The following is a 48,770-nucleotide window of genomic DNA, read 5'->3' as shown; positions in this document are numbered from 1 at the left end:
CGTCATGCTCCCAGCAGGCGGCCATGTGGCCGGGGGATTTTTCGACAAGGGGCGGGCGCTCTTCAAGGCATCGTTTGGAGGCACCCGGACAGCGCGGCGCAAAGGCGCAGCCCTTGGGTAAATCCCAGAGCGGGGGTACGGTGCCGGGGATATCGGTCAGCCGGCCGCCTTCAGCCATGCCCGAGCGCGGAACCGCGCCCATCAAACCCTTGGTGTAGGGATGGATCGGGTTGTCGAACAGGTCATAGACACTGGCTTCCTCTACCCTGCGCCCCGCATACATCACGATCACCCGGTCGGCCACTTCCGCCACAACGCCGAGATCGTGGGTGATCAGGATCTGCGCAGTGCCCAGCCGGTGCTGCAGCTCGGAAATCAGCCCAAGGATCTGGGCCTGAATGGTGACGTCGAGCGCCGTGGTCGGTTCATCCGCGATGATGATTTTCGGCTCGCACGCCAGCGCCAGCGCAATCATCGCCCGTTGCCGCATGCCGCCTGAAAGCTCGTGCGGATATTGCCGCGCCCTGCGTTCGGGGTCGGGCATCTGGACGGTCTGCAACGCCTCGACGGCCCGCTTGAATGCCTGGCGGTGAGAAACCTTGCGGTGCTGGCGAACGGATTCGGCAATCTGTTCGCCTATGGTCAAAACCGGATTGAGCGCGGTCAGCGGTTCCTGGAAGATCATGGCGATCTCTTCGCCGCGGAAATCCTCGACCTTGTGCTGGTCGAAGGCCAGAAAATCCTCGCCGGCAATGGTGATCGATCCGCCCGCAACCCGCGCCGCTTCGGGCAGAAGGCGCATCAGCGCCAGCGCGGTCATCGATTTCCCGCATCCGCTTTCACCGACGATGCACAGCGTCTCTCCCGGCGCAACCGACAGGCTCATGTCCTGGACGACCGGAAACGATCCGTGATCGCCGCGGATTTCGATATCGAGATCGCTGACCGCGATGGCCGGCGTCTGATCGGGTGTATCGGCGAGTGCGCTCATCGCAATCATCCTCTTTTGAATAATGCCGCCCGGCCTCAGCTTGGCAACCGGCCGGGCGGGCTTTTGCGCAACCGGGTTAGCTGGTCGCGCCGTCCAGATTGCCCACGATGAACCCGTAATCGCCGCTTTCAACGACGTTGCGGGTCAGGTGCTGCATGATCATGATGCCGTTTTCGAACGGCGTCTGAATGTCTTCGAGCGTTTCGAACGTATAAGGGCTCACAACCCGCCCCAGCAGTTGTCCGCCCTTGATGATCTCGCCGTTGGCGGGGCATAGCGGTTCGAGAAAGCCGCCCTGGGTGGGCCGGACACCAGCCAGCTCGTTGCAGACGACCTGCTTTGGATTGGGCGCCACGTCGCCCGGGATCATGCCGCGCAGCCGCAACATGTTGAGCATGCCATTGACCGTGCGCTCGATATAGGGGGTCTGGTCGACGATGCCGCCGCCCAGTTCCACCACCACGCTGGGGATGTCGCGCTCCTCGATGGTCACGGCCTTGGAGGTGCCGGCAAACACGGTCCCCTGCTTATCGGGAACCGGGCGATAGAGCACGGTCGAACCGAAGGCGCGCGAAAGCCCTTCATCGTTCCAGATATAGACGTAATCCACCGTCGGGCGATCGGTGCCCGAATGCAGATCGATATGGATGTCGATTTTGCGCAGGAATTCATTGGAGAGCGCCAGGGCGAGCTGCTGGCTGTAAGTGCCATTGGCCGAACCCGGAAACTGGCGGTTGAGATCGACCTTGTCATGGGTCGCAAAGCGCTGGTTGACCGCAAAGGCCGAAGGATTGGCCACCGGCAGCAAAACGATACGGCCCGAGAGCGGGGTATCCTTCAAAATGCGGAACAGTTCGAGGATCGCCTGGGTGCCGGTATTCTCATTGCCGTGGATCGAGGCGGAAATGCCCACCGTCGGCCCGTCCGTTTCGCCCACAAGTTCATGCATCAGCAACACGGCGTCCGAGCCGTCGGCGAGCGTTGTGAACTTGTGGCGAATGGGGTTGATGGATTTGACCATTCTTGTGGTGTCCTTTTATCGCGTCTATTTGGACTTGCCGCCGCTGCGCGAAAGCTGACGGGGGTCGAGGATGTCCCTGAGGCCGTCGCCCAGGAGATTGAAGCCGAGCACGGTGATCATGATCGTCGCGCCCGAAATGATCGAAAGCCACGGCTCGTCACGGATGAACCGCGTGCCATAGGCAAGCGTCCAGCCCCAGGTCGGGGTCGGGGGCGGCAAGCCGAACCCCAGAAAGCTCAGGGCCGATTCCGAGATAATCGCCGTACCCAGCCCCAGCGAGGCCAGAACGATGATCGGGCCGAATGCATTGGGCAGCACCTCGCGGAACAGGATGCGGATCGGGCTGGCGCCGAGCGCCCGCGCCGCCTGCACGTAATTTTGTTCGCGCAGCACGAGCGTTGTGGCGCGCACCACGCGGGCGTATTCGGTCCAGGTGACGATGATGATGGCAAACGAGATGTTGGTGATGCCGGGCCCCATCACTGCAACGATGGCCAGCGCCAGAACCAGCGGTGGAAAGCCCAGAAAGATATCGGTGATCCGCATCAGGAGCTGGTCGACCCAGCCGCCGAAATAGCCCGAGACCAGGCCGACGATCGTGCCGACCACGGCAGCGCAGGCCACCGAGATGATGGCGATCGAGAGCGAGACGCGGGCGCCATAGACCAGACGCGACCACAGATCGCGCCCGAAATTGTCTGTGCCCAATACGTGGCCCGGTGTCGGCCAGGCAAAGCGGTTGATCATGTCCATCTGTTCCACCCCGTGCGTAGCGACGAAGGGCGCAAAGACGGCGCAGAAGATGATGGCGAGCGAAATCAGCGCGCCGACGACAAGGGACGTGTTTTTCAAAGCCTTTGGGATGCGCATGGGTCCTATCCGAGCCTGATGCGCGGATCGACCGCGGCGTAGAGAAGATCGACGATGAGATTGACCAGCGCAAAGATGATCGCGAAGGTCAGAACGATGCCCTGGATCAGCGGCAGGTCGCGCTGGGAGATCGCCGAGATGGTGAGCTGGCCAAGGCCCGGCCAGGCAAAGATGGATTCGGTCAGCACCGCGCCGCCCAGAAGGGCACCAAAGCGCAACCCGATGATCGAAAGCACCGGCAAAAGCGCGTTGCGCAGCGCGTGCCGGATAACGACGCGCGGGCGGCGCAGCCCTTTGGCATAAGCGGTACGCACGAAATCCTCACGCAGCACTTCGAGCATTGCGGCGCGCACCAGACGCGAGATGACCGCTGCCGAATTGGCCGCCAGGGCGATGGCGGGCAGGGCAAGATGGGAGAGCGAATCCCAGATGGGCCGGAAATTGCCGGTAAACATCGCCCCGATCGCTTCGGGCAACGGTACGCCGCGCCCGACCGCCGGCAGCCAGCCGAGCATGACCGCGAAGGCCAGCATGAGAAGCAGCCCCAACCAGTAGACCGGCATGGACACGCCCAGCTGGGCAAACAGCATGGTGGCCGTATCGACCCAGGAGCCCTGCCGGATCGCCGCGATCACCCCGAGCGTCAGCCCGATCACTGTGGCAAGAAGCAGCGAAACGATGGCCAGTTCGAGCGTTGCGCCCAAACGGGTTGCAATGATCGAGGCCACTGGGCGGTTCTGGAAGATCGAGGTTCCCATATCGCCCTGCAACAGCCCGGCGAAATAGTCCCAGAGCCTTATGTACCAGGGATCATTGAGCCCCAAGCTGTTGCGCAGATTCTCGATAGCCTCGGCCGAAGCTTCCTGCCCAAGCAGCACCGCTGCGGGATCGCCGGGAATGAGCAGCAGAAGTCCGAAAGTGATGACCACCATGCCAATTGCCATGGGAACCATCAGAAGGAGGCGGCGGGCAACATAGGCTAGCATGGCGTCCACCTGAAATGTGTGTGTGAGGAAAGGATCATTGTCTCAAAAGGTCTAGCCGATCACCACTTGGTCGATGGCGCGGGGATATTTTGTCATGCTGTCGGGGCCGCCAGCGGCGATCAGTACGGTGTCGGCGATGCGGTAGCCGGCAAAGCCGGGCACGAAGATCGCCGGCTCACTCGAGGTCACCATGCCGGGCTCGAGAATGGTGTCGTCACCGGCTTCTACCCAGGGTGGCTCGTGGAACATCACGCCCATGCCGTGTCCGACCCTGTGCACGAGATATTCGCTCATGCCGCTGTCGCGGATATAGGCGAGCGCCAGATTGTCGGCGGACGCGCAGGTGTGCCCGGCAATCAGCGCTGCCGTAGCCATGCGCTGGGCTTCGAAGGCCACTGCATAGTGACCTTCCTGCTCTTTGGTCGGCTCGCCGATGAACAGCGTCCGCTCGCTTTCGGCGGCCCGACCGCCCACCCGGCAACCGAGCGATAAAATGATGCTCTCGCCGCGCTTGACCGGATTGCCTGTCGGCATGCCGTGCGGAAAGGCCGAGCGGGCGCCCGAATAGACAAGTCCGCTGGCCAGTCCCTGCACGAGCATGAGATCTGCATGTTCCTCATGCATGATCCTCATGGCGTGGCGCGAAACAAAGGATTCGATTTCGATCTCGCTCGGCAGCGTATCCCCCGACGCCATGGCATCGGCAATCAGACTGACGCCGGCGGTGACCATCGCGTCGGAAATCCGCGCCGCTTCACGGTGCAAAATGATTTCCTCGGGATATTTGATGAGCCGCATCTGCCCGACCAGATTTGTCGGCTTGCACGTCCTTGCATTGGGAAAAGCCGCTTCGATCTGGCTCACCCGGGCCAGCGAAATCGCGTGGCTGTAGGCGACGGTGCCCTTCATGTCGGGAAAGGCGCGGCCCAGGACGTCAAAGGGTTTGTCGATGCCGGGAAATTCGAAATAGACGATCGGCTCTGCGGCGATGTCCTGATGCGCCGCATGGGCGCGCTCCAACTCGGGGATCAAAAGCCAGGCGCCGTCCTGGGTGATCGCAAAGACCACCGGGCGCTCGGTCGTGTAGTGGGAAAACCCGGTCGTATAGATGACGTCGTCATTGGAATCGAGCAGCAGCAGATCGATATCGGCAGCCGCCATGCGCTTGCGGATATCGGCGTGAACCTTGGCGTAGAAATCGGCGCCGAGCACCTGATGGAAAGTCATTCCGGGCTCCGTAGTCGGGAGGGATGACCGGCGCGGGGGCCCGCGCCGGTCCGATACAATCAGTCGGAGAGCCCGATCAGGCCGCGCAGCGTACCGCGCGGATTGGCTTCGACTTCGACCGGAAGGTCGTTGGCGTAGAACAGCTGATAGCCCTGGGCCGAGATGATGTAATAGGGCAGCTCTTCGGCAAGGATTTCGGCGGCACCCTGATAGGCGGCGGCGCGTTCAGCCTGATCGAGGCTGGAACGGCCCTCTTCGAGCAGAGCATCGACTTCGTCGTTGGAATAGCCGCCCCAGTTTGTCGAACCACCAGTGGTCAGCTGGGCGTAGAGCAGCCGGTCGGGATCGACCAGGTTCAACCAGCCGAGCAGGGCGATCTGGTGCTGGCCCTGCTGCACGTAATTGGTCGAGAACGACGGCCAGTCACTGATCTGGATTTCCGCATCCACGCCTGCAGACTGGAAAACCGCCTGCAGATATTCGACCGACTGCACCCGGTTGGGATCTTCGCTGTGGGTTGAGAGCACCACATGGAGCGGCTCACCGTCCTTGTCGAGGATGCCGTCGCCATTGGTATCGGTCCAGCCCAGTTCGGCGAACTTTTCAACCGCTGCCGCCGTATCGAAGACCGGCTGGGAGATCGCCTCGTCATAGGCCCAGGAGGTCGGCAGCAGCACCGAGTGCGCGACTTCGTCAACGCCCTGGTAGATCTGGTTCACGATGGTATCCTGATCAACCAGCATGGCGAAAGCCTGCCGCATTTCCGGATCCGACAGCAGCGGATCGGAGACGTTGAAGTTGAGATAGGTGACGCCAAGGCCCGCCATGATGGCATTGCCGAACCGGTCGTCACCGGCCAGCCGCTCAATATCCTGCGGCGAAAGCGGGGACTGGACGACGTCGAGATCGCCGGCCTCGAACGCCTGGGCGCGGGCCAAATTGTCGCCGATGATCTGGAGCGTGACGTTCTCGATTTCCGGAGCCGAGCCCCAATAGTTTTCGTTGGCTTCAAGCTCGATGCTGCTGCCGCTGTTCCAGGTCGCAAGCTTCATCGGACCGGCGCCGATGGGTTCGAGCCCGATATCGGTGCCACCTTCGACGGCGGCCTTGGAGACGATGCCCATGTCCAGATAGGACAGGAGCGGCGCATAGGGAGCCGAAAGGTTGAATTGAACGGTGCGCTCATCGACGGCCTCGATCGAGTCGATCGGGGTATAAAGCGCGCGCTGTGGCGCATTGAAATCGGGGTCGAGGATGGTTTCGTAGGTGAAAACCACATCCTCGGCGGTCAGCGGGCTGCCATCCGAAAAGGTAAGGTCGGGCCGCAGCGTGAAGACGATGGTTTGTGGATCGGGGCTTTCCCAGCTCTCTGCAAGCTCGGGCACGGCCTCGAGATTTGGCGCGATTTCCACAAGACCAGAATAGATCAGGTTTGCCGTGCGCGACGCTGTCGTGTCGCGCGTCAGCCGCGGGTCGAGCGTGCCGGCATCCACATCGGTGCCGATGACGATGGTGTCGGTTTCCTGCGCGACAAGCGCGGTGGCCGGAGCCAGTGTGACGGCGATAGCCGCTGTGGTGGAAAGGAGAAATGCCTTCATGATTGTTCCCTTTGTTAAATCAGCCGTGATGGATGGAACTCAGTTTCCCATGGGTCTTGCTGCCACCTTCTGGGATGGATGACTTGCGCTTAGTCCTCGCGCCTTCTGCCGTCTTAAGTCGGCGAGATGCGGCGCAAGGACATTCTCGACGGCACCCGGATCGGGCGCGTGCCGGTATTCGAAACAGGGGATGCCATCGGGCACGTGCTCTGCGACGTGATCGGCGCCAGAGGCAAAGATCACGGCGGTGCACTGGGCCAGCGTTTCTTCAAGGTCGGACGCAGAGGACCAGGTCACCTTGATGTCGGAGACATGGGGTGCGAACTCGCGCACGCTTGGGCGCATGATGGCGATGTATTCCTTGAAGTGGGTAATCGCGGCGACCTTGGTGCGCGGGTCGAGCCGCGCCAGGTTCTGCCGCGTCTGCTCGGATGGAATGAACCGCAGCCCCAGGATGTTGTCGCTGTCGACATGGGAGCGCACCTCGGCCTCGCGATTGACGAAGGTCAGCACCAGATCGGCCTTGCGGCACGCTTCGCGCAACGTGTCAGAGCCCGAAAGACTGTCGAGCGTTATCAGGCGCACCTTGTCTTCGGGGGCAAGGGCGGGGCGGATCTGTTCGACATAATCGCGGCCCGGGCCCTCGAATATGCATACAAAGACGATGCTCAGCCCGTCGCCGCCTCGGGGAAACTGTGACTGCGCGTTGATCATCGAGATCAGCGACAACGTTGAAATGCCCAGATTGTCGGCCTTCTCGATCAGCGCGCCGATATCGGAGCGCAAGGCATCGAGCGGGTTGGAGCCGGACAGCCCTATCTTTGGGTCCTGAATGGCAAAGGCGCCCAGCCCATGGCGCATTTCCACAAGGCCTTCATCGCGGAGCTGCTTGTAAACCTGGGCAACGGTCATCGGCGCGATGCCGATATCGGCAGCGAGCGTGCGCACCGAAGGCAGCTTTGCACCATCGGGAATGTCGCCGAAGCTGAGCATGTAGGCCAGCAGGCCATGCAATTGCGTTCCCACCGGAACGGGGAGCGACTTGTCGATGCTGGACGCGTCTAGCGTGAACATTTAGGTGTGCTATCCATTCAGTACACCCTCAACGGTTGCACGGTAATTTTTTCAGCGCAAGAGGGTGTGAGAAATTTTTGTACACAAATTGCATACGCCATTTATTTGTGCATTTATGCCGGAAGCGCTAGGCAAAGATGGGGCCGATGGTGGTCATCCCACTGACACACAGGGCCCCATGCTGCCGCAGCTTTCTGATTTATCGCGATGAAAGGGTGTACTAGTGGATTATATCAACCTCGGAAAAACCGGCCTGAAAGTGTCGCGCCTCGTTCTGGGCTGCATGACGTTCGGCTCGTCGAACTGGGCGCCCTGGGTGCTCGGCGCCGAGGCCTCGCGCCCCATCATCGACAAGGCTCTCGATCTGGGCATCAATTTCTTCGATCTGGCCGATGTCTATTCGCTGGGCGAGAGCGAGACCGTGGTGGCCGAGGCGCTCAAATCGGTGCCGCGCCACAAATTGGTGCTGGGCACCAAGCTCTATAACGCCATGAGCAATGACCCCAACGACCGCGGCCTGTCGCGCAAGCATGTGTTCGAGGCGGTCGATGCCAGTCTCAAGCGCCTGGGCACCGATTACATCGACCTCTACCAGCTCCATCGCTTCGACTATGATACCCCGCTCGAGGAGACCCTCGATGCACTCAACGACGTCGTGCGCGCCGGCAAGGTGCGCTATCTCGGCGCGTCCTCGATGCATGCCTGGCAGTTCATGAAGGCCATTGGCATCCAGCGCGCCAATGGCTGGGCGCCGTTCGTGTCCATGCAGAACCACTACAATCTGATGTATCGCGAGGAAGAGCGCGAAATGCTGCCGCTTTGCCGCTCCGAAGGGATCGGCGTGATCCCCTGGAGCCCCTTGGCCCGTGGTCGCCTGGCCGGACGCGGCGGGGAGGCAACGACCCGCTCCCAGACCGACAAGACCGCCAACGCGCTCTATGATGCAACGCTCGAACAGGATGAAGCGGTGATTGCCGCGGTGCGCACCGTCGCCGAGCGCCATGGACGTCCGATGGCCCAGATCGCCTATGCCTGGGTCGCCTCGCGTCCCGGCATTACGGCGCCCATCGTGGGCATTTCCAAGCTGCACCAGTTTGACGATGCCCTCGCCGCGCTCGAAGTTCAATTGTCCGACGAGGACGTGGCGCTCATGGAAGCGCCCTATCGGCCCAAGCCTGTGGCCGGCCATATTTAGAGCGCTTTCAGCAAAAGTGAGAACCTGTTTTGCGGTTCGAAAGAGCGAGACAGGGAATGAGGAGTTGAAGATGAAACCGGGACAAGACCTGGCTGAAATCACCGCCGGGATCGACCGGCTCTATAGGGACCAGCAGCAGGGGGAAGGCTTTCTCGACGCCGAGGGCCTGATCCCGGTCGCCGTTGCCCCCGTTGAGCCGCGCAGTTTTGGCGACTACGCCGAGGCGCGCGACGCTCTGGCAAAGCTCTCGGAAACGCTCGATAGCGCCGTCGACACCCAGTTGCGCCGTGACTATCTCGCCGAGATGATCGATTCCCTTGACGTCCTCATGGACACGTTCGAGGGCAAGCCTGTCGGTTTTGCCGAGCGGCTCAGGCGACAGATCCGGGTCGACATCACGCTGGTTGGTGACGATATCCTCGATGCCTACCGCGCAACGATCCGCAACGGGCTCGACGAGTTGGGCTATCGCGACGGCGATCTGGCGGCCGACATCGCCCGCTGGGAGACCGAAACCATAGTGCCGCGCGACACGGTCATCGTCGTGCTTGAGGATTTTCTCAGGCAGTCGCGCCAGCGCGCCGCGGCGATGTATGATTTTTCCCACGAGTGGATCGAGCCGGTGGGCGTCACCCAAAAGCCCTTTGCCGCCTATTGCGACTACCCGGGGCGTCAGGTTCTGCTCAACCTCGATTTCCCGTATACGGTCTATGCCCTCAAGCATCTGGCGACCCATGAGGCGTTCCCGGGGCATCTTGTGCATCTGGGGCTGCGCGAGCGCTATGTCGCGGACGGTTCCATGCCGCTCGACGGCGCGCAGGTGGTCACCAGTTCGGCCTCGAGCGCATTGTTTGAAGGTATTGCCGACAACGGCATGGCCTTTCTCGACTGGCTCGATACCCCCGGCGACCAGATCGCTGTCGCGCTGCAGCGCCTCCGCAGCGCCTTGCGCTGCAATGCGGCATGGATGATGCACGAGGAGAAAAAATCGATCGAAGAAATCGTGCCGACCATCGCTGCCCAGGGCTATCAGGCCCCCGAAACGGTCAGCGGGCGGCTGGCCTTCCTCCATCACGATCTCAGGGCACCCTTCGTTTATGCCTATTGGTGCGGGGATATGGCCGTGGAAAAGGTCTGGAAGGAGGTGCCCGCCTCCGAGCGCAAACGGTTCTGGCACTATCTTTACGGCACCATGCACACCCCAACGACGCTGGCGAGATACTGGCAATAGAGATCTGCCGCACCAATCGATCTGCCAATTAAGCTTGTCCTAAGAGTTGCCCCCTCATAGTCGCTGCGTCAGTGGCTGTGGGGGCAGTGCATGCGTTTGCTTATTGTTGACGATAGCCGATCGAGCCTTGCGCTTATCGGAGCGATAATCGGCGAAGTGGTGCCCGGCGAGATCGAGCTGTGTCTCAATCCGCGTGAGGCGGTCCAGCTCTGCCGCGAACGCCAGTACGATCTGGTGATCGTCGATCACATAATGCCCGAGATGGACGGCGTCGAGTTCACCGCGGCCTTGCGCGCCCGGCCTGCTTACAGTCTGGTTCCCATCGTCATGGTGACGTCCGATGCCGACAGGACGGTCCGCATCGAGGCGATCAAGGCCGGCGCGTCCGATTTTCTGCAAAAGCCGTTCGATCCCACCGAATTGCAGGCCCGCGTTGCCAATCTTCTGGCCCTGCGCAAGGCACAGGTCCAACTTGCCGACCGGGCCCAATGGCTGGCCCGTGAAGTCGAGCGCGCCACTGCCCATCTTCTGGCCCGCGAGGAAGAAATCATCTATCGGCTGGCCCGCGCCATCGAATATCGCGACGGCGATACGGGCGGTCACGTCTCCCGGGTCGCCCAGATCAGCGAACTCATCGCTGAGGGCATTGGGCTGCCCGAGCACAGATGCCGCATGATCTACCTGGCCGCACCCCTGCACGACATCGGCAAGATCGGCATCGCCGATGCCATTCTGAGCAAACCCGGCAAGCTGACGCCTGCCGAATTCGCCACGATGCAGGAGCACGTGACAATTGGCGCGCGCATTCTCGAGCGCGGCAGCTCCGATCTGATCAAGACTGCCGAGTTGATTGCCCAGAGCCATCACGAGCGCTGGGACGGCACCGGTTATCCCGACAAGCTCTCTGGCACCGATATTCCTGTCGAGGCCCGCATCGTTGCCATCGCCGATGTCTTTGATGCCCTGTGTTCCGAACGCCCCTATAAGGCTGCCTGGACGGTCGAAGCCGCCTATGCCGAAATTATCCGCTGCAGCGGCAGCCATTTCGATCCCGGTTGCGTTGCCGCCTTCCGCGCCAAATGGTCCGAGATCAATGCGCTCATCGGCGGCACCGAGTTGCCCGAGGCCGCAGGCTTTTAGGCCCGCTCCCTAACGCGCCGGCCGCCGCCAGCCCGTTGATGTTTCCAATCCAAAATTTTTTTCAGGCCGGGATGATCCGCGTCCGCGCGGATCATGGCAGTTGGGCATGCCGGCGCGTCAGTCGCCTGGCGGTTGCTTTAGACCTGCAGGCAATGCGGTTCTGTCCACAAAGCATTGAGCCGGCTGCCAGGTCTATGTCCGGCGCGAGAATCAAGAGCACGATAAAGTATTTCGCATGTGTTGCTCCCGAGTCGATTCGGAATCGAAATCCGAACGACTCTGAGATTGTGTGGATAGATTCCGCGAAGACTCCAGAGAAGTAAAGTAATACTCTCGTTTAATTTAATTTTTATGTTTGAATTGTCAAACGAAGTACTCAGATGAACTGTAAAATTGTAACTGTTGTTTAATAATTGAATGCAAGTGTATTTCCATATTCCGGGGGAATACACGGTTGATGGTGGTGCTGCGTTGGAGCGGTGCGGCTGTCGGCAAGAATGGTTTGCGCCTTCTGCTCCCGGCCATCGCAACGGCAGGAGAGACAGAATGTCATCCAGACCCCTACGCCTATCGGGTACCGCCCATGCCCGATAAAGACTGCTATACGCTCGTTCTGGGCGCCGATGCAGGCATCAAATCCGCACAGAACGTCGCGACCAGCCTGGCCCGGGCCCTTTCCGAACACGACCACATCGCCCTCGATACCCAAACGCTGTCCGGGGCTGACATCACCACAGTTCAAACGCTATTGGCCGCGCGGGCAAAAGCCGAGCAGACGGGCAAGACGCTCGAGATGCTCGCGCCCATCGGCGCACCGTTGAGTGCCGTACTTGTGTCCGCCGGATTTCTCGGTTCCGGCCAGGAGCACGCCGGGTTCTGGACCGGGGTCACAAAACAGCAGGCGGGGCACTGACCATGAGCAAGACAATCCTGACAATCGACGATTCCGCATCCATCCGCCAGATGGTGTCCATGACCCTGACGGCGGCGGGCTTTGAGGTCATTGAGGCCGCCGACGGTGCCGAAGGCTACGACAAGGCCATCGCCCAGCCGGTTCACGCGGTGCTCACCGATCTCAACATGCCGGTCCTCAACGGCATCGAGTTCGTGCGCAAATATCGCACCCCCCCCGCAAGCAAGGGGATACCGATCATTCTTTTGACCACCGAGTCCGATGACGAGCTCAAGCGCCAGGCCAAGGAGGCCGGGGCTACCGGGTGGATCGTCAAGCCTTTCAAACAGGATCAGCTTCTGGCTATCATCAAGAAGGTGGTAGGCGCATGAACATGTCCGATCCCACAGATACCTTTCGCCAGGAAGCCCGCGAGCTTCTCGAACAACTCGAAGCCGGCCTGCTCGATCTCGAACAGGATCCCGCAAATTCCGATCTCATCAATTTCGCGTTCAGGGCTCTGCACACGATCAAGGGGTCCGGAGCCATGTTCGGCTTCACGCATGTCGCCGAATTCGTGCATGAATTCGAGACGGCCTTCGACCGGGTCCGCAAGGGACAGAGCGCGGCCAACAAGGCGCTCATCGAAGTCGCGCTCGACGCCAAGGATCATATCCACCGCCTGATCGAAGACCCCGAAGCCGAAGTGGCCGGTGGCGACGAAATCCTCGCCGCGCTGCGCCTCATTGTAGATGGTGGCGCCCCCGTGCAGGAAAGCGACAAGCTGGTCGAAGCGCCGCTTGCCGACAGTACGCCCTCGGCCGAAGCGGCCAAATGGTGGCGGCTGGTCTTCTATCTTCCCTCAGACTGTCTTGCCTTTGGCACCAATCCGATCCTCTTGCTCGAAGAACTCGCCGAACTCGGGCCCAATCGGGTCCTCGCGCTGACCGATCGCATCCCCGATCTCGAGATTCTCGATCCCGAAGTGCCCCATATCGGCTGGCAGGTCGATATCGAGGTCGCCGATCCCGCCGCGGCAATCGAGGACATCTTCATGTTCCTGCGCGACAGCATGGAACTGAGCCTGTCGGAGCTCGAGGAGGCTCCGGCGCAGCCTGAGACACCAGCCGCCCCGGATACCGCTTCGGCCCCGGTCGTGGCCGAAACGCCCGCCGTCTCCAACCCGGCACCGACCCCTGCCCCTAAACGGGGGAAGCCCGCCGAAAAGACCGAGCCCGACCGCAGTGCCGCCACCTCGCTGCGTGTGCCCGCCGAACGGCTCGATGAACTCATGGATCGCGTCGGCGAACTGGTCATCGCACAGGCCCGGCTGACCCAGATCGCTGCGACAAGTTCGGACACGGCGCTCAAAACCATTGCCGAGGAACTCGAACGGCTCTCCTCGGGACTGCGCGACACCTCCATGGGCATCCGTATGGTGCCCATCGGGTCGCTGTTCGGTCGGTTCCGGCGCCTTGTGCACGACCTTTCGGGTGAGTTGGGCAAGCCCATCGAATTCGTGACCGCCGGCGAGGACACAGAACTCGACAAGACAATGATCGAGCGGCTGGCCGACCCGCTGGTTCATCTGATCCGCAACGCCATGGATCACGGTCTGGAAAGCGCCGAGGCCCGTGCGGCGTCGGGCAAGCCCGCCAAGGGCACCGTGCGGCTTTCGGCCGTTTATTCGGGTGCCGAAGTCGCCATTTCGGTGTCCGACGACGGGGCCGGGCTCGATCCCGCGCGCATTCGCGCCAAGGCCGAGGAAAACGGGCTGATAACCCCAGAGACCAAACTCACCGAGCAGGAACTCTATCACCTGATCTTTGCGCCGGGCTTTTCGACGGCCAAGGAGGTGACGTCGCTCTCGGGCCGTGGCGTGGGCATGGATGTGGTCAAGCGCACGATCGACGGGCTGCGCGGAACCATCGATCTCACGACGGTCCCCGGCCAGGGCACAACGGCGACACTGCGCCTGCCCTTAACGCTTGCCATCATCGACGGCATGCTCGTGCGGGTCGGCAATGGCCGCTACACAATTCCCCTGGCCGCCGTCGAGGAATGTGTGGAACTGCCCGAAGGCATCGAGGCACACGCAAAGGGGCGCAATTTCCTCGATATCCGAGGCTCTCTCGTGCCCTATCTGCGGTTGCGCGAGGTGTTCGGCACCTCTGCTCCACCCGAACCGTTCCAGAAAGTCGTCATCGTCGCCTCGGGCGAGGGCCGTGTCGGGCTGGTGGTCGATCAGATCATCGGCAACAACCAGACGGTCATCAAACAGCTCTCAAAGCTGCACTCGTCCATCAAATCCTTTTCGGGTGCGACCATTCTCGGTGACGGCATGGTGGCATTGATCCTCGACACCGCCCATCTGGTCGCTTCCGGCCAGCCCCAGGGCGAGAGCTACAGCCTGAGCGGGAGAGCCGCATGAGCGCGCCAGCCATTTCAATGAACGCCCTGACCATCCGCCTCGATGACGAGCTGTTTGCCGTCGAAGCAAGTCAGGTGCGTGAAATTCTCGACCTCGTGCCGATCACTGAAGTGCCCAACGCACCCGCCTTTGTCGGTGGGCTGATCAATGTGCGCGGACGCGTCGTACCGCTGGCCGACCTGCGTGTCATGTTCGGCATGGAACGGCCCGAGCCCGACGAGGAAACCCGAATCGTCGTCATGGAAGTCAATATCGGCGGTGAACCCACCATTGCCGGCATCCTTGCCGACAAAGTCCACGATGTCACCGACATCGAAGCCGCCTCGATTGAAGAGGCACCCAAGGTCGGCATGCGTTGGAAGCCCGAGTTCGTCAAGGGCATCGGCAAGCGCAATGGCGGCTTCATCATCATTCCCGACATGGAAAAAATATTCGAAACGCCGGGCGATAGAACTTCGCCCGCTGCAGCATCAGAAGAAAGGTCTGCATTGTGAGACTGACTATCAAGACAAAACTGGCGGCGGTCTTCGGCGTCGTCGTCGCCCTTTCGGCAGGAAGCATGTTCATTGCCCTGCAGAATTTGGGGCAGCTCAACACCGAGCTCGAAACCATTGTCAATGTCCGGTCGGCCAATCTGGTCACCTCGGCGGAAATGCAGACCAGCCTTGAAAGCCTTGGCTCGCGCATCCGCGCCCAGATACTGACCACCGACCCCGTGGTAAAGGACGATTATGTCGCCTCGATCCGCAGCGACTACGATGAACTGGTCGATGGACTTGCCACCCTCGATGCCAATGCAAGAGACCCCTTCATCCGTGAGCAGCTGCCGGCATTCGGCACAAAGCTCGAAGAGCTGTGGGCCTCGGTCAACCGGGCGACCGAGTTGACGCTCAAGAATTCCGATGCGGCCGCGCTCGCCGTCAGCCGCAGTGATGGCAGCGGTACGCTTGGCGTGTTCGAGGAGACCATGGCGGCGCTACGGACCTCGTTGCAGCGCAAGGTTGACGCTGGCGATCTTTCGGCTTTCCCCGCCTATCGGGCCGCCACTGAAATGTTCCTGACCGGTACCGACATGTTCCGCCAGCAGCGCAACGTGCTTCTGGCCGCATCGCAGGACCGTGAGCTCCAGGAAACATGGCATGCCGATTATTTGACCGGCGTGCAAGCCAATGCCGGACGAATCCCGGACATGCAGCGCACGATGCCGATGTCGGACATGGCGTTGTTCAACGCCGCCCGCGACGCCTATGAGGATATGGTAGCCGCCATGAACAGCGCCGTTGCCATCAGCGTTGAGAATGGCGATTTTTTTGCCATGGAAGAGCTTGAAGTCGCCAGCGTTCTGCGCCGGGAGGCCGATGCCATCCTGCAGGCCATGATCGATCGCAATCAGGACATCATGGTTCAGGCCGATGCCGAGGCCCAGGCACTCTACGAGAATTCGATGATGCTGCTGATCGGGCTGCTTGTCGGTTCCGCTCTTATCGCGCTTCTGGCTGCCATCTGGATCGTCGTTTCGATCTCGCGGGCTCTCTCCAGCGCCGTGCGTCTGGCCGATGAAGTGGCTGCCGGCAATCTCAACGCCAGTGCCGACAACAAGTCCGATGACGAAGTGGGCGATCTGATCAAGGCGCTCAACGCCATGACCGCCAAGCTGCGTGAAGTGGTTGCCGAGGTGACCTCCGCAACCCGCAACGTTGCCGCCGGTTCTCAGGAAATGTCGGCAACCGCCGAACAGCTGAGCCAGGGCGCCACCGAACAGGCCTCTTCGACCGAGGAAGCCTCCGCGTCCATGGAAGAAATGGCCGCAACCATCAAGCAGTCGGCCGACAACGCCTCCCAGACCGAAAAGATCGCCCGCCAGTCCGCGGCCGATGCCATCGCCTCGGGTGAAGCTGTCGACAATGCGGTCAGCGCCATGCAGACCATTGCCGAAAAGATCATGGTGGTCCAGGAAATCGCCCGCCAGACCGATCTGCTCGCCCTTAACGCAGCCGTGGAAGCGGCCCGTGCAGGCGAACACGGCCGCGGCTTTGCGGTCGTGGCGTCCGAAGTGCGCAAGCTCGCCGAACGCAGCCAGGCGGCCTCGGCCGAAATTTCGACCCTCTCGGGCGATACCGTCAAGGCGGCCCAGTCGGCCGGCGAAATGCTCTCCAAGCTGGTCCCCGACATTCAGCGTACAGCCGAACTCGTCGAGGAAATCTCGGCCGGCAGCCGCGAACAGAATGCCGGTGCAGCCCAGATCAATACGGCCATCCAGCAGCTCGACAAGGTCACCCAGCAAAACACCTCGGCTGCCGAAGAGATGTCGGCGACGTCCGAGGAACTGGCCAGCCAGGCCGAACAGCTCCAGGCTGCCATCGGGTATTTCCGTATCGATGGAAAAGCCATGCCCGCGCCGGCCAATACGGTCGCCGCACCCTCGGCCAGGCCCGATCTCAAGCGCGAGATTCTGGCAAAGGCACCCCATATGAAAAAGACGCCCGCCAAGGGCTCGTCTTCTTCGGGTGGCGGGTTCGATCTCGATCTGGACGAAGGCCAGGACGATCTGGATTCCCAATTCACCCGCCGCGGCGCGGCCTGATCGGGACCTGTCATGGCTGAGCAAATTCAGTATGTAACGCTCGGTGTCGCGGAGGAAATCTTCGCGGCCCCGGTGGCCACGGTCCAGGAAATCCTGGACATGCTGCCCATCGCCCGCCTGCCGCGCGCGCCCGAAAACCTGCTCGGCATGATCGATGTGCGCGACAAGGGCGTGCCGGTGCTCGACCTGCGCCTGACCCTTGGCATGGCGCCGGCCGCCGATACCGAAAACACCCGTATCGTGGTTCTCACCATCAACGGGCCCGACGGCCCGGTGACCCTGGGCCTGCGAACCGACAAGGTGTTCGAGGTGACGGTGTTGGACTCCGACACGCTCGATCCGGCACCCGCCGTCAGTTCCGGCTGGAGCGGGCACTGCATTGCCGGCATCGGCCGCCGCAATGGAAGCTTTGTTACCGTGCTCGATCTCGACGGTCTGTTCGGTGACATCGTCAAGCAGCCGATCCTCGCAGCGTGACAAAATTTTCGGTTGGCCGGGCACCCCGGCCAGCCGCCCGCCATGGAGTTTGAATTGTCCGCCCTAGCCCGCATTTCCAACGATATCGATGAAGACGACCGCCTCAGCGAAGCCGATTTTCAGCGCATCTCTGCGCTGATCGGCCGTGAGGTCGGCATCAAGCTCCCGCCCACCAAACGCCTGATGGTGGAAGGGCGACTGCGCCGCAGAATGCGGGTTCTGGGTATGACCAGCTTTTCGGCCTATGGCGCCCATCTTTTCAGGCAGGGCGGGCTCGAAGCCGAACTGCCCTATCTCATCAACGCCGTCACCACCAACAAGACCGATTTCTTCCGCGAGCCCGAACATTTCGATCTCATGGAAAAGCTCATGGTCCCCAAGCTGCTCGAAGCTCGACGCAACGAGCGCATGCCGCTCCTCAAGGTGTGGAGCGCCGCCAGTTCGACGGGGGCCGAGCCCTATACCGCCGCCATGGTGCTGGCCGATATTGCCGCCCAGCGCCGCGATTTCCGCTTTGTGCTGCTGGGCACCGACATTTCCACCGACGTTCTCGATCAGGGCCGAAGGGCGGTCTATCCGGCCGAACAGATCGCGCCGGTGCCGCCGGCCAAGCAGAGCCGCTATCTGATGTTCGCCCGGCGGACCGGGCCGCGCCCCGAAGTGCGCATCGTGCCCGAATTGCGGCGTCTGGTCCGGTTCCAGCGCCTCAACTTGATGGATGGGACCTATCCCTTCGATCGTGACGTCGACATCATCTTGCTGCGCAACGTCCTGATCTACTTTGAAAAGTCCGATCAGGAAGCGGTTATCAACCGTCTGGTGGGCCATTTGCGGCCCGGCGGATATCTGCTGCTCGGTCATTCGGAATCGATGATCGGCACCTCGGTTACCATGCGTCAGGTGGCGCCCGCCGTGTTCCAGAAGGCGGGGGCGTAGCCATGAGCGAGAAAATCCGCGTGCTGATTATCGATGACAGCGCCTCGGTGCGCTTAACGCTCAGCGATATCATTTCCGCCGATCCCGACCTTGAGGTCATGGCCACGGCCTCAGACCCTTATGTCGCCGCCGAGCGCATCCGCCAGGAAGTGCCCGACGTGATTTTCCTCGACATCGAATTGCCGCGCATGGACGGGTTGACCTTCCTGCGCAAGATCATGTCCCAGCGGCCCATCCCCGTGGTCATCTGCTCGAGTCTGGCCGAAGCCGGGTCGGACACCTTCATGCAGGCGCTCGAGGCCGGCGCCGTCGATGTGGTGGCCAAGCCCCGCGTCGATACGGCCCAGTTCCTCAATGAATCGCGCATGCGCATCTGCGATGCGGCCAAGGGCGCCGCCCACGCCAAGATGCGGGGAATGAAAAAGCAGGCGCCGGCCCTCGCGGTCGAATCCAAGCTCACCGCCGATGCCATATTGCCCGCCATTTCCGAAACCCGCCGCAAGAGCCTGATCGAGCGCATTCCGGTGACCGAACCGATCGTCGTCATCGGGGCATCGACCGGGGGCACCGAAGCGCTGCGCGAAATTCTCGAGGCCCTGCCGGCGAACTGCCCGCCCATCCTGATCGTTCAGCACATGCCGGAAAAATTCACCGGCGCCTTCGCTCGACGCCTCGATGCCGGTTGTGCGGTTTCGGTCAGGGAAGCCCAGGATGGCGAGCTCGTGCGGCCCGGTCAGGTGCTGATGGCACCGGGCAATTACCACATGATGCTGGTGCGCAACGGCCCGCGCTACACTGTCAAGATTACCGACGGCCCTCACATATCGCGCCACCGTCCATCGGTCGACGTGCTGTTCCGCTCCACCGCCCAGACTGCCGGCCGCAACGCACTGGGCATCATCCTGACCGGCATGGGCGATGATGGCGCGCGCGGTCTTCTGGAAATGCGCGAAATGGGTAGCCCCACCATCGCCCAGGACGAGGAAACCTCGGTGGTGTTCGGCATGCCCAAGGAAGCCATCCAGCGCGGCGCCGCGGGGCGGATCCTTCCGCTCGGAAAAATCGGCGATGAAATCGTGGCGTTCGGCCACAAGGCCAAACGGCCCGGAGAATGAATTTTATGACCATGTCCGCTACACCTCCCGCCATAAATCAGCTTGCCGCCGATCTGGCCGGGCACCGGGAACAGATCGAAACCGCCTTCGTGTCGGTCGGCGGATGCCTTTCGGAGGGCGCTTCGCTCCTCAACAAGCTCATAAAGCTCTTCGATGCGCTGCCCGATGCCCTAAAGGGTGCCGAGGTCGAACAGGCGACGGGCCACCTCCAGGCGGTCGCCAGCCGCGCGGCCACCCTCTCGGACGCCTTCGGGCAGGAAAGGATCGATCTCGAACGTCTGTTCGAAGTGGTTCGCTCCGCCCATCTCCCGATTTCCGATCTGCACAGAACCATCAAGATGATGGGCATCGTTTCGATAAATGCGCGCGTGACCGCCGCCAGCATCGCCCAGGACAGCGACGATTTCGATGTGTTCACCACCGATATCGCGACGCTTTCGGAATCCGCCACCCGCACGCTCAAGGAATTTTCGCAGGTCTATCGCCAGCTCGTCGTTGAAGTCGATGCCGCAGTCAGTCAGCGCAATCGCTTCGAGGGCGCCCATGCCCATACGCTTTCCGATCTGGCGACACGGCTGGCCGCCACATTGCGCGCCCTGGAAAGCCAGCGCGCCTCGGCGGTCGATGGCAGTGCCGAAACCAGCCGGCTCTCGCGTCAGATTGTCGGGCAGATCGGCAGCGCGGTGATGGCTCTGCAGGTCGGCGATGCCACTCGCCAGCGGCTCGAACACATCGAGGCCGGTCTCGGTCATCTGGCCGGCGTGCTGTCGGGTGAACCGGCATTCGATATCGAGTTAAAGCCCGAAGATCAAAGTCAGGCCCTTGGGGTAATCGCTTCGCTCGAACAGGCGCAACTGGCCGAGACGGCGCATGATTTCGGCGTCGAGGTAAGCGATGCCGAACGCTCCCTTGCCGCACTTGCCGCCGATGCCGAAACGATCATGGCGCGCAGTCGCGGGCAATATGGCTCGGACGCCGGCAAATCGTCATCCATCGCCAGCCTGAGCGACCAGTTGCGGGCCGCCGTATCCCTTCTGCGCAATTTCGAAGCCGAACGGGCCAAGCTCGAGGCGGTGGCCGCAACGGTCCAGCGCACGGTGCGCGTATTGCTCGGCCATGTCGAAGCCGTTCAGGATGTCGAGGCCAATATGCGCCTTGTCAGCCTCAACGCCGCGGTGCGCTGCGCCCAGCTCGGCCCGCGCGGGGCCTCGCTCACCGTCATTGCCACCCAATTGCGTGAGCTGACCAGCGAGACTGTTTTGGCCGCCGAGAGCGCCGTCGAATGGCTCAGCCAGTCCGCGGCGCTGGCCGATGCCTTCGGCGCCACCGCTTCGGCTGACGGCGCGGGGCAGGGCAAGGGGCTCGAAGAGGGCGCGACCAAGGCACTGGAGTTGCTCTCCGGGCTCGATCAGAAACTGGCCAACGCCCTGTCGAGCCTCGATACCGATGGCACCAAGGTCATTGCACTGCTTCAGATGGCGGCAAACGGGCTGGACGGCCTCGGCGCGCTGTCCGAAGCCATGGACGATATCAGAATGCAGATCGCCGGCCTGGCGCCTGGCGAGGTGCCTTCAGAGCACACCGCCGAGTTGGCCGGACTCATCGCCGGGTTGCGCCGGCTCTATACAATGGAGGCCGAACGCGCCGTTCATGACGCCCTTTTCGGGCCGCCTGAAACGACCGCCGCCGCCCCGGACGCCGACGACACGTTCGACGATTTCATGGCGCTCTAGTTCAGGCGCCGGACTCGGCGCGTGGGGCCAGCACGGGATCGGATGCCAGCACGGCTGCCGCGGTGTCGTCCTCGGCATCGAGCATCGAGGCCACCCGTTCGAGTGCCGCGATCAGCATGAGCTGTTCCCACTCCTCAAGACTGGAAAACGCGTCGTGAAACTGGGCGTGTGCGCCGTCGGGCGCGATCTCCAGCACCTTGCGCCCCTTGTCTGTAAGGCTCAGCCAGACCTGCCGCCGATCGGTCTGACCCTTGCGGCGCGCGACCATGTTGAGCGCTTCGAGCTTCTGGATCAGCGCCGTGGTGGTCGCCTGAGTAATCCCCATGCGCGCCGCAACCGAACCCGCTGTGTGTTCGAGCCCGTCATCGAGCAATTGCATGAAAATCAGCTGGGACGGGGTCAGCCCCGTTTCGCGCATCAGCGCCTTTGAATTGAGCTCGGTCTTGCGCAGGATTTTGCGCAGCGCCGAAAGCGCGGTCTTTGTCGGGGCTTGCACGGCGCGGCCTGGCTCCAAGACGAGTGTGTTCATGGTCTTTACCTCTGCTTGCCGGCTCTCCCAAGCCCCAACCGGTGGTGTTTTGACAAAATCATTTAGATAACACTAATGAATTTGGCAAGCGATGCCGGCTTTCCCCAGGGGATGTCCAGCGTTGCGTAATTATCATTTGAATACGTAAAGTCATGAAAAACAACAGATAATCTAAATACAGCCCGATTTGGAACGATTTCCGAGGGTTGACATTTAGTTTGTATAAGCTAACTAACTGCGCGAAAGCAAATTGGAGGCATCCCATGAAACTCGCAGCAGTCAGCGATACGGACCTCAGCGCCGACCCGCGCTCGACCATCAAGATTCGCGCTCCCAGGCGCGAAGATGGTGCCGGTGTATGGCAGCTCATTTCCGACACAACCTCGCTTGACGACAATTCGATGTATTGCAACCTGCTCCAGTGCAGCCATTTCGCGTCCACTTGCGCGCTGGCTGAAATGGACGGTGAAATCGTTGGCTGGGTTTCGGGCTATATCCCGCCCGAACACCCCGACACCTATTTCGTCTGGCAGGTCTGCGTGGCCGAAAAGGCTCGCGGCAAGGGCATGGCCAAGCGTCTCATCAATGCCGTGCTCGCCCGCAAGGTCTGCGCCAATGTCACTCAGGTGCAGTCGACCATCACCAAGGACAACAAGCCCTCATGGGCTCTGTTCGGGTCGATCGCCGAGACGCTGGACGCCGATCTAGTTCGTCAGCCGCACTTCAAGCGCGACGATCATTTTGCCGGCCTGCACGACACCGAATTTCTTGTCACCATCGGCCCGTTCGAACGCGCGGCACTGCCCGTTCGTTCTGCCGCCTAAGAGAGATAAGGAGCGCTGCCGCCACTGACTGCGGACCGGCAGCGCCATCAGATCTCATGCAGGCAAGAATTCCCCTCATTCCAAATTCCGCCGTCCCGCTCGAAGCGTCCCCGGCAAAAGTGGAAGACACTTTTGACGATCGGGAGCGCGATACGAGAAAAACAAGGAGACAAGGCACAATGACCACGACACACGAAACATTCGATCGCGTCGAGAGCCAGGTTCGCTCGTACTCGCGCAGCTTCCCCAAACTCTTTGGCAAGGCCAAGGGTTCGATCATCTACGGCGAAGACGGCCGTGAGTATATCGACTTTCTCGCCGGCTGTTCCTCGCTGAACTACGGTCACAACGACCCGGACATGCAGGCCGCCCTGGTCGATTACGTCACCTCCGACGGCATCACCCATGGGCTGGACATGTTCACAAAGGCCAAGGAAGAGTTTCTTGTGGCCTACGAGGACATCATCCTCAAGCCGCGCGGCATGGACTACAAGCTCATGTTCACCGGACCGACCGGCGCCAATGCCGTCGAGGCTGCCATCAAGCTGGCCCGCAAGGTGACCGGCCGCACCAATGTGATCGCCTTTACCAACGGCTTTCACGGCATGACCCTTGGCGCGCTGGCCGCGACGGGCAATGCCGGTAAGCGCGGCGGTGCCGGGATCGACCTCAACGGCGTCCATCGCGCCCCCTTCGAGGGCTATTTCGGTCCCGACATCGATACCGCCGACATGCTCGAGCAGATGCTCGATGATCCCTCGGGTGGCATTGATGCCCCTGCCGCGATCCTGGTCGAACCCGTACAGGGTGAGGGTGGTCTCAACGCCGCGTCGGGCGAATGGCTCAAAAAGATCGAGACCATCGCCAAGAAACATGGCGCGCTGTTCATTCTCGATGACATCCAGGCCGGGTGCGGACGCACGGGCACGTTCTTTTCGTTCGAAGAGTTCGGCCTTGACCCCGATATCATCACCCAGGCCAAATCGCTTTCGGGCATGGGCCTGCCCTTCGCTCTGACGCTTTTGAAGCCCGAACACGACATCTGGAAGCCCGCCGAACACAACGGCACCTTCCGGGGCAACAATCATGCCTTCGTCACGGCCCGCGTGGCGCTGGAAAAATTCTGGCGCGACGATGCCTTTGCCAATTCGGTCAAGGCCAAGGGCGAGCATTTGAAGACCCGCCTCGGCGCCATTGCCAAACGGTACGGGCTGACCCTGCGCGGCCGCGGCATGATGATGGGCATCAACACCGAAAACGGTGATGTTGCGTCCGACATCTGCGCCAAGTGCTTTGACAAGGGCCTCATCATCGAGACCTCGGGTGGCCGTGACGAAGTGGTCAAGGTGCTCTGCCCGCTCGTCATCGATATCGCGCAGCTCGACAAGGGCCTCGACATTATCGAGGACGCTTTCGAAGCCGTGCTCGACAAGGATGTTTCGCGCGCCGCGGCCGAATAGTCGGCAGCGCAGCGGACGGGAGCGCTCCCAGGTTTTGGAGCGCGACTGGGAAGAAAGAAAAAGGAAATACAAAATGATCGTTCGTGATCTCGAAGACGCCCGCCAGGGCGACCGGCTCGTCAATTCCAATGGTTGGGATTCCACTCGCCTGCTGCTTGCTGGCGACGGTATGGGATTTTCGTTCCACATCACCCGCATTCACGCCGGCACCAGCCACGAGTTCCACTACAAGCACCATTTCGAGAGCGTTTATTGCGTCTCGGGCGATGGTGAGATCGAGGATCTCGAGACCGGTACGGTTTACCAGATCAAGCCCGGCGTGATGTATGCGCTCGACAAGAACGACAAGCACCGCCTGACCGCCCGCGAGGAAATGGTCATGGCATGCTGCTTCAACCCTCCGGTGACCGGCACCGAAGTCCATCGTGAGGATGGTTCATATGCTCCGGCCGCCGAGTTGGCAAAAAGCGCGTAAGGCGCCCCCACAAACCCGAACCAAGGAGTAGAGGAAGCAATGACACTCTCTGCAGTTCACACCCGATCGGATGCCTATCCAACACGACTTGCCGAGGAAGCTTGGCTCGAGCGCAAAGACCCTGTGTTTTGGGGCAACTGGACGCCGCAGGCGCCGTTGACCCGCGCCCAGACCGAAGACTTCGACAAGAACGGCTTCCTCGTCCTCAACAATGTTTTCTCACCCGCCGAGGTGGCAAAGCTTCAGGCCGAATCGCGCCGTCTGCGCTCGGGTGAAGCTGGCCTCAACTCCGATAATGTGGTGACCGAACCTGAATCGGATGCGGTGCGCACCATTTTCCGGCTTGAGGACGAAAGCGCCCTGTTCAACCGGGTGGCCCGCGACGAGCGGATTGCCGGCAAGATCCGTTTCCTGCTCGATGACGATCTCTATCTTCATCAGAGCAGGCTCAACTACAAGCCTGGCTTTACCGGCAAGGAATTCTACTGGCACTCGGATTTCGAGACCTGGCACGCCGAGGATGGCATGCCGCGCATGCGGGCCATCTCCGCTTCGATCCTTTTGACCGACAATGACGCGCTCAACGGGCCGCTGATGCTCATGCCCGGATCGCACAAGCATTACGTGTCCTGCGCGGGCGAAACCCCGGACGACAACCACAAATCCTCGCTCAAGAAGCAGGATGTGGGTGTCCCCAGCCACAAGGCGCTGTCCGATCTCGCCGAAAAGTTCGGCATCGAATACGCCTCGGGCAAGGCTGGAACGGTGATCCTGTTCGAATGCAATACTATTCACGGCTCGAACGGCAACATTACCCCGTTCCCGCGCTCGAATGCGTTCTTTGTCTACAACGCCTGGTCCAACAGGGTCGAAGAACCGTTCGCGGCCAATAAACCACGTCCCGATTTTCTTTCGAACCGCGACCCCAGGGGTCCGTTCGAAATCGTCTCGGGCAAACTCGAATAGGCCCTGACCGGCCCATGAACCATTCGGCGGGATTTTACGGTCCCGCCGGGCACCCCGACCCAATCGGAGGCAACAAGTGACAGCCAAGACCCATACAGTCGAAAAAATCGGTGGCACGTCGATGTCGCGCAGCCAGGAGCTTTTGCGCACCGTGCTCGTCGGCGACCGGAAGGGCCCTGAGCTCTACAATCGCATTTTCGTCGTGTCAGCTTATGGCGGCATGACAGACGCCCTTCTCGAGCACAAAAAGTCCGACGAACCCGGCGTTTACGCGCTGTTTGCGAGCGCGGAAAGCGGCTGGCAATGGGGCGATGCACTCTCTTCGGTTGCCTCGAAAATGGTCGAAAAGAACGCAGAAATCTTTGCCGACGCTGCAACGCGCGAGCAGGCCGACAAATTCATCCGCGAGCGGATCGAAGGCGTGCGCTCGTGTTTGATCGACCTTTCGCGCCTGTGCTCGTTCGGCCATTTCCAGCTCGAAGCCCATCTTCTGACCGTGCGTGAAATGCTCTCGGCTTTGGGCGAAGCGCAATCGGCGTTCAATACCGCCCTGCTGCTCAACCAGAACGGGGTCAACGCCCGCTTCATCGATCTGACAGGTTGGCGTCAGGATGGCGAATTGCCGCTCGACGAGCATATCGCACGCCAGTTCTCCGGCGTCGATTTCGCCACCGAACTGCCCATCGTCACCGGCTATGCCCAGTGCGCCGAACAGCTCATGAAGACCTATGATCGCGGCTATTCCGAAGTGACCCTGTCCCGCGTTGCGGTGGTGACCGGTGCCAAGGAAGCCATCATCCATAAGGAATTTCACCTCTCTTCGGCAGACCCCAAACTGGTCGGCTCGGACAAGGTGCAGGTGATCGGCGAAACCAATTACGACGTTGCCGACCAGCTCTCCAACATGGGCATGGAAGCGATCCACCCGCGCGCGGCCAAATCGCTGCGCCAGGCCGGCATCCCCCTGCGCGTCACCAACGCTTTCGAGCCCGACCATCCGGGCACCGTCATTGTGAGCGATCTGGCCCCCAAGACCCCGGGCGCCGAGATCATTACGGGTCTAAAGGGCGTGTTTGCCCTCGAGTTTTACGACCAGGACATGGTCGGGGTGAAGGGTTACGACACCAAGATTCTCGAATCCCTGACGCGCCACAAGGTCTGGATCATCTCCAAGACCTCGAACGCCAACACCATTACCCACTATCTCAAGGGCTCGATGAAGGCGATAAAGCGGGTTGAGACCGATCTAGCCAAAGCGTTCCCCACGGCAAGCACAACGCTGCGCAAGCTCGCCATGGTTTCGGCCATCGGCCGCGATCTGGGCGGCGTCCGCATCCTGCCGCGCGCCATTGCCGCGCTCGATGAAGCCGGAATCGAGCCGATCGGCCTCACCGACATGATCCGCAAGGTCGATCTGCAGGTGCTGGTCGAAGAAAAAGATTTCGACGCCGCGATCATCGCGCTGCACAAGGGTCTTGTGGAAGAGCGCGCCGAGCGCAAGGCGCGAGCCGACATTCGTCGCGTTGCCTGATGGATGCCTCTGACGGCAACGCAACGACAGGCCGGTCCCCTTCCGGGGGCCGGCTTTTTCTTTGCGTGTTGGCCTGGGCTTAAAAGGGCGGCTCGGACCGAAAAACGACAGGCGCTCCGCCGTTGGGGTGTCTGAACCCCAGTTCAGCCGCGTGCAATTGCAGCCGGTCGGCCGCCGCAAGCGCATCGCCTGTGGCATAGAATTCATCGCCAAGAATCGGGTGTCCGATCTCGTTCATATGCACCCGCAATTGGTGCGTGCGGCCGGTGATGGGGATGAGCTTGAGCCGCGTCGCCTCCGCCTCGCGCCCTATGACCTGCCATCGCGTCTGGCTGGCCCGGCCACGCTCATGGTTGACCTCTTGGCGCGGTTTGTTCTCCCAGTCCGTCGCCAGCGGCAGATCGACGAGCCCTTCGTCCTCGCCCACATGGCCCCAGACCCGCGCGATATAGAATTTGGTTGTTTGGCGATATTCGAACTGCTTGCCGATATGGCCATGCGCTCCCTTGTGCTTGGCCATCACGACGATGCCCGAAGTGTCCTTGTCGAGCCTGTGAATCGTTCCGGCGCCCGGATACCGTTCCAGCGCCCGGCTTTGCAGGCTGTCGAACAGCGCCGGGTCCTTGCCCGGCACGCTGAGCAGGCCCGAGGGCTTTATGAAAACCACGATATCGGCATCCTCGTGGAGGATGTCGAGCCAGGGCTCGCGGGGCGGGTTGTAATCGAAGGTCTTGGGCATGGGATTGAGCATGGCTGACGCTCTATCAGCAATCTGGCGGGCCGAAAAGTTGTCGCATTGCCTGATTGTCGCCCACAATTTGCCACATCCGCTCCCATTATGGGGAAGCGTGTGCTATGCGCGCTGCTCAGGGTTCAATTTCTTTTCGGGTCTCAATGATTGCAAAACGGCTCATCGCGCTGTTTGCCGCCCTCGTTCTGGGGTTTTCGGCCGTGCCTGCCAGCGCGCAGAGCCATTCGCGCACGGAAGTCGAAACTCTCGCCCAGTATTACGCGCAATATTACGGCGTGCCGCTCGAGCTGGTCCGCCGCGTCATCAATCGCGAGAGCACGTTCAACCCTGCAGCCCGCAACGGGCCTTACTACGGACTGATGCAGATTCTGCCCGCCACGGCCCGCACCATGGGGTTCCGTGGCCAGCCCTCCGATCTGCTCAACGCCGAAACCAACCTCATCTATGCCGTCAAATATCTGCGCGGCGCCTGGCTTTTGGCCAATGGCAGTCATGACCGCGCGGTCCAGCTTTACGCCAAGGGCTATTATTACGAGGCCAAGGCCGCCGGCCTACTCGAAGAGACCGGCTTGCGCCCCGGCCCGGCAACCCCCATTGCCCCCATGCCGCCGACCGCCGCCGAGCCCGTGGTTGCCGCCGTCACGCCTCCGCCGCCCGTAACCGAGATCGTTCAGACACTTGAGGTTGCCGCCGCCGATCCGGTCGAGACCGCGTTTGAAAGCACCCCCTTGGGCTTTTTGCCGCCATCCCGCCCGCTCGGGTTGGGGGTGCAGGAGCAGGAGCCTGCACAACCCCAAACCGATGCCCTTGTTGCCATCGCCGCCGCCGAGGCGCCTGCTGCGATTCCACCACGCCCGCAAATCGGGACGCCCGAACCCGAGCCGGTCCGGCTGGCCTACGCCGAGCATCGCGCCACCCGGGACGTTCCCCAACCTCAGATCGCCGCCGCCGAGGCGCCGCTGCGCCCCTCCATCGATCTGGTCACGAGCACCTTTGCCCTGCTCGATTCGATGGCCCCGGCGCAGCGCTGACCGTGCCCGGCCTGCGACACATAGATCATAATCGTTGTTTTGACCTGGCCGTCGGGGTTGCCGTTAACCCGTCCTGTGCTAGGATTTTGATCAAATTGGAGCCAGTTATCCCCCAACTCGGATCTCCAGTTGAGCGGAATGGATAGTGTGGATTGCGTACCAGCCGTGAAAGCCAACAAGCGCTATAGCCTGATTGCCCTTTGTGTGGCCGGTACGCTTCTCACCGGCCCGGCGCTCGGATTCGAACTGTTCGGCATCCAGTTCTTCGGTTCCCAGACCGATGACGCTGATGCTGTGATTGCCGATCCGCGCACTTATGATCTGACCTTCGAGACCGGCACCGAGGGCGAGGTGGACGCCGCCCTGCGCGGAGCCTCCGGCCTCTGGGGTGACCGTGACGAGCCGGCATCGGGAGTACCAGGCCTTCTGGCCAAGGCGCGTGGCGATTATGCCCGCATGACCGGAGCGCTATATAATCTGGGCTATTACGGCGGCGTGATCTCTATTTTGGTCAATGGCCGCGAAGCCGCCTCGATCCCGCCCGACGCCAGCCTGCCCGAACCCGCTCAGATCAGGGTTACCGTCGATCCAGGGCCTCAATTCGTCTTTGGCCCCCTGCGCGTTGACAACAGGGCGCCCATGCCCGTTGTCGAAGCCGATAGGGTCGAGGCGCCCTCCGAAATAGGGTTCGTGACGGGCCAGGTGGCCCGCGCCACGGTCATAGCCCAGGCCGAACAGCGTCTTGTCGAAGCCTGGCGCCAACTGGGTTATCCCAAGGCACAGATCGGCTCGCGCGATGTGATCGCCGATCACCCCAGCCGCACGCTCGAAGTCTCCATAGTGGTCGATCCGGGCGCCTACGCCGCCATTGGTCCCATAGGGGTCGAGGGCACACAGAACATGAGCCCGGCCTTCATCGTGCGTCAGACCGGGCTGGTCCAGGGCGCTGAGTACGATCCCGACGACATTGAGCGGGCCCGCGAACGGCTGACCCGGCTCGGCGTTTTCCGCTCGATGCGCATCGAGGCGGCCCAAAACGTCCAGCCCAACGGTCTGCTGCCCTACCAGATCATAGTACAGGAACAGGCTTTGCGCCGCTTTGGCATCGGCGCCAGCTACGGCACGCTCGACGGACTTGGTGTCGAAGGCTACTGGCTGCACCGCAACCTGTTCGGCGAGGCCGAGCGCCTGCGGCTCGATGCAAAGGTGGCCGGTATCAGCTTCCCCATCGACACCGCCGAGTTCGACTATGCCTTTGGCGGCACCTTCACCAAGCCGGGCATTTTCACCCCCGAGACCGACCTCGTCGCCGCGCTCAGCGCCGACCGTTCGGTCCTCCCGCTCTATACCGAAACGTCTGTGCAGGGGCGTCTGGGGATCGAACAGCTCTTTACCGACGATATTTCCGGGAGCGTCGGCCTTCAGTTCCAGCATTCCTATTTCGAGGACGACGCGACCTTCGGAAACCGCAATTTCACCACCGCCGGCCTTTACGGGCGCGGCGTGTTCGACAATCGCGATTCCGATCTCGATCCCACCGAGGGGTTCTATCTCGAAGCGACGGTCGACCCGCTCTACGAACTCGAGTACGAAAATTTCCTCGCCCGCGCGACGCTCGAAGGCCGCGCCTATTTCGCCTTCGACGAGGACGCCAACTATGTCCTTGCCGGCCGCGTCAAGGCGGGCGCTGTGGCTGGCCCCTCGCTGTCCGAAATCCCGCCGGACCTGTTGTTTTTCGCCGGCGGTGGCGGTTCGGTGCGCGGTTATGCCTATCGCTCCATCGGGGTTGATGACGGCATGGGCAACACAACCGGCGGCCGCTACCTCCTCGAAGCGTCTCTGGAAGGCCGCGTGCGGTTCAACGATCAGTTCGGCGCCGTCGCCTTCGTCGATGGCGGCTACGTGGCCGCCGACACCTTCCCCGATTTCGATCAGTTGCGCCTGGGGGCCGGCGTGGGCATCCGCTATTACACAGCGCTCGGGCCCTTGCGCCTCGACGTCGCTGTGCCTTTGAACAAGAGCCCGGGCGACCCCGATTATGCGCTCTATGTCGGTATAGGACAGTCGTTCTGATGCGCGTTCTGACCACCGCAATCGCCGTCGTCTCGCTCGCCATGCCGGTGCCGGCCATGGCCCAGGATGCCGAGCGCGAAAGCCTCATGGACATGCTGGCCCGCGCCAGCCAGCTCAATGAAAACGAGCAGCGCGGCGCGCTTGTCGGCTTCGTTGAAAACCAGATATCCACGCCCGACCGCCAGATCCGGCTCACCGGCATCGACGGGGCGCTCTCATCCAACGCCTCGATTGACCAGATCACCATTTCCGACACCGAAGGCATCTGGCTGATCGTTGAAAACGCGCAATTGCAGTGGAACCAGGGCGCCTTGCTGTTCGGGCGGCTGGAAATCCAGTCGCTGTCGGCCGATTCCATTGCCTATATTCGCAATCCGGTTTCCAGTGAGGCGCCAGCGGCCCCGTCCCCCGAGGCGGGCGGGTTCTCCGTTCCAGAATTGCCCGTCGCGGTTATTCTTGAAAGCCTCTCCGTGCCCAATGTGCGGTTCGGTGAACAGGTCTTCGGGCTGGGTTCGGAAATCTCGCTGGCCGGATCGATGACGCTGGAGGGTGGCGCCATCGATGCCCAGCTCGATATCGAACGCCTGGACGGACCGGGCGGCACGCTCGACCTTGATCTGCAATACGCCAACGATACGCGCGAAATCGATCTCGGACTTGAGCTCATAGAGCCGGAAGATGGTATCGTCGCCAACCTCGTCGACATCGAGGGACGTCCGGAAATTGCGCTGGGCCTGCAAGGGGCCGGCCCCATCGACGATCTCGACATCGCTCTGACCTTCGATGCCGATGGCAACCGTATCCTGACCGGGGAGGGCACGCTCGACCAGAATGGGCAGGGCCTCGCCATCGCCGCCGATCTGCGCGGCCCGCTTTCCACCGTCCTGCCGGCCGCCTATCGCGATTTCTTCGGTGAACAGACTGCGCTTTCGCTCGAGGCGCTCATGCGTGATGCCGGCGGGTTTGAAGTTTCCAATCTTTCGCTTTCGGGCGGCGAACTGTCGCTCTTGGCCAATGCCGCCACCACGGCAGATGGCTTTTTGATCCGTCTCGATGTCACCGGGGAAATTTCTCCGGTCTCTGGCGACACGGTCACTCTGCCCGTGCCCGGCGCGTCCACCCGTATCCAGCGCGCCCGCTTCGATGTCGATTACGGCGATGAAGCGTCCGAACAATGGTCGGGACGCCTCCAGTTGCTGGGCTTTGAAACCCCCGATTTCGCCGCCCGGAGCCTGGTGCTCGACACCTCGGGCGTTGCTGCCGATCTCGACGATCCTTCAGCCCGCCGCGTCACCTTCAATGGCGATGGCATGATCGAAGGCGTCACCTCATCATCGGAAGAAATTTCCCAGGCGCTTGGCACCTCCATTGGGTTCGGCCTCGCAGGCATGTGGGAGGTGGGTCAGCCCGTCACTCTTGCCCAGCTCCGCCTCGTCGCCCAGGCGCTCAATTTCGAGGCAGCCGGCCAGATCAACGAAAACGTCTTTAGTGGCGATCTCGTGCTCACCACCGATTCGATAGCCCCCTTTTCCGGTCTTGCCGAACGGGAGCTGTCGGGCGCCATTGCTCTTGATGCCACCGGAACGGTCTCGCCGCTGTCCGGTGGGTTCGATCTCACGCTCGACGGCACCGGCACCGACCTCTCGGTCGATGACGAGATCGCCGACAATTTGCTCGAAGGCACGGTTGCGCTATCGGGTCGCCTAGCGCGCAATGAAGCCGGGCTCGAGGCCCAAGATTTCCGCATCGCCAATAGCCAGGTCGAAATGGTCGCCGACGGCACCTATGCCACAGGCACCGCCGATTTCACCTTCGATCTGGCGCTGGCCGACCTTGCCCTGATCAATCCCGAAATGTCCGGCCAGCTGACCGCGGCAGGCACCGCCCAGGGCGCCGAAGGCACCATCGCCTTGTCCGCAGACGTCGATATCCCCGAAGGCACATTGGGCGGGCGCACATTGCGCAACGCCAATATCGGCTTTGACGGCACCTCGCGCGAAGAAGGGCTTGTCGGTGCCCTCGCTGGTGCTGCATCGCTCGATGGGTTCCGCGTCTCTCTGGCCAGCGACATCGATAATAATGCCGAGCGCCTGCGCCTGTCAGACTTTGCGTTCGAGGCCCCCGGCACGGCGCTTTCGGGCAATCTTACTCGCTTTGCCAATGGCCTGCTCGATGGCCGGTTGACCCTTGATGCGCCAAATATCGAAACGGCGGTCGCCCTCGCGCTGGCCGACGCGAGCGGCGCGGCCAACGCCGATATCATCCTGGACCCGGAAGGCGAAACCCAGAACGCCGAGGTCACGGCCTCTCTCGACGCCGTAAGGTTCAACGACATCACAATCGGCTCGGCCAACGTCGAGGCAACGATTGCCGATCTGTTCGGCGTTCCGGTGATCGACGGGTCGATCGATGGCGCCGATATCGTTGCCGCGGGCACCAATGTGCAAACCGTTTCGCTCACCGCGACGGCCAGCCAGCAAACCACGCGGTTTTCAGGCAATGCTTCGCTCAATGCGGGAACCGAGGTCACTTTGGCCGGCCTGCTCGAACCCATTGCCGATGGATATCGTGTGGCACTGGACACGTTCGGGCTGACACAGGGCCAGCTTGCTGCCAGCCTCGCTCAACCTGCCGAACTGACCGTCGCCAACGAGACGGTATCGTTTTCGGGGGTCGAACTGGCCGTCGGGTCGGGCCGCATCATGGCGACAGGCAGCGCCGGGCAAAATCTCGATATCGCGCTCGATGTCACCGCCTTCCCGCTTAACATCGCCAACACCATCGTCCCCGATCTGGGGTTGGCCGGGATGGTTTCCGGCACCGCGCAGATCTCGGGCGCAGCCAGCGACCCGCGTGCCAGTTTCTCGGTCGAGGCGAACGGGATCAACGCCGCCACGATCTCCGAATTCGGAATCGCCCCGCTCACGCTTTCGGCCCAGGGCAGTTTCGCCGATAACACGATCACCCTGTCCCAGGCTCGCGCCAACGGCTCGGGCGGGCTCAGCGCCACCGCTCAGGGCACCATCCCGCTTGAAGGGGCCGGCCTCAATATCGCAGTCAACGGCTCGGGCCCGCTTTCGCTGGCCAACCGCTTCGTGGCCGATCGCGGCGCGCAGATTTCAGGCACGGCAAATCTTGACGCCCGTGTCACCGGACGCATCGATGATCCGCAGTTTTCGGGCACAGTGGCCGTCGCTAATGGCGAATTTATCGATCCCGGTCTCGCGCTCCGGCTGGTCGGCATAACCGGCACCGCTTCGCTCAACGCAGATCGTGTGACCATCAACACGCTCACGGCCAATCTCGCCACGGGCGGTTCGGTCTCGGCATCAGGCTTCGTTGGCCTCGATGCTGGGTTCAATTCCGACATCGCGATCAATTTCGACGCGGCGCGCTACGCCGACGGCAATCTCGTGGTCGCCACGCTCAACGGCGATCTGCGGCTCACCGGCCCCATCGCCAATGGCGGACGGCTGGCGGGCAACGTCGACGTCGCCCGCGCCGACATCACCGTGCCCGATGGCTTCGGCGGCGCGGTGAGTGTCATCGACGTTGATCACGTTCGTCCACCATCCCCGGTCGCCGCGACACTGGCCCGGGCCCGCATCGACCAGCGGGCATCGAGCACCACAACGGCCAGCGTGCCGCTCGAACTCGCCATCACCATTTCAGCGCCCAACCAGGTGTTCATCCGCGGTCGTGGGCTCGATGCAGAGGTGGGAGGCCAGGTTCAGATCAACGGCAATGTGGCCGATGTCCGGCCCGTCGGCGGGCTCGAATTGATCCGCGGCCGGCTCTCGATTTTGGGCCAGCGTATCGATTTCGACGAAGGCACCGTCACCCTGATCGGCGATCTCGATCCCTTTATCAACCTCGTCGCCCGCACACAGGGCAATGACATCACGGTTATCGTTACCGTTTCGGGCCGCGCATCATCGCCGGAGGTGACGTTCTCGTCTGATCCCATGCTGCCCCAGGACGAAGTTCTGGCTCGGCTGATCTTTGATCGCGGCGTGGGCGAGTTGTCTCCGCTGCAACTGGCCCAACTGGCTGCGGCAGCGGCCGAACTGGCCGGTGGCGGCAGTGGCTCGGGCTCGCTTCTGGGGTCCCTGCGCGAAGCTGCAGGGCTCGACGATCTCGATATCGTCACCGATTCCGAAGGCAATGTCGGGGTGCGTGCCGGCGCCTATATCGATGACAACATCTATCTCGGCGTCGAGGCCGGGGCCGCGGAAAGTCGGGTCACGATCGATCTCGACATCACCGAGCAGCTTCGGGCCCGCGGCACCACCAGCACGACGGGCAATTCCGGTGTCGGCCTGTTCTACGAACAGGATTACTGAGCAAGCCGATAGGGCGCAACGGTTGAAAGCGGCAGCGTGTCATGGACAAACTGTCGCCTTTTTTCGTCCCCTTTTCGACACCTTCTGCCCGGCCGATGGAACCAACCCACACCCGTGACTCTTAGTCCCTCACGATAAACACAGCGCACACAGTGCAATGAGGGACTCGGTTTCATGTTCGCAGGACTTTTGCTCTGGCTGATCGGCATCCCCCTGCCGCTGATCATTTTGCTTTTGATTTTCGTGCTCTAGCGAGTGCGCCAGATCGATTTCGACAAGATTTACCCCGGGCTTAGCGCGGGCAAATACAGACGGAGAACGACAATGAATTCCATCATCTATCTCGTCGGCCTTGTGGTCGTTGTCATGGCCATCCTGTCCTTCATCGGCCTCGCTTGAGCCCCAAACCACCAAGGACCAAAAGCCCATGACGACAATAACTCCCACCGAGCCGGCAACCGCGCAGGAAACATCGTCCTACGTCGATTGGCCGGCCATCCTGGCGGGTGGCATCGTCGCCGCCGCCATTTCCCTGGTCCTTCTTGCCTTCGGTTCGGCCATCGGGCTGTCCATGACCAACCCGTTCGGTCGTGAAGGTGTATCCCTGTTCTGGATCGCCATCGCCATGGCCATCTGGGTCATCTGGGTGCAGGTCTCCGCGCTGATGGTCGGGGGCTATCTCACCGGTCGCATGCGCAGGCGCAATTATGACGCGACCGAAGACGAATCCGACATCCGCGACGGCTTCCATGGTCTTTTGGTCTGGGCAACCGCCGTCGTCTTTACTGCTGCGCTCGCCTTTGGCGGCATCGGCACCGTTGCCAACAGCGTCGGCGCTGCCGTCGGCGGCGCCGCGCAGGGTGCAGGCGCTGCAGCCGGCCAGGCGATCAACGACGAATCCGGTCCGTTCCAGTCGAGCATCGACCGCCTGCTGCGCACGGCAACAGCCACCGAAGGCGATGCTGCCGCGACACGCGACGAGGTCGGCCGCATCCTGATCGATGGCGTCACCGGTGAGGGCGTCTCCGAGGACGATCGGGCCTATCTTGCCCAACTGGTCGCCGCACGCACCGATCTCGATCAGGCAGAAGCCGAAGCGCGGGTCGACGAGATCATCGCCCAGGCCCAGAGCGTGCAGGACGACCTTGTCGCCGCCGCCGATCAGGCTCGGACGGTGGGCATTCTCGGAGCCTTTCTCACCGCCGCCTCGCTGGCCATCGGTGCCGCCGGCGCCTGGTTTGCAGCCGTCACAGGGGGCAACCATCGCGATACGCACACGGTCACCGCATTCTTTGCCCGCCGGCGTACGCCCGTCGCCTGATCAAACCGGCAATCGAAACAAAAAAGCCCCGCTTTTGGCGGGGCTTTTTCATTTGGTTTCAATTTCGGTTCGAGTCTAGAACTCGGACCAGTCGGCTTCCACCGCTGCATTCCCCTGGGACACGCGGCGGGGCTGAGGCAGCGACGCGGGCGCTTCGGCTTCCTGGTCGAGATCCCACATCGCCTGATCCTCAACGACGGCGTTTCCATCGAGCGTAAAACGCGCCACGATCCCATCAAGTGTGGTCACCTGCGCCTCGGTCTGCTCGATCGTTGCGTTGGTTTCTTCCACCAGTGCGGCGTTATGCTGGGTCATCTCATCGAGCAGCCGCACGGAAGAGGACACTTCCGAGATCGCGGCCGCCTGTTCGCGGCTTGCATTGGAAATGCCGCCCATGATCTCGGCGTTTTCGATCACCGCCGCGCGAATGTCGCGCAGCGTTTCGGTAGCCTGCGCGACAAGTCGCGAGCCGCCGCCCACTTCGTTGGCGCTCTCTTCGATCAGCACCTTGACTTCCGATGAGGCCTGGGCCGCAGATTGTGCCAGCCGGCGCACCTCGACGGCCACCACGGCAAACCCCTTGCCCGCCTCGCCGGCCCGCGCCGCTTCCACAGAAGCGTTGAGCGCCAGAAGGTTGGTCTGGAAGGCGATATCGTCGATCATCTTGATGATATCGGAAACCTTGGCCGAGGACGTGGTGATCCGCTCCATGGCCTGATTGGCTTCGCCCATCACCGCGCCGCCCTTTTGGGCCAGGTCCGATGCCGCCCGCGTCTTGTCGAGTGCATCCTGGGCCTTTTGCGCATTTCCGGTCACCGCCGCCGCCAGTTGCTCCATCGAGGCTGACGTCTCCTCAATGGTTGCCGCCTGCCGGGTCGTGCGTTCGGAAAGGTCGTTGGCGCCCGAAAGGATTTCGCCCGTCGCGATCTTGAGCGCCCGCGAGGTGTCCTTGAGCCGCCCCACGATTTCGGCAAACGTTTCGGCCATGGCGTTGGTGTCGTCCTTGAGCTGGCCAAAGGCGCCCTCATAAGTGCCGTTGACCCGCAGCGACAGATCGGCGTCGGCCATGGCCGAAAGAACCTGCCCGGTTTCCGAAAGCCCCCGGTCGACGGTTTCCATCACCATGTTGACGCTCTGAGCGAAGCTCTCGAGCTCGGGATCTTCATAGCGTACGTCGATCCGGCCGGAGAAATCGCCGGCCACGGCGGCCGAAACCACGCTCTTGATGCGGGCCTGCAGGTCGGCGCGGATGCGATGTTCTTCGGCATCCTCTGCCGCCTGCCGGGCCTTTTCGCTGTCCATGTCGCGCATGGCACGCCCATTGTCGCGAAACACCGTCAGCGCTTCGACCATCTGGCCCACTTCGTGGCGCTGGCGCTGATCGAGCTCCAGGTCGAGATCGCCATCGGCCAGCTGGCGCATACGCCCGGCAATCTGCTTGATGGTGCCCGACAATCCCCTGCCGATCATCACCGCCAATACGATGCCGACGACCAGTGCCGCTATTCCCGCGAACAGGACCACATTGAGCGTCGTGGCCGCCATGGCCGCGCCCGAGGGTCCGAGCGCGTCCTGGCGCGCCTGCACCGAGGCCAGCATGGCCCCGAACGCTTCTTCCATCTGCGGCCCAAGCACGTCGAGCTGCCCGCTCATCACCGCGTTGCGGGCATAGATCGCCTCGGCCAGGCTGCCCGCCTGGGCCATATAGGTATCGAGCCCCTCCATCATGCGGTTGGCCGTCGCCTTCTGGGAGTTGGAAATCACCGCATCATGGAGCTTTTGCAAATTCTCCTTGGCAAAGGCTCCGTGTTCAGCCGCCGCTTCCAGCCGCGCCGGATCGGCGGTCAAGAGGAACTGTTCGACCTCGAACTGAGTGAGGATCGTCGATTGCACGCCAAACCCGGCCGAGCCGGTGGCATTGAAATTTCCGCTCACCGCCCGCAAGGCCGCCGTCGCATCGGCACGCAACTGGTCTCCCACGGCGCGCAATTGGACAATGCCGGCATCGATCTGGGATTGAAGTTCGGTCATTTCGACAAAGGCCGCCTGATAGGCCTGCGCGGAACCGGCAAATTCGGCAATCGCCGCTTCGGTTTCCGTGTCGCCGTCAAACACCGCCATCACTTCGGGGTCGTTGGACTGCAGATTCGTGATTCGGTCGGCCAGCGCCTGCGCCTTTTCCGCCGAGGTTTCCAGCCGGTAGTCGAGATCGGCCAGCCGGGCTGCCGAAAGCTGCTCGACAAAGCTCGAAATGGCCAGCGTCTGCCGCGCGGCCACCCGATAATCGGTGAAGGTCTGCGACACCGCGTTGACCCCGAAATAGGCAAACACCACGATCGCCGCCAAAAGCGCGATCATGGCGCCAAATGATGCGTAGATGCGCTGCGCCACGCTCAGTCTGGACAGCATGATACCGGCCCCCTTTTTCCCTTCTGGGATAAATGCGTAAGGGCAGTAAGAAGGGATGCGGTTAACGAAGGCTCAATTTTGGCTCGAAACTGGCGTTTTCAGAAGCTAAATACGCCGTATGCTCAAATTTTAGGCCGCCCCAGGCGCGCCAAGGCAAAATTGGCGAACGTGCATACACGCCCGCGTGCCATTTTGCGGCGGCTCACAAAAACAAAAGGCGGCCTTTCGGCCACCTTTGCATGTGCGTACGGCAGATCGGGCGATGGGCTCAGCGCGGAGCGAGCACCATGACCATCTGGCGCCCTTCGGCGCGCGGGTTGGATTCGACCTTGGTGATCTCCTCGAACTGGTCCTTGACCTTGTGGAGCAGCTCGAGCCCGATGTTCTGGTGGGCCATTTCACGGCCGCGGAACCGCATGGTCACCTTCACCTTGTCGCCTTCGCCGATGAACTTTTCCAGCGCACGCATTTTGACGTCATAGTCATGCGTATCGATGTTGGGCCGGAGTTTGATCTCCTTGACCTCGATCACCTTCTGCTTCTTGCGGGCCTCGGCGGCCTTTTTCTGGGCGGCGTATTTGAACTTGCCCAGATCGAGAATCTTGCACACCGGCGGGGCCGAATTGGGTGAGATCTCGACCAGGTCCATCCCCGCTTCCATGGCCATGGCAATGGCTTCGCTTGTCCGCACGACGCCGACATTGGTGCCTTCTGCGTTGATAAGCTGGATTTCGGGGACGTTGATTTCATTGTTGGAGCGCGGCCCATCCTTTTGGGGCTGCACGGGTCTCATCGGACGACGAATGGCTGAATTTCCTTTCAGTGGTTTCCCATAGCTGCGCACGCCTGCTCATGGCTGGCGCAACGCGCCTAAAATCTTGGCAAACGGGCATAAAGTCAACAGGCAAAGCGGCAGCGACCGCCCGCAGGCTTCTCCGGGTTGCGTGCGAAGCACGCAGGGAGCGCCCTTGTGATCTCATGGCCCAGCGGTTACACCCCCGATATGGTGCCAAAGCCGGAAAATGCAATGATCGAGAAAACCGCGACCCTCACCGTGGGACAGAGCGACTCGGCGCGAGACATCGCCACCCTGCGCCGCCCCGGCAATGCACCCGGCCTGTTCTGGCTGGGCGGGTTCCGCTCCGACATGATGGGCTCCAAGGCCCAGGCGCTCGATGCTCTCGGCGTGCAAAAGGGCCTCGCCGTCACCCGGTTCGATTATTCCGGCCACGGGCAATCGGGCGGTGATTTTCTTGACGGCACCATTTCGCGCTGGCTCGAAGAGGCCCTTGCCGTGTTCGAGACCACCGAGGGCCCCCAGATCGTCGTCGGCTCGTCAATGGGCGGCTGGCTGGCACTGCTCGTCAACCGCGCCCTGCGCCAGCGGGGCGATGAACGGGTGCTGGCCATGGTGCTGATCGCCCCGGCCACCGACATGACGCGCGATCTTATGCGCGAGACCTTCACCGATGCCGAACTGCTCGATCTTTGGGAAAAGGGCCGGGTGGAACAGCCCTCCGATTATTCGGACGAGCCCTACATCCTCACCCGCGCGCTGATCGAGGACGGAGAAAACCATCTCCTGTTCGGCGCGCCCATCCGCACCCATTGCCCCGTCGCCATCCTGCAGGGCGGCAACGACACCGACGTGCCCCCTGCCCATGCGCTCAAGCTGGTCAGCCACCTCGTCTCCGATCCGGTCACCTTCACCCTCATCCCCGATGGCGATCATCGCCTGTCGCGCGACAGCGATCTCGACCTGCTGCGTCAGACCATCGAGCGGTTGCTTTAATCGCCAAGCCGATCCTCGAGGATTGTTCCCAGCATTGCGGCTTCCCTTGCCACCTCGCGCGCAAAATCGCGCACCATGTCGCGCTCGAAAGCCGATTTCGACAGCGCCACGATGGCGATGTCGCGATGCAGCGGATTGAAATCGCGCGGCCTGATCTCGACCAGTTCGCCCCGCTCGATTTCCTGGCGGACCGTCGAGCGCACAAAAAATCCCAGCCCCTCTCCCGCCAGCGCCAGCCGCCGCGCCGGACCGGTGGGAATCTCCACGCTCGTCTGGGCTCGCCGCACCAACGCCGTGGCACCCTCGGGGTCCACCTGCCACCAGCGCAGCGAAATCACCCTTGGCACCAGCTCCAGCACATCGGCCAGGCTCGGATTGGGCTCGAGCTGCGCCGCCAGATGCGGTGCCAGCACCAATGGCACCGGCTCGCGCATCACCACGATCGGGTAGATCTCGGGCACCAGCGGGTCGAGATTGGGCCAGGCGATGATCCCCAACTCCGCCACCCGGTCGTGCAGCATGGCGGTGACGTGGTTGTGGTGTCCCTCGCGCACGATGACATCGACCTCCCGGTGCCGTTCCTGAAAACGCAACAGGCTTTCCGAAATCAGCGGCGTCACCATCGAGCGCAGCGAGGCCACGGTGATCCGCCCGCGCTCGACCCGCCGCAAAGCCTCGCGACCCTCCTCCACGGCACTGAGAATGCGCCGCGCATAGGGCAGAAAGGTCATGCCCTGATCGGTGAGTGCCACCTTGCGCCCGCGTGTAAAAAGCTGCACACCGAGAAAATCTTCGAGCACCCGCACGCGCATCGAAACCGTGGCCTGCGTGACATTGAGCCGGGCTGCGGCCTTGGTGAAGCTCAGGTCGCGCGCGATCCGGTCGAAGGTGCGGAGTTGATCGATATCCATAAGGAATTTCTATTGATCGAATTGATATTTCTGTAACATATCACTTTATCATCAGTCATTCCGATTTGAACAGGTGCAATCCTTGCAATGAATATTCGCCCCGCCACCGACAGCGATCTGCCCCAGATCCTCGATATCCACAATGACGCCATCCGCAGGCTCGATGCCATCTGGAGCGAGGCCGAGGAAACCCTGGCCGATCGCAAGGCGTGGCTCGATGAACGCAACGCCAATGGCTTTACCGTTCTTGTCGCCGAAGAGGACGGTCATGTTCTCGGTCACGGCAGCTACGGCACCTATCGTTCGCGTTCGGGCTACAGAAAGACCGTCGAACACTCGATCTATCTGCGCGACGAGGCGCAGGGCAGGGGCGTGGGCTCGGCATTGATGGCAGCGCTGATCGATGACGCCAAAGCCAAGGGCTTTCACCTCATGGTCGGCGTGATCGATTCAAAAAACGAAAGCTCGATCCGTTTTCACGCCCGGCACGGTTTTGAGATGCTCGGCATCCTGCCCCAATCGGGCTTCAAACACGGCCGCTGGCTCGATCAGGTCAATATGTACCTGATCCTCAACGACGACCCCGCCCCGCCGCGTGGCTACTGAACGTGTGAAAGAATGTTGATGAGCTTGCCGAACGGATCGCGCACGTAAAAGCGCCGCACGCCCCAGGGCTCATCCGCCGGGCCGTATTCGATGCCAATGCCCATAGCCCGTGCTTTTTCCAGCACCGCATCGACATCGTCGACTTCGATGGATATGTCGGGCACCGGCGTGCCCGACCCGCCCTCTGACATGATGCTCATCTGAACCGACATCTGCCCATCGGCGCCATAGGTGCGGATCCAGCCCATGTCCATCACAATGTCCAGCCCGAGCAGGTCGCCGTAGAACCGCGCGGCCTTTTCAGGCGAGCCTTCGATATTGGCAACGATCCGTTTGACCGCCATCTCTATCCCTTTCGGTTTCGGGCCCGATCCGCCTCGCGCCGCGCCGTGTTGGCCAGCCGCCGTTCCTCTGCGGCCTTTCTGACGTCTGCGCCGATATGGGCCTCCTCGCGCGCCGCAGCCAACTCGATCTGTCTTTGCCGCTCGGCCGCAGCCGCACGCTTGGAAGCATTCTCCTCACCGGCGCAATGGTGGCACTGCACCCCTTCGATGAACGCTTCGCGCTCCCGGTCGGCCGGAGTCAAGGGCTGCCGGCAGGCTCTGCACAACTGCGCGTCGCCGATTTCCAGCCCATGGCGCACAGACACCCGCTCGTCGAAAACGAAGCACTCCCCATCCCAAAGGCTTTTGTCCTGGGGCACCTTCTCGAGATAATTGAGGATGCCGCCCTTGAGGTGAAACACCTCCTCAAACCCTTGCGCCAGCATGTAGGACGAGGCTTTCTCGCACCGTATGCCTCCGGTGCAGAACATGGCGACTTTCTTGTGCTTTTGCGGGTCCAGCTCGGACGCGACGTAGTCCTTGAACTCGGTAAAACTCGCTGTATGCGGGTCTTGCGCCTTTCGGAATGTCCCTAGCGCCACTTCGTAATCATTGCGCGTGTCGATGACCACCACATCGTCCTGGTCGATCAGATCGTTCCAGTCCTCAGGATCGACATAGGTCCCCACCTGCCGCCCCGGATTGGCCTCGGGGGCCCGAAGCGTCACGATCTCCGGCTTCAGCCGCACCTTCATGCGATAGAAGGGCTGGCGGTCGGCGAATGAATATTTGATCTCGGCCCCCCGAAACCGCCCTCCGAAAACATTGCCGTCACTCAGCCACCCCACCAGCTCATCGATCGCCCCGGGCGTCCCTGCCACGGTCCCATTGATCCCCTCGGGCGCCACAAGCAACGTCCCCCTGATCCCCCGCCCACAACAAAACTCCGCCAGCGGTGCCTTGAGGGATTCAAAGTCCGGCTGATCGACGAATTTATAGATCGCGAGGATTTTGAACTCACGTGGCATAATCGGGCACGTTCTCCTTCCAGCCGTAACGGGCTATAACCATGGCCATCATGCAAAAAAGCGTCAATTGCAGGCCTTGCCCCATAAGCCGGCTCGTCAGCCCGAACACGAAGAACCCTATGCTCAGCACGAGCGCACCATAGAGCCGCCCAAGGAAAGCGCTGTCCTTGGGCCCAGCCACGACGCCAACCACCGGCGTCGCCATCATGGCGAAATAGGCTATGACACCCGCTATGCCGGCCCCTACGGCAAAATCGAGCATGTCGTTATGCAGATAGGTGAAGTTCTCGCTGTCAAGATGGTCCTGCAGCCATGGTTCGAGATAGGGATAGGTGGCCGAAACGATCCTGTCCCATCCATGACCGAACCAGATGGCATCCTCAAAAGCCTGCCAACCTCCGCTAAAGAGGCCGAGACGGATATTGGTGGACCGGTCATCGGTTTGGCCATCTGAAAACGCCTGCACGATGACCGAGGCAATATCTGACAAGCGTGCAAGTTGCGGAGCTGCAAAGGTTGAAACCAGAACAAGCAGGGCGACTGCCCCAAACAGGCCGATGCCAGCGCTAAGCAAAGCCGCCCGTCTTGATTGGAACCACAGCACTGCAACGAATACTATATAGAGAATGATTGCTCCCATAAGCGGACCGCGGGAAGCCGAGAGCACGCAACTGAGAATGGCGCACACCGGGCCAAGTAAAAGCAGATAGCGCCATCTGTTCTGTGAAGTGAATATGCCGATGAGGGCCATGAAGCCGAGCGTTACGGCGATGTTGGCGAAATGAATGGCGTTGATGACGTGCCCGCCCGCGCGCAATTCATCGAGAACAAAGACCTGCGCACCTGCCACAGCCAGCGAAAGCACGGAACCCACCGCTGATATCACGGCCACATGGGTGAGACTTGCCCCGGGCCGGTAGTTTGCCTCGCCCGCCGCCAGAGGCAAGGCAATGAGCAAAGGAGCGAAATTGAGAATAAATCGTGCGTCCCAAACGCCATGTGCCGATATCGTCAGGGCTACTGCCATCAATGAGAATGCGATCAGAAAGAACCAGGTCGCCGGCGTCCTTGGAAATTTTGCTTGAAAAAGGCGCGGCGTGGCGGTGATGGCGACGAGAGAGGCCAAAACCATGATTAGGGCGGTACCGACATCCCCCAGAAGGACGGGTAGACAAAAAATTGCGATCAGCAACACGCCGTAGCGCCAATCCGCGAGCAATCCAGTCATGACAAGTCTGTCTCCACTCCCAGCCGCCCGGCGATTTCCCCCAGGGCGCTGCCTGCGAAAGGCCGCTGGGGCTCGGGCCGCCGTGAGCGATTGGTGAGAGCCATGCGCCACAAATGCAAGCCGAGCGTTTCTGGATGAATATACCTTTCAAAACTGCTGCCCGGATCAAGCATTGTGCGCACCTCGTCGTAGGGAAGTGGGTAGAATACTGTGGTGGCCATGGCTTCACCGTCTTTTCCCAGCATTCTGGCAAAATGGGTGAGGGGAAACGGGCCGGTGGCTCCGAACTGCATGTGTGTCAGGCCGATTCGCTGACCCAGCATGCGCCGCACAGCGATTTCCATTCGGCGGTACCACGGCATCCATACTGGATCTATTTTTTCGCTGTCGCCGTCGAAAATTCCAAGGAGCGCTTTTAAAAGATCGCTGTCCTTGGGTAGTCGAAGTACCGCATTGTTGATCTGCCCCGCATGCGGCTGTTTTCCTGGGGGAACCTCGTAGCCGAACACATAGGAGGAAAGGCCGGAAAACGGTCGGATGCAGAGCATGTCGCAATCCACCCAGATTCCCGCCTCGCGGACCATCAGCATCAATCTGAAATAGTCGGCAAAAACGGCCGGTGAGCGGTCGCCCTTGTAAAAGAAGATGTTTTCACGCGGTACGATTTCTGCCGCGTCACGCCATTTGCAGCCTTCGGGCAGGACTTCGGGGCAGTCGTAACTGTAAAGTTCAAACTGATGGCCCTGGGCAATAAAGGAAGTAATGCAAAGCCGCTCCAGCCAGGACATTGGGCCGTGCCAGAACGAGCAGACTATCGGCAGTTTAGACATGCCCGAAAAGGCTCCTGTCTTTGATTCGAAAAGCAGAGCCGGATCTACAGGGTTTGACGCGCAGCCTGAAGGTCTTCGTCTTCGACAAGAGCTTCGATGTCAACGCCCTTGATGGTCGTTCGCTCTTCTTTCCAGTTGGTATTGATCCCCTTGAAGTGGAAAAAGACCGTCTTGTCGTCATGCTTTCGGGCCGCCGGGGGGGCGCCGTGAATGCGGTGAAGATAAGGATGAACCTCTAGCGATCGAACCCATTCGCGCCGCGGGTCCAAAACCCATTTGGAAGGGGAAAGGCGGTGGCGGAAGTCGGCGAGCCGGTGGCGGAATGCGTGATGGCGGGCCGGGGCGTCAGGAGCGCGTGCCGCTTCGATCCACCGTCCGCGCATGCGCACAACACCCAGAGCGCTGAGCTCGGCCCGCTCATAAGCCGATTGTCCACCGGCCCAGGCCAACTCGTCGATATCGCAATCGAGCAAGCCTTCGGCTCGCATTCCGAACCGGCGCAGGGCCAGATTGGTCATCGATATCTGCAAAAAGCGCGGATAGAACTTGGTGACCAATACCGAGGTATCGATGGGTCCGAACTTGTGCGGTACATCTATAACGATCACGGTCTTGAGCCCTTCGACTGCGGCCAGCGTGGCTTCGAGCTTATCGATCGTGTATTCGGTCGACCCATTATCGAACAGGATCACCGTATCGGTGCCGTGCAGGCTCGCATGCCAGTTTGCCCAGTCGGCAACCCATTCGAGCCGGTTGTTCTTGTTGATCGTAAACAGAATACGCGCGTCGGAAAGCGAAGCGGAAAAATTGGGCTGGATGGCCAGATCGAATATTTCCCCGAAGGCGTCGACCCGCACCGCACTGGCATCGTCCGGCACATCGGCCAGCCGGGTCAGCATTGTCGAGCGTGAAGGGAACAATTCGGCCCCAAGCGCCGCCCCTGAAGGAAGAGCGCTGTAGCGGGCCGCTTCAAGGCCCGCGCGCAGGTTGAGCGGTGTAGGCCCGACCAATAGCACATCTCTGCCGTTCTCCGCCCGGAACGCATCGTAATAGAGCGCCCGGTCTTCGAACGCCGTCCAGAAGCCGGCCGGCCGCGGCCGCCGGGGCGAACGCGGCAAACGCTTTACGGGATTGTCCGCCGACAGCGCGGCAAAGCTCAGTTGCACGCGGGCAATCTGCGCTCCGGCCCGGCGGAGGGCCCCATTATCCACGCAACACGCCCCCAGTCGCCTTTTCCACAGCTGCCACGATCTTTCCCGACACCGCTTCGATCTCCTCGTCGGTCAGCGTTTTGTCCTTTGGCTGCAAGGTAACCTCGATGGCCACCGATTTGTTGCCTTCGCCAACATGCGCGCCGGAGAAAACGTCGAAAATCGTCACCTCGGTAACGAGGGTCTTGTCGGCACCCTTCGCGGCCCGCAGGATATTGGCGGCCTCGACGTCTGTTTCCACGACAAAGGCGAAATCGCGCCTGACCGGCTGCAGCGTGGAAAGCGCCAGCGCCGGTTTGGCCCTGGTCGCCTTTTTCCGCGGCTCGGGCAGCGCATCGAGATCGATCTCGAAGGCCGCGACCGGTCCATCGAGGTCGAACTTTTCCGCCATGGACGGATGCAGTTCCCCAAACCAGCCAAGGATCACCTTGGGTCCGAGCTGGATGCGCCCGCCCCGCCCCGGATGGCTCCAGGACGCCGGCTCGGCCACCACCTGTACCTTGTCGATATCGACACCCAGAGCATCGAGCGCCGCGCCGATATCGGCCTTGGCGTCGTAAACCCCGACCTTTTCGGCACGGCCCTGCCAGTGCCGTCCGGCCCCGGTAAACCGGGAGGTGCCGGTCCTGATGCCGGTGGCGTGGGTGCGCTGGCCCTCGGGCGAATCGGAGAAAAACACCTGCCCTACTTCATAGAGCGCCACATCGTCGAACCCGCGATTGCCGTTGCGCGCCGCGCCCGACAGCAGGCCCGGCAACAGCGAGGGCCGCATGTCGGTCATGTCCGACGCAATGGCATTGGCCAGTCGCAGCTGGGGGGTGCCCCCGCCAAACGCCTCGGCGAGGTCGGTGGAAATGAACGACCATGTCATGGCCTCGTCCATGCCACGCGCCGCCAGCGCCCGCCGCACGATACGGCGCCGGTTCTGGATTGGGGTCAGCATTTTCGGGGCCACGCCCGAAAGCCGCGGCAGCGGCTCGACCGGCACGCGATCAACACCGACAATGCGCATCACTTCCTCGACCAGATCGGCCTTCATGGTGACGTCGGGGCGCCAGGAAGGCACCGCCACCTTGACGATATCACCCGATCCCGACACCCAGAATCCCAGCCGGGTCAGGATGGCCTTGACCTCGCCAAACGGCACTTTGAGCCCGGTCAGGCGCTCGATTTCGCTCAATGGGAAATCGATCACCGTCTCGGGCGAACCCACATGCCCTCCAATCACCGTTTCGGCGGGCTCGCCGCCGCACAATTCCATAACCAGCCGTGTGGCCAGCTCGATTCCCGGCATGACGCTTTCGGGGTCCACGGTGCGCTCGAACCGGTAGCGCGCGTCCGAATTGATTCCGGTCTTGCGGCCGGTAGCGGCAATCGCCGTCGGCTCGAACCAGGCGCATTCAATGAACACATTGGTGGTCTGTTCGCTCGAGCCGCTCTCTTCGCCGCCGATGATGCCACCAAGCCCGAGAACCTTCTGGTCGTCGGCGATCACGCACATGGTTTCGTCAACGGCATAGGTCTTGCCATCGAGCGCTTCAAAGCTTTCTCCGGTCCGGCCCATGCGCGCGCCGATGTTGCCTGTCAGCTTGTCGGCGTCATAGACATGCAGGGGGCGCGCCCGGTC

At 61.7% G+C, this 48,770-nt stretch carries 41 protein-coding genes and 1 pseudogene; 23 read left to right on the top strand and 19 right to left on the bottom strand.

The annotated features are described in order from the left end of the window. From AACZ55_RS03750 to AACZ55_RS03720, 7 genes are all read right to left on the bottom strand, one after another. A partial coding sequence (locus AACZ55_RS03750) for an ABC transporter ATP-binding protein (RefSeq protein ID WP_339643223.1) occupies positions 1 to 991 on the bottom strand: 991 nt, incomplete at its 3' end. A 76-nt stretch (positions 992 to 1,067) separates the two neighbouring features. Then, positions 1,068 to 2,012, bottom strand: coding sequence for a succinylglutamate desuccinylase/aspartoacylase family protein (locus AACZ55_RS03745; protein ID WP_339643220.1), 945 nt, complete (start codon positions 2,010 to 2,012; stop codon positions 1,068 to 1,070). A gap of 24 nt (positions 2,013 to 2,036) precedes the next feature. After that, positions 2,037 to 2,882: an ABC transporter permease gene (locus tag AACZ55_RS03740; protein WP_339643217.1), complete on the bottom strand. Its 846-nt coding sequence runs from the start codon at positions 2,880 to 2,882 to the stop codon at positions 2,037 to 2,039. Between the two features lie 5 nt (positions 2,883 to 2,887). Further along, positions 2,888 to 3,868, bottom strand: coding sequence for an ABC transporter permease (locus tag AACZ55_RS03735; protein WP_339643213.1), 981 nt, complete (start codon positions 3,866 to 3,868; stop codon positions 2,888 to 2,890). Between the two features lie 51 nt (positions 3,869 to 3,919). Continuing rightward, complete coding sequence (locus AACZ55_RS03730) at positions 3,920 to 5,095, bottom strand: Xaa-Pro peptidase family protein (protein WP_339643210.1); 1,176 nt, start codon at positions 5,093 to 5,095, stop codon at positions 3,920 to 3,922. A 59-nt stretch (positions 5,096 to 5,154) separates the two neighbouring features. Continuing rightward, the gene (locus tag AACZ55_RS03725; RefSeq protein WP_339643207.1) at positions 5,155 to 6,693 is read right to left on the bottom strand and encodes an ABC transporter substrate-binding protein; all 1,539 of its coding nucleotides are present in this window, start codon (positions 6,691 to 6,693) and stop codon (positions 5,155 to 5,157) included. Between the two features lie 39 nt (positions 6,694 to 6,732). Next, on the bottom strand, positions 6,733 to 7,767 hold the full coding sequence (locus AACZ55_RS03720) for a winged helix-turn-helix domain-containing protein (RefSeq protein ID WP_338608157.1): 1,035 nt from the start codon (positions 7,765 to 7,767) through the stop codon (positions 6,733 to 6,735). A gap of 223 nt (positions 7,768 to 7,990) precedes the next feature. Here AACZ55_RS03720 and AACZ55_RS03715 point away from each other — a divergent pair, with 223 nt between their 5' ends. The 12 genes from AACZ55_RS03715 (at position 7,991) to AACZ55_RS03660 (ending at position 21,501) form a co-directional block, all read left to right on the top strand. Further along, positions 7,991 to 8,962, top strand: a complete 972-nt coding sequence (locus AACZ55_RS03715; protein ID WP_338608156.1) for an aldo/keto reductase — start codon at positions 7,991 to 7,993, stop codon at positions 8,960 to 8,962. A gap of 70 nt (positions 8,963 to 9,032) precedes the next feature. After that, positions 9,033 to 10,193 carry a hypothetical protein gene (locus AACZ55_RS03710; RefSeq protein WP_339643203.1) on the top strand — a complete coding sequence of 387 codons (1,161 nt, stop codon included), beginning with the start codon at positions 9,033 to 9,035 and terminating at the stop codon, positions 10,191 to 10,193. Positions 10,194 to 10,283: 90 nt separating this feature from the next. Next, complete coding sequence (locus tag AACZ55_RS03705) at positions 10,284 to 11,333, top strand: HD domain-containing phosphohydrolase (protein ID WP_339643200.1); 1,050 nt, start codon at positions 10,284 to 10,286, stop codon at positions 11,331 to 11,333. Positions 11,334 to 11,790: 457 nt separating this feature from the next. After that, complete coding sequence (locus AACZ55_RS03700) at positions 11,791 to 12,246, top strand: STAS domain-containing protein (RefSeq protein WP_339643197.1); 456 nt, start codon at positions 11,791 to 11,793, stop codon at positions 12,244 to 12,246. Between the two features lie 2 nt (positions 12,247 to 12,248). After that, complete coding sequence (locus AACZ55_RS03695) at positions 12,249 to 12,617, top strand: response regulator (RefSeq protein WP_339643195.1); 369 nt, start codon at positions 12,249 to 12,251, stop codon at positions 12,615 to 12,617. Next, the gene (locus AACZ55_RS03690; protein WP_339643192.1) at positions 12,614 to 14,656 is read left to right on the top strand and encodes a chemotaxis protein CheA; all 2,043 of its coding nucleotides are present in this window, start codon (positions 12,614 to 12,616) and stop codon (positions 14,654 to 14,656) included. Before AACZ55_RS03695 ends, AACZ55_RS03690 begins: the two co-directional genes overlap by 4 nt. Then, positions 14,653 to 15,150, top strand: a complete 498-nt coding sequence (locus AACZ55_RS03685; RefSeq protein WP_338608150.1) for a chemotaxis protein CheW — start codon at positions 14,653 to 14,655, stop codon at positions 15,148 to 15,150. The genes AACZ55_RS03690 and AACZ55_RS03685 overlap by 4 nt, the downstream gene beginning before the upstream one ends. Continuing rightward, positions 15,147 to 17,240, top strand: coding sequence for a methyl-accepting chemotaxis protein (locus AACZ55_RS03680; protein ID WP_339643188.1), 2,094 nt, complete (start codon positions 15,147 to 15,149; stop codon positions 17,238 to 17,240). Before AACZ55_RS03685 ends, AACZ55_RS03680 begins: the two co-directional genes overlap by 4 nt. A 12-nt stretch (positions 17,241 to 17,252) precedes the next feature. Beyond that, positions 17,253 to 17,717 carry a chemotaxis protein CheW gene (locus AACZ55_RS03675; RefSeq protein WP_339643185.1) on the top strand — a complete coding sequence of 155 codons (465 nt, stop codon included), beginning with the start codon at positions 17,253 to 17,255 and terminating at the stop codon, positions 17,715 to 17,717. Positions 17,718 to 17,771: 54 nt separating this feature from the next. Next, positions 17,772 to 18,653 carry a CheR family methyltransferase gene (locus AACZ55_RS03670; RefSeq protein WP_339643182.1) on the top strand — a complete coding sequence of 294 codons (882 nt, stop codon included), beginning with the start codon at positions 17,772 to 17,774 and terminating at the stop codon, positions 18,651 to 18,653. A gap of 2 nt (positions 18,654 to 18,655) precedes the next feature. Further along, positions 18,656 to 19,768, top strand: coding sequence for a chemotaxis response regulator protein-glutamate methylesterase (locus tag AACZ55_RS03665; RefSeq protein WP_339643179.1), 1,113 nt, complete (start codon positions 18,656 to 18,658; stop codon positions 19,766 to 19,768). A gap of 5 nt (positions 19,769 to 19,773) precedes the next feature. Further along, complete coding sequence (locus AACZ55_RS03660) at positions 19,774 to 21,501, top strand: hypothetical protein (RefSeq protein ID WP_339643177.1); 1,728 nt, start codon at positions 19,774 to 19,776, stop codon at positions 21,499 to 21,501. A gap of 1 nt (position 21,502) precedes the next feature. Here AACZ55_RS03660 and AACZ55_RS03655 read toward each other — a convergent pair whose 3' ends face one another. Next, entirely contained in the window at positions 21,503 to 22,030 is a 528-nt protein-coding gene (locus AACZ55_RS03655) for a MarR family winged helix-turn-helix transcriptional regulator (RefSeq protein WP_339643175.1), read from the bottom strand. Positions 22,031 to 22,293: 263 nt separating this feature from the next. On the opposite strand from AACZ55_RS03655, the gene ectA reads away from it, so the two are divergent. From ectA to AACZ55_RS03630, 5 genes are all read left to right on the top strand, one after another. Next, positions 22,294 to 22,854, top strand: coding sequence for a diaminobutyrate acetyltransferase (gene ectA, locus AACZ55_RS03650; RefSeq protein ID WP_338608143.1), 561 nt, complete (start codon positions 22,294 to 22,296; stop codon positions 22,852 to 22,854). Positions 22,855 to 23,033: 179 nt separating this feature from the next. Then, the gene (gene ectB, locus AACZ55_RS03645) at positions 23,034 to 24,314 is read left to right on the top strand and encodes a diaminobutyrate--2-oxoglutarate transaminase (protein WP_339643171.1); all 1,281 of its coding nucleotides are present in this window, start codon (positions 23,034 to 23,036) and stop codon (positions 24,312 to 24,314) included. Positions 24,315 to 24,387: 73 nt separating this feature from the next. Beyond that, on the top strand, positions 24,388 to 24,789 hold the full coding sequence (locus tag AACZ55_RS03640) for an ectoine synthase (protein ID WP_338608141.1): 402 nt from the start codon (positions 24,388 to 24,390) through the stop codon (positions 24,787 to 24,789). Positions 24,790 to 24,828: 39 nt separating this feature from the next. Further along, positions 24,829 to 25,755 (top strand): ectoine hydroxylase, encoded by a 927-nt coding sequence (gene thpD / locus AACZ55_RS03635; RefSeq protein ID WP_338608140.1) that lies wholly within the window; start codon positions 24,829 to 24,831, stop codon positions 25,753 to 25,755. A gap of 76 nt (positions 25,756 to 25,831) precedes the next feature. Then, positions 25,832 to 27,286, top strand: coding sequence for an aspartate kinase (locus AACZ55_RS03630; protein WP_339643167.1), 1,455 nt, complete (start codon positions 25,832 to 25,834; stop codon positions 27,284 to 27,286). Between the two features lie 79 nt (positions 27,287 to 27,365). Here the strand turns inward: AACZ55_RS03630 and AACZ55_RS03625 are convergent, their stop codons facing one another. Next, positions 27,366 to 28,037 (bottom strand): pseudouridine synthase, encoded by a 672-nt coding sequence (locus AACZ55_RS03625; RefSeq protein ID WP_339643164.1) that lies wholly within the window; start codon positions 28,035 to 28,037, stop codon positions 27,366 to 27,368. A gap of 257 nt (positions 28,038 to 28,294) precedes the next feature. Here AACZ55_RS03625 and AACZ55_RS03620 point away from each other — a divergent pair. From AACZ55_RS03620 to AACZ55_RS03610, 3 genes and pseudogenes are all read left to right on the top strand, one after another. Continuing rightward, positions 28,295 to 28,609, top strand: a pseudogene (locus tag AACZ55_RS03620) (lytic transglycosylase domain-containing protein); the annotation flags it as partial. 648 nt (positions 28,610 to 29,257) lie between these two features. Then, positions 29,258 to 31,141, top strand: coding sequence for an autotransporter assembly complex family protein (locus AACZ55_RS03615; RefSeq protein WP_339643227.1), 1,884 nt, complete (start codon positions 29,258 to 29,260; stop codon positions 31,139 to 31,141). Further along, a complete protein-coding gene (locus AACZ55_RS03610) occupies positions 31,141 to 35,484 on the top strand; it encodes a translocation/assembly module TamB domain-containing protein (RefSeq protein ID WP_339643161.1) in 4,344 nt (1,447 codons plus the stop codon). Before AACZ55_RS03615 ends, AACZ55_RS03610 begins: the two co-directional genes overlap by 1 nt. Positions 35,485 to 35,613: 129 nt before the next feature. Here AACZ55_RS03610 and AACZ55_RS03605 read toward each other — a convergent pair whose 3' ends face one another. Then, on the bottom strand, positions 35,614 to 35,913 hold the full coding sequence (locus tag AACZ55_RS03605) for a hypothetical protein (protein WP_338608136.1): 300 nt from the start codon (positions 35,911 to 35,913) through the stop codon (positions 35,614 to 35,616). Here AACZ55_RS03605 and AACZ55_RS03600 point away from each other — a divergent pair. Next, the gene (locus tag AACZ55_RS03600; RefSeq protein ID WP_339643157.1) at positions 35,912 to 36,805 is read left to right on the top strand and encodes a hypothetical protein; all 894 of its coding nucleotides are present in this window, start codon (positions 35,912 to 35,914) and stop codon (positions 36,803 to 36,805) included. The two genes, AACZ55_RS03605 and AACZ55_RS03600, sit on opposite strands and share 2 nt — an antisense overlap. 75 nt (positions 36,806 to 36,880) lie before the next feature. Here AACZ55_RS03600 and AACZ55_RS03595 read toward each other — a convergent pair whose 3' ends face one another. Together AACZ55_RS03595 and infC are read right to left on the bottom strand one after the other, a co-directional pair. Next, positions 36,881 to 39,214 (bottom strand): methyl-accepting chemotaxis protein, encoded by a 2,334-nt coding sequence (locus AACZ55_RS03595; protein WP_339643154.1) that lies wholly within the window; start codon positions 39,212 to 39,214, stop codon positions 36,881 to 36,883. 268 nt (positions 39,215 to 39,482) lie between these two features. Then, positions 39,483 to 40,019, bottom strand: a complete 537-nt coding sequence (gene infC, locus AACZ55_RS03590; protein ID WP_264227709.1) for a translation initiation factor IF-3 — start codon at positions 40,017 to 40,019, stop codon at positions 39,483 to 39,485. Between the two features lie 222 nt (positions 40,020 to 40,241). Here infC and AACZ55_RS03585 point away from each other — a divergent pair, with 222 nt between their 5' ends. Beyond that, positions 40,242 to 41,006 (top strand): alpha/beta hydrolase, encoded by a 765-nt coding sequence (locus AACZ55_RS03585; protein ID WP_339643151.1) that lies wholly within the window; start codon positions 40,242 to 40,244, stop codon positions 41,004 to 41,006. Here AACZ55_RS03585 and AACZ55_RS03580 read toward each other — a convergent pair. Further along, positions 41,003 to 41,917 (bottom strand): LysR family transcriptional regulator, encoded by a 915-nt coding sequence (locus AACZ55_RS03580; protein WP_339643148.1) that lies wholly within the window; start codon positions 41,915 to 41,917, stop codon positions 41,003 to 41,005. The two genes, AACZ55_RS03585 and AACZ55_RS03580, sit on opposite strands and share 4 nt — an antisense overlap. 87 nt (positions 41,918 to 42,004) lie before the next feature. On the opposite strand from AACZ55_RS03580, the gene AACZ55_RS03575 reads away from it, so the two are divergent. After that, positions 42,005 to 42,523: an N-acetyltransferase family protein gene (locus AACZ55_RS03575; protein ID WP_339643144.1), complete on the top strand. Its 519-nt coding sequence runs from the start codon at positions 42,005 to 42,007 to the stop codon at positions 42,521 to 42,523. On the opposite strand, the gene AACZ55_RS03570 is transcribed toward AACZ55_RS03575, so the two are convergent. The 6 genes from AACZ55_RS03570 to pheT all read right to left on the bottom strand — a co-directional run. Then, positions 42,517 to 42,867: a VOC family protein gene (locus AACZ55_RS03570; RefSeq protein ID WP_339643141.1), complete on the bottom strand. Its 351-nt coding sequence runs from the start codon at positions 42,865 to 42,867 to the stop codon at positions 42,517 to 42,519. The genes AACZ55_RS03575 and AACZ55_RS03570 overlap by 7 nt on opposite strands. 2 nt (positions 42,868 to 42,869) lie before the next feature. Further along, on the bottom strand, positions 42,870 to 43,874 hold the full coding sequence (locus AACZ55_RS03565; protein WP_339643138.1) for a rhodanese-related sulfurtransferase: 1,005 nt from the start codon (positions 43,872 to 43,874) through the stop codon (positions 42,870 to 42,872). Next, complete coding sequence (locus tag AACZ55_RS03560; protein ID WP_339643135.1) at positions 43,864 to 45,102, bottom strand: O-antigen ligase family protein; 1,239 nt, start codon at positions 45,100 to 45,102, stop codon at positions 43,864 to 43,866. Before AACZ55_RS03560 ends, AACZ55_RS03565 begins: the two co-directional genes overlap by 11 nt. After that, positions 45,099 to 45,932 (bottom strand): hypothetical protein, encoded by an 834-nt coding sequence (locus tag AACZ55_RS03555; protein WP_339643132.1) that lies wholly within the window; start codon positions 45,930 to 45,932, stop codon positions 45,099 to 45,101. Before AACZ55_RS03555 ends, AACZ55_RS03560 begins: the two co-directional genes overlap by 4 nt. 44 nt (positions 45,933 to 45,976) lie before the next feature. Further along, complete coding sequence (locus tag AACZ55_RS03550) at positions 45,977 to 47,143, bottom strand: hypothetical protein (protein ID WP_339643129.1); 1,167 nt, start codon at positions 47,141 to 47,143, stop codon at positions 45,977 to 45,979. After that, positions 47,136 to 48,770 (bottom strand): phenylalanine--tRNA ligase subunit beta (gene pheT / locus AACZ55_RS03545; protein ID WP_339643126.1); only part of this gene is annotated, 1,635 nt, incomplete at its 5' end. The genes pheT and AACZ55_RS03550, both read right to left, overlap by 8 nt.

Source organism: uncultured Pelagibacterium sp., assembly GCF_963972885.1.
Taxonomy (GTDB): domain Bacteria; phylum Pseudomonadota; class Alphaproteobacteria; order Rhizobiales; family Devosiaceae; genus Pelagibacterium; species Pelagibacterium nitratireducens.
The sequence above is the reverse complement of the archived record's forward strand: the minus strand, read 5'-3'. Positions and strand labels throughout refer to the sequence as shown.

Excerpts from the sequence above, each read along its gene's own strand:
- thpD (WP_338608140.1), top strand. The coding sequence starts at position 24,829 with ATGACACTCTCTGCAGTTCACACCCGATCGGATGCCTATCCAACACGA.
- AACZ55_RS03600 (WP_339643157.1), top strand. The coding sequence starts at position 35,912 with ATGACGACAATAACTCCCACCGAGCCGGCAACCGCGCAGGAAACATCG.
- AACZ55_RS03605 (WP_338608136.1), bottom strand. The coding sequence starts at position 35,913 with ATGGGCTTTTGGTCCTTGGTGGTTTGGGGCTCAAGCGAGGCCGATGAA.
- AACZ55_RS03695 (WP_339643195.1), top strand. The coding sequence starts at position 12,249 with ATGAGCAAGACAATCCTGACAATCGACGATTCCGCATCCATCCGCCAG.
- AACZ55_RS03675 (WP_339643185.1), top strand. The coding sequence starts at position 17,253 with ATGGCTGAGCAAATTCAGTATGTAACGCTCGGTGTCGCGGAGGAAATC.
- AACZ55_RS03565 (WP_339643138.1), bottom strand. The coding sequence starts at position 43,874 with ATGCCACGTGAGTTCAAAATCCTCGCGATCTATAAATTCGTCGATCAG.
- AACZ55_RS03705 (WP_339643200.1), top strand. The coding sequence starts at position 10,284 with ATGCGTTTGCTTATTGTTGACGATAGCCGATCGAGCCTTGCGCTTATC.
- AACZ55_RS03655 (WP_339643175.1), bottom strand. The coding sequence starts at position 22,030 with ATGAACACACTCGTCTTGGAGCCAGGCCGCGCCGTGCAAGCCCCGACA.
- AACZ55_RS03690 (WP_339643192.1), top strand. The coding sequence starts at position 12,614 with ATGAACATGTCCGATCCCACAGATACCTTTCGCCAGGAAGCCCGCGAG.
- AACZ55_RS03745 (WP_339643220.1), bottom strand. The coding sequence starts at position 2,012 with ATGGTCAAATCCATCAACCCCATTCGCCACAAGTTCACAACGCTCGCC.
- AACZ55_RS03560 (WP_339643135.1), bottom strand. The coding sequence starts at position 45,102 with ATGACTGGATTGCTCGCGGATTGGCGCTACGGCGTGTTGCTGATCGCA.
- AACZ55_RS03555 (WP_339643132.1), bottom strand. The coding sequence starts at position 45,932 with ATGTCTAAACTGCCGATAGTCTGCTCGTTCTGGCACGGCCCAATGTCC.
- AACZ55_RS03685 (WP_338608150.1), top strand. The coding sequence starts at position 14,653 with ATGAGCGCGCCAGCCATTTCAATGAACGCCCTGACCATCCGCCTCGAT.
- AACZ55_RS03575 (WP_339643144.1), top strand. The coding sequence starts at position 42,005 with ATGAATATTCGCCCCGCCACCGACAGCGATCTGCCCCAGATCCTCGAT.
- ectA (WP_338608143.1), top strand. The coding sequence starts at position 22,294 with ATGAAACTCGCAGCAGTCAGCGATACGGACCTCAGCGCCGACCCGCGC.
- AACZ55_RS03610 (WP_339643161.1), top strand. The coding sequence starts at position 31,141 with ATGCGCGTTCTGACCACCGCAATCGCCGTCGTCTCGCTCGCCATGCCG.
- AACZ55_RS03580 (WP_339643148.1), bottom strand. The coding sequence starts at position 41,917 with ATGGATATCGATCAACTCCGCACCTTCGACCGGATCGCGCGCGACCTG.
- AACZ55_RS03665 (WP_339643179.1), top strand. The coding sequence starts at position 18,656 with ATGAGCGAGAAAATCCGCGTGCTGATTATCGATGACAGCGCCTCGGTG.
- AACZ55_RS03730 (WP_339643210.1), bottom strand. The coding sequence starts at position 5,095 with ATGACTTTCCATCAGGTGCTCGGCGCCGATTTCTACGCCAAGGTTCAC.
- AACZ55_RS03595 (WP_339643154.1), bottom strand. The coding sequence starts at position 39,214 with ATGCTGTCCAGACTGAGCGTGGCGCAGCGCATCTACGCATCATTTGGC.
- AACZ55_RS03710 (WP_339643203.1), top strand. The coding sequence starts at position 9,033 with ATGAAACCGGGACAAGACCTGGCTGAAATCACCGCCGGGATCGACCGG.
- ectB (WP_339643171.1), top strand. The coding sequence starts at position 23,034 with ATGACCACGACACACGAAACATTCGATCGCGTCGAGAGCCAGGTTCGC.
- AACZ55_RS03585 (WP_339643151.1), top strand. The coding sequence starts at position 40,242 with ATGATCGAGAAAACCGCGACCCTCACCGTGGGACAGAGCGACTCGGCG.
- AACZ55_RS03725 (WP_339643207.1), bottom strand. The coding sequence starts at position 6,693 with ATGAAGGCATTTCTCCTTTCCACCACAGCGGCTATCGCCGTCACACTG.
- AACZ55_RS03740 (WP_339643217.1), bottom strand. The coding sequence starts at position 2,882 with ATGCGCATCCCAAAGGCTTTGAAAAACACGTCCCTTGTCGTCGGCGCG.
- AACZ55_RS03700 (WP_339643197.1), top strand. The coding sequence starts at position 11,791 with ATGGTGGTGCTGCGTTGGAGCGGTGCGGCTGTCGGCAAGAATGGTTTG.
- AACZ55_RS03625 (WP_339643164.1), bottom strand. The coding sequence starts at position 28,037 with ATGCTCAATCCCATGCCCAAGACCTTCGATTACAACCCGCCCCGCGAG.
- AACZ55_RS03720 (WP_338608157.1), bottom strand. The coding sequence starts at position 7,767 with ATGTTCACGCTAGACGCGTCCAGCATCGACAAGTCGCTCCCCGTTCCG.
- AACZ55_RS03735 (WP_339643213.1), bottom strand. The coding sequence starts at position 3,868 with ATGCTAGCCTATGTTGCCCGCCGCCTCCTTCTGATGGTTCCCATGGCA.
- AACZ55_RS03660 (WP_339643177.1), top strand. The coding sequence starts at position 19,774 with ATGACCATGTCCGCTACACCTCCCGCCATAAATCAGCTTGCCGCCGAT.
- AACZ55_RS03570 (WP_339643141.1), bottom strand. The coding sequence starts at position 42,867 with ATGGCGGTCAAACGGATCGTTGCCAATATCGAAGGCTCGCCTGAAAAG.
- AACZ55_RS03640 (WP_338608141.1), top strand. The coding sequence starts at position 24,388 with ATGATCGTTCGTGATCTCGAAGACGCCCGCCAGGGCGACCGGCTCGTC.